General features: G+C 40.4%; 46 protein-coding genes, 1 pseudogene and 1 CRISPR repeat array (2 of these 48 only partly in view). Of the genes and pseudogenes, 25 read left to right on the top strand and 22 right to left on the bottom strand.

The window, feature by feature from the left end:
• Positions 1–283, bottom strand: the 5' end (the start) of a protein-coding gene (locus NMG88_RS17885) for an FAD/NAD(P)-binding protein (RefSeq protein WP_254035671.1). The gene continues 956 nt to the left of window position 1, outside the view; the window shows 283 of its 1,239 coding nt (coding positions 1–283); the start codon lies at positions 281–283; the stop codon falls past the left edge of the window.
• 48 nt (positions 284–331) lie between these two features.
• Here NMG88_RS17885 and NMG88_RS17890 point away from each other — a divergent pair, with 48 nt between their 5' ends.
• From NMG88_RS17890 to NMG88_RS17910, 5 genes are all read left to right on the top strand, one after another.
• Positions 332–1,462 (top strand): metal ABC transporter solute-binding protein, Zn/Mn family, encoded by a 1,131-nt coding sequence (locus NMG88_RS17890; RefSeq protein ID WP_235751337.1) that lies wholly within the window; start codon positions 332–334, stop codon positions 1,460–1,462.
• A 9-nt stretch (positions 1,463–1,471) separates the two neighbouring features.
• Positions 1,472–2,236, top strand: coding sequence for a metal ABC transporter ATP-binding protein (locus NMG88_RS17895; RefSeq protein WP_026785610.1), 765 nt, complete (start codon positions 1,472–1,474; stop codon positions 2,234–2,236).
• Between the two features lie 12 nt (positions 2,237–2,248).
• Positions 2,249–3,088: a metal ABC transporter permease gene (locus NMG88_RS17900; protein ID WP_227365818.1), complete on the top strand. Its 840-nt coding sequence runs from the start codon at positions 2,249–2,251 to the stop codon at positions 3,086–3,088.
• 145 nt (positions 3,089–3,233) lie between these two features.
• Positions 3,234–4,205 (top strand): CobW family GTP-binding protein, encoded by a 972-nt coding sequence (locus tag NMG88_RS17905; RefSeq protein ID WP_042153692.1) that lies wholly within the window; start codon positions 3,234–3,236, stop codon positions 4,203–4,205.
• Entirely contained in the window at positions 4,202–5,275 is a 1,074-nt protein-coding gene (locus NMG88_RS17910) for a WD40 repeat domain-containing protein (protein WP_026785613.1), read from the top strand. Before NMG88_RS17905 ends, NMG88_RS17910 begins: the two co-directional genes overlap by 4 nt.
• 135 nt (positions 5,276–5,410) lie before the next feature.
• Here NMG88_RS17910 and NMG88_RS17915 read toward each other — a convergent pair whose 3' ends face one another.
• Complete coding sequence (locus tag NMG88_RS17915; RefSeq protein ID WP_424053508.1) at positions 5,411–6,277, bottom strand: lysophospholipid acyltransferase family protein; 867 nt, start codon at positions 6,275–6,277, stop codon at positions 5,411–5,413.
• 221 nt (positions 6,278–6,498) lie between these two features.
• Between NMG88_RS17915 and NMG88_RS17920 the strand changes: the two genes are divergently transcribed.
• Positions 6,499–7,479 carry an ABC transporter ATP-binding protein gene (locus NMG88_RS17920; RefSeq protein WP_430203825.1) on the top strand — a complete coding sequence of 327 codons (981 nt, stop codon included), beginning with the start codon at positions 6,499–6,501 and terminating at the stop codon, positions 7,477–7,479.
• Positions 7,480–7,656: 177 nt separating this feature from the next.
• On the opposite strand, the gene NMG88_RS17925 is transcribed toward NMG88_RS17920, so the two are convergent.
• The 4 genes from NMG88_RS17925 to pedR form a co-directional block, all read right to left on the bottom strand.
• Positions 7,657–8,121, bottom strand: coding sequence for an ABA4-like family protein (locus NMG88_RS17925; protein ID WP_026796265.1), 465 nt, complete (start codon positions 8,119–8,121; stop codon positions 7,657–7,659).
• Positions 8,122–8,578: 457 nt separating this feature from the next.
• Positions 8,579–9,862, bottom strand: a complete 1,284-nt coding sequence (gene hisS, locus NMG88_RS17930; RefSeq protein WP_235751335.1) for a histidine--tRNA ligase — start codon at positions 9,860–9,862, stop codon at positions 8,579–8,581.
• 18 nt (positions 9,863–9,880) lie between these two features.
• A complete protein-coding gene (locus tag NMG88_RS17935; protein ID WP_042153682.1) occupies positions 9,881–10,192 on the bottom strand; it encodes a hypothetical protein in 312 nt (103 codons plus the stop codon).
• Between the two features lie 24 nt (positions 10,193–10,216).
• Positions 10,217–10,519, bottom strand: coding sequence for a photosynthetic electron transport-dependent transcriptional regulator PedR (pedR, locus tag NMG88_RS17940; RefSeq protein ID WP_026785618.1), 303 nt, complete (start codon positions 10,517–10,519; stop codon positions 10,217–10,219).
• 601 nt (positions 10,520–11,120) lie between these two features.
• On the opposite strand from pedR, the gene NMG88_RS17945 reads away from it, so the two are divergent.
• Positions 11,121–11,351, top strand: coding sequence for a photosystem II protein, Psb35-related (locus tag NMG88_RS17945; RefSeq protein WP_026785619.1), 231 nt, complete (start codon positions 11,121–11,123; stop codon positions 11,349–11,351).
• A 113-nt stretch (positions 11,352–11,464) separates the two neighbouring features.
• Here NMG88_RS17945 and NMG88_RS17950 read toward each other — a convergent pair whose 3' ends face one another.
• A complete protein-coding gene (locus NMG88_RS17950) occupies positions 11,465–11,845 on the bottom strand; it encodes a diacylglycerol kinase (RefSeq protein WP_026796262.1) in 381 nt (126 codons plus the stop codon).
• 270 nt (positions 11,846–12,115) lie between these two features.
• Between NMG88_RS17950 and NMG88_RS17955 the strand changes: the two genes are divergently transcribed.
• Together NMG88_RS17955 and NMG88_RS17960 are read left to right on the top strand one after the other, a co-directional pair.
• Positions 12,116–12,355, top strand: coding sequence for a hypothetical protein (locus NMG88_RS17955; RefSeq protein WP_227350458.1), 240 nt, complete (start codon positions 12,116–12,118; stop codon positions 12,353–12,355).
• A 282-nt stretch (positions 12,356–12,637) separates the two neighbouring features.
• A complete protein-coding gene (locus tag NMG88_RS17960; protein ID WP_227382549.1) occupies positions 12,638–13,357 on the top strand; it encodes a DNA methyltransferase in 720 nt (239 codons plus the stop codon).
• A 199-nt stretch (positions 13,358–13,556) separates the two neighbouring features.
• Here the strand turns inward: NMG88_RS17960 and NMG88_RS17965 are convergent, their stop codons facing one another.
• Together NMG88_RS17965 and NMG88_RS17970 are read right to left on the bottom strand one after the other, a co-directional pair.
• Complete coding sequence (locus NMG88_RS17965; protein WP_227357879.1) at positions 13,557–14,783, bottom strand: acetate kinase; 1,227 nt, start codon at positions 14,781–14,783, stop codon at positions 13,557–13,559.
• A gap of 73 nt (positions 14,784–14,856) precedes the next feature.
• On the bottom strand, positions 14,857–15,495 hold the full coding sequence (locus NMG88_RS17970; protein ID WP_227350456.1) for a histidine phosphatase family protein: 639 nt from the start codon (positions 15,493–15,495) through the stop codon (positions 14,857–14,859).
• 420 nt (positions 15,496–15,915) lie between these two features.
• Between NMG88_RS17970 and NMG88_RS22520 the strand changes: the two are divergent.
• Both NMG88_RS22520 and NMG88_RS22525 read left to right on the top strand, forming a co-directional pair.
• A pseudogene (locus tag NMG88_RS22520) lies at positions 15,916–16,260 on the top strand (phosphoketolase family protein); the annotation flags it as partial.
• Positions 16,237–16,974: a class I SAM-dependent methyltransferase gene (locus NMG88_RS22525; protein WP_278047063.1), complete on the top strand. Its 738-nt coding sequence runs from the start codon at positions 16,237–16,239 to the stop codon at positions 16,972–16,974. The pseudogene NMG88_RS22520 and the gene NMG88_RS22525, both read left to right, overlap by 24 nt.
• A 51-nt stretch (positions 16,975–17,025) precedes the next feature.
• Here the strand turns inward: NMG88_RS22525 and NMG88_RS17985 are convergent, their stop codons facing one another.
• From NMG88_RS17985 to NMG88_RS18015, 7 genes are all read right to left on the bottom strand, one after another.
• Positions 17,026–17,592, bottom strand: a complete 567-nt coding sequence (locus NMG88_RS17985; protein WP_042153660.1) for a Uma2 family endonuclease — start codon at positions 17,590–17,592, stop codon at positions 17,026–17,028.
• Positions 17,593–17,650: 58 nt separating this feature from the next.
• Positions 17,651–18,229 carry a Uma2 family endonuclease gene (locus NMG88_RS17990; RefSeq protein WP_235751330.1) on the bottom strand — a complete coding sequence of 193 codons (579 nt, stop codon included), beginning with the start codon at positions 18,227–18,229 and terminating at the stop codon, positions 17,651–17,653.
• A 169-nt stretch (positions 18,230–18,398) separates the two neighbouring features.
• Complete coding sequence (gene glgP, locus NMG88_RS17995; RefSeq protein WP_254030248.1) at positions 18,399–20,882, bottom strand: glycogen/starch/alpha-glucan family phosphorylase; 2,484 nt, start codon at positions 20,880–20,882, stop codon at positions 18,399–18,401.
• Between the two features lie 112 nt (positions 20,883–20,994).
• A complete protein-coding gene (locus NMG88_RS18000; RefSeq protein WP_042153668.1) occupies positions 20,995–22,173 on the bottom strand; it encodes a transaldolase in 1,179 nt (392 codons plus the stop codon).
• A 200-nt stretch (positions 22,174–22,373) separates the two neighbouring features.
• On the bottom strand, positions 22,374–22,871 hold the full coding sequence (locus tag NMG88_RS18005; RefSeq protein ID WP_027248791.1) for a DUF1269 domain-containing protein: 498 nt from the start codon (positions 22,869–22,871) through the stop codon (positions 22,374–22,376).
• Between the two features lie 192 nt (positions 22,872–23,063).
• Positions 23,064–26,306 carry a S8 family serine peptidase gene (locus tag NMG88_RS18010; RefSeq protein WP_254035672.1) on the bottom strand — a complete coding sequence of 1,081 codons (3,243 nt, stop codon included), beginning with the start codon at positions 26,304–26,306 and terminating at the stop codon, positions 23,064–23,066.
• Between the two features lie 653 nt (positions 26,307–26,959).
• On the bottom strand, positions 26,960–29,368 hold the full coding sequence (locus NMG88_RS18015) for a phosphoketolase family protein (RefSeq protein WP_254035673.1): 2,409 nt from the start codon (positions 29,366–29,368) through the stop codon (positions 26,960–26,962).
• A gap of 396 nt (positions 29,369–29,764) precedes the next feature.
• Between NMG88_RS18015 and NMG88_RS18020 the strand changes: the two genes are divergently transcribed.
• Positions 29,765–30,367 carry a histidine phosphatase family protein gene (locus tag NMG88_RS18020; protein WP_254030250.1) on the top strand — a complete coding sequence of 201 codons (603 nt, stop codon included), beginning with the start codon at positions 29,765–29,767 and terminating at the stop codon, positions 30,365–30,367.
• Positions 30,368–30,495: 128 nt separating this feature from the next.
• On the opposite strand, the gene NMG88_RS18025 is transcribed toward NMG88_RS18020, so the two are convergent.
• The gene (locus tag NMG88_RS18025; protein ID WP_254035674.1) at positions 30,496–31,149 is read right to left on the bottom strand and encodes an exonuclease; all 654 of its coding nucleotides are present in this window, start codon (positions 31,147–31,149) and stop codon (positions 30,496–30,498) included.
• A gap of 158 nt (positions 31,150–31,307) precedes the next feature.
• Between NMG88_RS18025 and NMG88_RS18030 the strand changes: the two genes are divergently transcribed.
• From NMG88_RS18030 to NMG88_RS18040, 3 genes are all read left to right on the top strand, one after another.
• Positions 31,308–33,119, top strand: a complete 1,812-nt coding sequence (locus tag NMG88_RS18030) for an NACHT domain-containing protein (RefSeq protein ID WP_254035675.1) — start codon at positions 31,308–31,310, stop codon at positions 33,117–33,119.
• 89 nt (positions 33,120–33,208) lie between these two features.
• Positions 33,209–33,442 (top strand): hypothetical protein, encoded by a 234-nt coding sequence (locus NMG88_RS18035; protein ID WP_042153658.1) that lies wholly within the window; start codon positions 33,209–33,211, stop codon positions 33,440–33,442.
• Positions 33,439–33,858, top strand: coding sequence for a type II toxin-antitoxin system VapC family toxin (locus tag NMG88_RS18040; RefSeq protein ID WP_042153654.1), 420 nt, complete (start codon positions 33,439–33,441; stop codon positions 33,856–33,858). The genes NMG88_RS18035 and NMG88_RS18040 overlap by 4 nt, the downstream gene beginning before the upstream one ends.
• Positions 33,859–34,055: 197 nt before the next feature.
• Here NMG88_RS18040 and NMG88_RS18045 read toward each other — a convergent pair whose 3' ends face one another.
• Both NMG88_RS18045 and NMG88_RS18050 read right to left on the bottom strand, forming a co-directional pair.
• Entirely contained in the window at positions 34,056–34,304 is a 249-nt protein-coding gene (locus NMG88_RS18045) for a hypothetical protein (protein ID WP_042153652.1), read from the bottom strand.
• Positions 34,305–34,421: 117 nt separating this feature from the next.
• Entirely contained in the window at positions 34,422–35,051 is a 630-nt protein-coding gene (locus NMG88_RS18050; RefSeq protein WP_042153650.1) for a class I SAM-dependent methyltransferase, read from the bottom strand.
• A 97-nt stretch (positions 35,052–35,148) separates the two neighbouring features.
• Between NMG88_RS18050 and hemH the strand changes: the two genes are divergently transcribed.
• Positions 35,149–36,312, top strand: coding sequence for a ferrochelatase (hemH, locus tag NMG88_RS18055; protein ID WP_042153648.1), 1,164 nt, complete (start codon positions 35,149–35,151; stop codon positions 36,310–36,312).
• Between the two features lie 791 nt (positions 36,313–37,103).
• A complete protein-coding gene (glmS, locus tag NMG88_RS18060; protein WP_042153646.1) occupies positions 37,104–39,020 on the top strand; it encodes a glutamine--fructose-6-phosphate transaminase (isomerizing) in 1,917 nt (638 codons plus the stop codon).
• Positions 39,021–39,266: 246 nt separating this feature from the next.
• Here the strand turns inward: glmS and NMG88_RS18065 are convergent, their stop codons facing one another.
• Positions 39,267–41,702, bottom strand: a complete 2,436-nt coding sequence (locus NMG88_RS18065) for an exonuclease domain-containing protein (RefSeq protein WP_042153644.1) — start codon at positions 41,700–41,702, stop codon at positions 39,267–39,269.
• A 423-nt stretch (positions 41,703–42,125) separates the two neighbouring features.
• On the opposite strand from NMG88_RS18065, the gene NMG88_RS18070 reads away from it, so the two are divergent.
• Positions 42,126–43,598, top strand: a complete 1,473-nt coding sequence (locus NMG88_RS18070) for a DASH family cryptochrome (protein WP_027255280.1) — start codon at positions 42,126–42,128, stop codon at positions 43,596–43,598.
• Positions 43,599–43,788: 190 nt separating this feature from the next.
• Here the strand turns inward: NMG88_RS18070 and NMG88_RS18075 are convergent, their stop codons facing one another.
• Positions 43,789–44,985: a M20 family metallopeptidase gene (locus tag NMG88_RS18075; protein WP_227365832.1), complete on the bottom strand. Its 1,197-nt coding sequence runs from the start codon at positions 44,983–44,985 to the stop codon at positions 43,789–43,791.
• Positions 44,986–45,135: 150 nt separating this feature from the next.
• Here NMG88_RS18075 and zds point away from each other — a divergent pair, with 150 nt between their 5' ends.
• The 3 genes from zds to NMG88_RS18090 all read left to right on the top strand — a co-directional run bounded on the left by zds (position 45,136) and on the right by NMG88_RS18090 (position 47,675).
• On the top strand, positions 45,136–46,605 hold the full coding sequence (zds, locus tag NMG88_RS18080) for a 9,9'-di-cis-zeta-carotene desaturase (RefSeq protein ID WP_227350450.1): 1,470 nt from the start codon (positions 45,136–45,138) through the stop codon (positions 46,603–46,605).
• Between the two features lie 125 nt (positions 46,606–46,730).
• A complete protein-coding gene (locus NMG88_RS18085; protein ID WP_026796253.1) occupies positions 46,731–47,177 on the top strand; it encodes an SRPBCC family protein in 447 nt (148 codons plus the stop codon).
• A gap of 60 nt (positions 47,178–47,237) precedes the next feature.
• Positions 47,238–47,675, top strand: coding sequence for a DUF4079 domain-containing protein (locus tag NMG88_RS18090; RefSeq protein ID WP_042153634.1), 438 nt, complete (start codon positions 47,238–47,240; stop codon positions 47,673–47,675).
• Between the two features lie 202 nt (positions 47,676–47,877).
• Here the strand turns inward: NMG88_RS18090 and cysE are convergent, their stop codons facing one another.
• Complete coding sequence (gene cysE, locus NMG88_RS18095; RefSeq protein ID WP_042153631.1) at positions 47,878–48,693, bottom strand: serine O-acetyltransferase; 816 nt, start codon at positions 48,691–48,693, stop codon at positions 47,878–47,880.
• Positions 48,694–49,044: 351 nt separating this feature from the next.
• Between cysE and mrdA the strand changes: the two genes are divergently transcribed.
• From mrdA to cmr4, 4 genes are all read left to right on the top strand, one after another.
• Positions 49,045–50,853, top strand: coding sequence for a penicillin-binding protein 2 (gene mrdA / locus NMG88_RS18100; protein WP_254035676.1), 1,809 nt, complete (start codon positions 49,045–49,047; stop codon positions 50,851–50,853).
• 528 nt (positions 50,854–51,381) lie between these two features.
• A CRISPR array of direct repeats spans positions 51,382–52,358; the repeat unit is 36 nt; unit sequence GTTTCCAATCAATTAATTTCCCTAGCGAGTAGGGAG.
• A gap of 623 nt (positions 52,359–52,981) precedes the next feature.
• Complete coding sequence (gene cas10 / locus NMG88_RS18105) at positions 52,982–56,014, top strand: type III-B CRISPR-associated protein Cas10/Cmr2 (protein WP_254035677.1); 3,033 nt, start codon at positions 52,982–52,984, stop codon at positions 56,012–56,014.
• Complete coding sequence (locus NMG88_RS18110) at positions 56,014–57,108, top strand: type III-B CRISPR module-associated protein Cmr3 (protein ID WP_042153626.1); 1,095 nt, start codon at positions 56,014–56,016, stop codon at positions 57,106–57,108. The genes cas10 and NMG88_RS18110 overlap by 1 nt, the downstream gene beginning before the upstream one ends.
• Positions 57,105–57,671, top strand: the 5' portion of a protein-coding gene (gene cmr4, locus NMG88_RS18115) for a type III-B CRISPR module RAMP protein Cmr4 (RefSeq protein ID WP_227350448.1). 264 nt of this gene lie beyond the right edge of the window; the window shows 567 of its 831 coding nt (coding positions 1–567); it begins with the start codon at positions 57,105–57,107; the stop codon falls past the right edge of the window. The genes NMG88_RS18110 and cmr4 overlap by 4 nt, the downstream gene beginning before the upstream one ends.

Genomic DNA, 57,671 nt, shown 5'->3' on the forward strand with positions numbered 1-57,671 from the left:
CGTAGGGCGGAAATAATTCGTTAGGGCGGGAGGCCGCAAAGGTGCGAAGTGCATGAGGATCGGGATCGGGCTGGTGTACCGCAGGCGACCTGAGATGAGGAATCTCTAAGGCGGCAAACTGATGATTCCATTGACTCATCCAAGTGCCACTGGGGTCGAAAACTAGGAAACGTCCTCGCATCGACTTTTTCTTTTGCAGTAAGTGGGCTACCAGTGCTAGGGCATGAGGACCCGCTCCCACAATCGCAATGTCTATGAATTCTGGTAGAGAATCATTTTTCACAGCTTGTGTTATAAAATAAACGAATGATAATCATTCTCATTTTATTTTATGTTAGCACCTGAATCTCCTATATTGGAAAATCCAACTGCTACGGCTCTGTCATCCAGTCAGCCTAGTAAAATTGTTCGTCAATTATCCGTTGTAGTCGTGTCGGCGATCGCACTCGGTTTAGGAAGTTGTACAGCTAATGCCCCCTCAAATAATTCCAATGCTTCTCAAACGGCAGCAACAGCAGATGAGTTGCAGGTGGTAACAACCTTCTTGCCCATCACACAATTTACCAAAGCAGTAGCGGGCGATCGCGCACAAGTTATTCAACTACTACCGACAAATGTAGGTCCCCATGACTATCAGGCAAAGCCAGAAGATGTACAGAAACTGGCTAAAGCCGATGTTTTAGTTCAAAACGGTCTAGGGATGGAGGAATTTTTAGACAACCTGATTAAGAACGCTGAAAATGCCAACTTGAAAGTGATTGATTCCAGCCAAGGAGTACAGACGATCGCCACTGAAACTATTGAGGGACACGATCATGGACATGAATCAGGCGAGAAGCAGGAAGAAGCCAAACATACTCATGGAGAATTCAACCCTCATATCTGGATCGATCCGAAACGGGCAATTCAACAGGTAGAAAACATTCGAGATGGGCTAATTGCAGCCGATTCTAGTGGGAAAGAGATTTATACTGCTAATGCCACCGCTTATATTCAGCGCTTGCGAGACTTAGATGGGGAAACCACTAAAATGCTGCAACCCTTTGCAGGTAAGACATTTGTTGCCTACCACGACTTTGCGCCATACTTTGCTGCCAGCTACAACTTAAAAGCCAAATTTCTGGTTGATCTGCCAGAAGGAAACCCATCTCCCAATGACGTAAAACGGGTCATGGATACCGTCAAGGCGAGCAATCTAAAAACCTTGCTGACGGAACCCCAGAGTGGAAAAGATGCCTTTGCAGGATTGGCAAAAGATTTGAATGTGCGGGTTAGCACGTTTGACCCGATGGAAACTGGGGGAAACGAGGCGTTGCAACCCGATTATTACATCACCACAATGCGGAAAAATGTCAAAACTCTGGTGACGGCGTTCACTGGACAATCAACTCAATCCTTCGTGCCCATACAGACACTACAGCCTGTTGCGGTTGTGCCACAGCAAGTTTGGGTAAGGTTTTAGGAGGTTTACATGAAAGAAATTGTACTTGCAGTTGAACGCCTGACTGTTTATCGGGAAACAACCGCAGCAGTGGAGAATGTATCGTTTTCTTTGTCAGCAGGTATAGACACTGCGCTTGTCGGGCCTAATGGCGCGGGCAAAACTACGCTGGTGCAAGCCATTCTGGGAATTTTACCTCGACAAGCAGGTAATGTATTTATACTAGGGCAACCCCTAAGTCCCAAAGGGTTTCTGCCACCCAGCATCCGTCAACAAATCGCTTATCTGCCCCAAAACTTTCTGTTCGATCGCCGCATTCCTATAACGGTAGAAGAACTGGTAGGTTTGGGGTGGGACTCTTTGAGGTTTCAATTACCTTGGGCAAACTACAGAAAACGCCACTATGCTGTGCGACAGGCATTAGCAAGGGTTGAGGCGGCACACCTGGGAGATCAATTAATTAGTGGACTTTCCGGCGGTGAAATGAAGCGAGTTTTACTGGCATACTGCCTCGTTCACCCGCGCCGACTGTTAATTCTTGATGAAGCCGCTGCTGGCTTAGATGTGCGCGGAGAATCAGAGTTTTATCGACTGCTGTATCAACTCAAGCAGGAGCAAGGTTGGGCTATTTTGCAAATTTCTCACGACTTGGATATGGTGCGACGACAGTGCGATCGCGTCCTCTGTCTAAATCGTACATTGCTGTGTCAGGGAACTCCAGGTGTGGCTCTGTCTCCTGACAATCTTTCTGCTGCCTACGGAACAGAATTTGTTCGATATAAACATCATCATTAATTTGCCATCTCCATGTCTTTCCCATCAGAAATCACTCGCGTCATTGAACTGTTTCAACTGCCCTTTATGCAACGGGCATTTATCGGCGGCATTCTTACAGGGATAATGGGTGGGCTTTTAGGAAGTTTTACGATTTTACGACAGTTATCTTTCTTCAGTGATGCACTAGGACATTCTGCCTTGTTAGGCATCAGCATCGGATTTTTATTAGGACTCAATTCCTCTGTGGTTCTACTGCCATTTTCTGTGATTTTTGCCTTAGCGGTGTCTTACCTGCTAGAACGCACTCGCCTATGGACAGATGCGTTGCTCAATATTATCTATTCATCATCATTAGCGATCGCCATCATTACTCTTAGCTTTGTCGGACAATACAAAGGTGGACTAAATAATCTTTTGTTTGGTGATATTTTAGCCGTTCAAGAGCTAGATTTAGTTTTTAGTGCAGTATTGTTAATCATCTGCATTGTGTTGCTTGGATTGACGTTGCGAACACAAATGTTACTGACTTTGCATGAACCCTTAGCGATCGCTCGTGGCGTTTCAGTATCCACTCATCGCACAGTATTTATTGTGTTGTTATCGCTAGTAGTCGGAATCTCGATTAAGGCGATCGGTGTATTGCTAGTCAGTGCGTTTGTAGTAATTCCAGCTTGTGCTGCACGCCTACTAAGTCGCACATTTACAAGTTATGTATTGCTATCAGCAGCAATAGGAGCAGTGAGTGCTGTATTGGGAATGGTGGTTTCAGCCTGGTTTAATTTGCCATCTGGCCCCAGTATTGTGACAACACAATTAACTATTTTTATAGTTGCCATGACTTTACCTCGTTTTAATTCACTGGCTCACTGAATTTAGATATTTATGTCTCAACAACGTCTCTACACAAAGTTGCTGCATGGGGTCTTCAAGAGCAGCCTTGATCAAATTCCTCACATCTTGCTTTTCCGTATATAATTGAGAATGATTATTATTCTTACAAGTAGAGGTATGGCGTATGGTTGCTGCCGATATCCCAAGTTCCATCCCTGTGACTGTCCTGACTGGCTATCTGGGGGCAGGGAAAACAACACTCCTCAATCGCATCCTTACTTATGAGCATGGCAAAAAGGTTGCGGTGATCGTCAATGAGTATGGGGAAGTGGGCATCGACAATCAGTTGGTGATTGATGCTGACGAAGAAATTTTTGAAATGAATAACGGCTGCATTTGCTGTACGGTGCGCGGTGACTTAATCCGCATCATTAGCAACCTGATGAAGCGGCGCAACAAGTTCGACCATTTGGTGATTGAAACCACCGGACTAGCAGACCCCGCACCTGTGATCCAAACTTTCTTTATGGATGAAGATGTGCGATCGCAAACTAGCCTGGATGCTGTAGTCACAGTCGTAGATGCTAAACACATTCACCAACACTGGGATGCGGATGAAGCCATTGAGCAACTTGCCTTTGCGGATGTGATTTTGCTCAACAAACAGGATCTGGTTACACCTGAAGAACTGGAGGCGTTAGAACAGCGCATCCGCTCAATGAATGCAATGGCAAAGATTTACCGCACACAAGATGCTCAGGTAGAGATGGACAGCATTCTGGGGGTGGGAGCTTTTGATTTAAGCCGCGCCCTGGAGATTGACCCCAATTTCTTAGGTGAAGATGCCCACGAACACGATCAAACTGTGGGGTCAGTGGCGATCGCCTCTTCTGGGGCGCTGAATTTCAATAAGATCAATAACTGGATTGAAGAAATACTGAGGAATCAAGGAGCCGATATCTTCCGTATGAAGGGCATTCTCAACATTGAGGGTGAGAATAACCGCTTTGTATTTCAGGGTGTGCATATGCTGTTTGATGGCAGACCGGATCGCCCCTGGAAGCCAAATGAAACCCGCAAAAACGAATTGGTTTTTATTGGTCGCAATTTAGATGAAGCACAGCTAAAAGCAGGGTTTAAAGCGTGCCTGATATGAAAACAAAAACAAAACTAGAATTCAAAGAAACCTGGCGAGGTGGCTTGTCAGATTATGTCACGGCGATCGCGTGGTCGCCTGATCGTAGCAATCTGGCGGCTAGTTCTGCGGCCGGCGAAGTATCGTTATTTGCAGCCCCAACCTTTGGGGCAACTTCTCTACAAGGTGAAACTGGGGAATCTGTAGACTGCTTGGCGTTCTCGCACGATGGGCAATTTCTGGCAATTGGAGGGCAGGATGGACAGGTTAAAATCTGGTCGCTTCAGTCAGAGGTACCAGAACTAATCACTACCCTAAAAAACAAATCTGTTTGGGTTGAGTGCCTCTGCTGGAGTCAAATAACTCATCAACTTGCTTTTAGTTTAGGCAAATACGTTCAAATCTGGGATGCAGACACCTGTGAAGTGGTAACAACGCTCAACTTTGAATCCTCAACAGTGCTAGATCTAGACTGGCGCAGCGATGGCAAGTATCTCGCACTGAGTGGCTATCAAGGAGCTAGAATCTGGGATGCGACTGACTGGGACGAAGACCCAGAGGTGTTAGAAATTCCCTCTGCGACAGTGGCGATCGCTTGGTCGCCTAATAATAAATTCATCGCAGCAGGCAATTTAGATAACACGCTCGCGGTCAGAGAGTTGGATAATCCCTATCCCTGGGTTATGCGTGGCTTTCCTGGTAAAGTACGGCAACTAGCATGGTCACAAATGCCCACTAGCATTGGCGTGCCAATGTTAGCCTCCTCTAGTGGATCTGCTGTCGTAGTATGGGAACGCGATCAAGATGAGCAGATAGGTTGGGCAAGCCAGATGTTAGGGAATCATTCTTCGACAGTACAGGCGATCGCCTTTCAGCCTAACTCACTTTTACTGGCATCAGCAGCAGAAGATGGTTGGGTTGCCCTTTGGCATCGAGGGACTCGCCTGATTCAATCTCTAAAAGGAGCGCCCAATGGCTTCTCCTGCCTCACCTGGCATCCCCAAGGACATAATCTTGCCGCCGGAGGACTTAATGGTGAGTTACTCGTGTGGTCACTTCATGAGCGGGGTCAGGGTTTTGGTAGGCGATGAACACTTTTCTGTTACTTTTTCAGCAAGCCCTAAGTAGAGACGCGCGATGGCACGTCTGTACCAGTCATCAGTTCACCTCTGTAATTAGAAATTATCATTGATAACTGTACTAAATTATAGTTGCGAAAGGGAATTTCACTGCGTGACTAAATCATCCAGTTGCTGTTGCATTGCTGTTTTCACTTGTTGATAACAAATATCTACATACTCCCGGTCATTGGCTGCGTCCCGTCCATAGCGTTCAAACTCAATCGCTGGACAAATGTGAATCTTGATTTTAGCCGGAAGGGGAAAATTCGGTAAAGGCCCAATTCCTAACCCCCAAGGTAATCCCAAATAAATCGGAAATACCTCTGGGTCAAGACCTAATAACCAAGGCATTCCTAACTGATGGAGTTGTTTTACCCAGTCATAAATATCTGTTAACACAATTAGGGTATCATGGGCACCCGATGAAATCACTGGAACAATTGGGGCTTTCTCCCGCAGGGCTAACTTAATAAACCCTTTGCGACCGGCGAAATGAATTTGATTGCGTAACGCATGGGGCCGAAATACATCCTCACCGCCCCCCGGATAGACTAAAACCGTCGCATCCTGTCGCAATGCTGTCATTCCCATGCGGGGATGGGCGATAACGGCTCCACAACGCACCGCCGATGTCGCGACTTCTGGGGCCACCTGCCAGACTTTCGGGTGCATCAGTCCATAGAGTAATCTTTCAGTTCCGAACTGACGACACCAAGCGTACAACCCCATAAACATATCTGGTGCGGCTAAACCCCCATTATGGGAACCCACCAACAACATCTTATTTTGGGGCGGGAGATTCTCCCAGCCGGAGGTTTGGACTTGAAAATAATGGTCATAGAACCAACCCAAAAACGGCATCAGGGATCGGATATATTCAGGATCACGATCCTGTAATGACCAACCGGTGAAACGGGGATTCTCCTTTGGGTTGGGAGATGGATTACTGTTGAAGAAGGGGTTTAAAATCACGGAACGGTAAACTTTGCCTCTGTCAAGATACTCTGGTTTTGAGGAAATTTGATCTTAATTAAACCACAAAAAAGCAGGGAATGGGCAATGGGCAAAAAGATTTTCTCTCGTAGTGAGGGCTTTAGCCCTCAGAATAGCCCTAAAGGGCTTACTACGAATTTCTTCTGTTGTATTAAAATAGAATATAACCGCTTAAATATTGTATCTAATCCGTAACGCTTATGAATTGGGCTATCGAGGTCAAAGATTCAGCTTCAATGTCTTCGTTAAACCCGGTGGTGGCAACCCAGAATTTGGGAAAATTTTATCGCACGGGTTTTTGGATGAATCAAAAGATTGAATCCTTAAAAAGCTGTACTTTAAGCATTTATGCGGGAGAAACGTTTGGTTTATTAGGACAAAATGGGGCAGGGAAAACCACATTATTAAAAACCTTATTAGGCATTGTTCGCCCAACATCAGGATCGGCTATCTTATTAGGTAAACCAATTGGCGATCGCCACATTAAACAGCGAGTAGGCTATTTACCAGAAAATCCCTATTTTTATGATCATCTCACCGGATGGGAATTTTTAGAATTTGCCGCCGGACTATTTCAAATTCCGAAATCTATTCAACGTCAACGCATTCCCCAATTATTAGATTTAGTCGGATTAGCAAAAACCGCCGCCATTAAAAAACAAATGCGCCAATATTCTAAGGGAATGTTACAACGGGTAGGAATGGCGCAAGTTTTAATTAATAATCCAGAAGTGGTATTTTTAGATGAACCGATGTCAGGACTTGACCCGATGGGACGGTATCAAATTCGGGAAATTATCTTATCTTTAAAAGCACAAAATAAAACGGTTTTTTTTAATAGTCATGTTTTATCGGATGTGGAAAAAATTTGCGATCGCATTGCTATTTTAGCAGAAGGTGAATTAATTAGCATGGGTTCTTTGGATGATTTATTGGGAACAACTCAAACCTATATTGTTAAAGGAAAAGGCGGAGATATTAATATTCTGCAAAATTGCATATCTGATTTAGAAAGGGATCAAGATTATTGGGAAGGACATTTAAAGGGTGATCCAGAAGCGTTTTTTGTGGTATTAAAAGAAATGAATGCTCAACTATTGAGTTTGAATTTATCTCGATTAACCCTAGAAGAATTTTTTATGCAGAAGTTAAAAGAAAGGGGGATTCATGCCAGTGGTTAAAGGTAATATTTCAACTATAGCAATCCTAAATCAATCGTGGTAGGGGTAATTCATGAATTACCCCTACCGTCAGGGTTAAATTTGAAAAAATCTGTTCCCCATTACCTATTCCCCATTACCTATTACCTATTACCTATTACCTATTCCCCGTTGCCTTCTAATACTTTTATTATAATATTAAGAATTGGATACGGGGTTAATTTCAGAGGAAGACTGAGAGAAAAATAATTTACTAATCCAAGTGGTTAGAATATGGGACAATAATCCTAACGGCCCGGCAAATAAACAAAAGGCTAGGGAATGGGTAGTCCAAATTCCGGTTTTTTGTCCATCCCAATAAATCCAACGTCCGACAAATAAATCCATAACCAAAAAGTGAATCCATCCCGTTGCTGCGGCGTTTTCATCGGCAAAGAAATGGGCAATATCTGATAATTTAGGATTAGATAAAGCGGCGGCATTTTCGGGAGTAATACTACTAACAAACAGGTATAAATAAACGCAGGCTAACAACACAAAGGGAAAATAGGACTCCATGACTTTTCGGGTAACTCCCCAGTTAGGCAAAATAATTATTAATGCCCAAAAGGGAAGGACGAAAATATTGGCGACGTTAAAAATTTGATCAGTTGCAATAGTCATGGTCAGAATTTCTCAGATCAAGGGTTAAAATATCCTCATTCTAAAATATAGCAGGGAACAGGGAATAGGGAACAGGCAATAGGCAATAGGCAATAGGCAATAGGCAATAGGGAGGAAAATATTTAACCGCCTAGGTTTCCTAACTCCACAGGCGTGGTTGCTATATTTTTTTAATTTAATCCGCTTTTTGAGAAATTTATGTTATGCTACGGGCAAGTTAATCTAGCTGACTTTTTGCTATGAATGCTCACGATCTTTTTCTGTTATTGATTTTATTGTTCCCAGGTTTAGCCCTATCTATTATTATTATGGGAACTTTTGCCGCCGGAGGTTAAAAGTTATTTTTGAGCCGTTATTAGGTGCGTAAGCTCTATGCAAAACGCACCATTCAGCAGTTTTTGATTTATCAGGAGCCCCCTGATGATAGCATTCTAATAAGTGTCATTGGAACGGGGGATTAAGTTTTTTTTAAAGATTTGATTTGTTGGCGAAATTGATCGATTTTATCAAATAAATCCGATTGGTTAAGGGTTGTTTCTTCTCCGGTTTTTAACCATTTTAACTTCAGAGTTTGCTGTTCGGCTTCCGCATCTCCTAATACTAAACAAGCGACAGCACCACTGCGGTCAGCCCGTTTAAACTGTTTACCGAAGGCACTTCCACTTAAATCTAGTTCTACCGCAAAGCCATTTGTCCGCAATTTTTGAGCTAGAATTAAAGCCTGAGATTCGGCTAAATTTCCCTTAGAAACGATATAAAAATCTAAGGTAGAACCAGAAATAGAGTTCAATTGTTGTAACAGAATCACTAACCTTTCTAACCCGATCGCCCAACCAACCGCCGGAGTTTCTGGCCCCCCTAATTCTTGGACTAAACCATCATAACGACCGCCTCCACAAACCGTTGCTTGGGCACCTAAATCATCAGAAATAATCTCAAACGCCGTATGGGTATAATAATCTAAACCTCGCACTAATCGAGGGTTCAAACTGTAGGGAATTTCTAACGCCGTTAATAGCTGTTTAACCTGTTCAAAATGAGCGCGGGAATCATCTCCTAAATATTCTAAAATACTCGGAGCATCCTGAACAATTTCTTGGGTGCGGGGGTGTTTACTATCTAAAATTCTTAAGGGATTTCGGGATAATCGATCCTGAGAATCGGGATCTAATTCGTCTTGATATTGGCTTAAATAATCAACTAAAGCTTGACGATAGGCTTGGCGATCGCTTGAATTTCCGACGGAATTTAAGTTAAGGTTTAAATTCTTTAATCCCAAGGTTTTTAATAAATTTGTGGCGATCGCAATCACTTCCACATCAGCCCTAGCATCCCGACTTCCTAACACCTCAACCCCAATTTGATGAAACTGTCGTTGACGTCCGGCTTGGGGGCGTTCATAGCGAAACATCGACCCAGTATACCATAACCGTTGCGCCCCAGATGTGGCGTGGAGTTTGTTTTCAATAAAGCTGCGAACGACTCCGGCTGTTCCCTCTGGACGCAGGGTAACAGAGCGTTCACCTCGGTCAACAAAGGTATACATTTCTTTCCCGACAACATCCGTCGCTTCCCCGATACCCCGTTCAAATAAAGCCGTTTGTTCAAAAATTGGGGTGCGAATTTCTTGATAATTTGCCTTAAATAAAACATCCCTAGCAATAGATTCAACCCATTGCCAATATCCTATTTCATCAGGCAGAATATCCCGTGTTCCTCGTAATGCTTTAATTAGTTCCATTGGTTTCTCAATTAATCGTTAGTCCTGTGGCGGATCGATTGTTTCCCAGACGCCATAACGATCATTATAATACGCCAAAATTTGATCAATCTGTTCACGAATTTCTGGATTTTGGCTGTGATCATATTCAATCCATAAACTACCCACTTGACTTTGGGTATAATCAAATTCTGGCGGGATTTGATCGTGACTAATGTGAGTTGCAATTAACCCCGTGTCCACTCCTTCCACCTGTCGTAAATGGGCAGCAACTTCCCGATAAACGGTTAAGGGAAGTTTCGGACAGCGAAATTGATAGCGAAGTTTTTGTTTTTGTTTAACTGTTTGCATTCAAAATTAACCTATTTTTTTCTGCTATTCTACTGAAGAAGAAATGATCACTTCTGTTTCATCCTCAGTGGTCACAACTGGTAGAGAACAGCAATTAATATCATCCAGACAAACCTTGCCCCATTGCAAGGCCCAACGCACTAATGAAACTCGGTTATCGGTGGCAGTTTTTGTTAGAATGTTACTAATATGATTGTCAACGGTACGCTTACTAATTTCCAGTTTTTCTGAAATTTCTTGATTGGTTAATCCACTAGCCACTAACTCTACGACTTGCACTTCTCTATCTGAGAGAGAAACAGGTCTGCGAGAATTGCTTTCCGTCATATTAGCTTCCAATTTCTGCATAACTACCTATTTATTATTCTAAAGGGAACCCGTCAACAATATCCTTTATTTGATCAAACTCAGGAATTTCTAATTAACTCTGGGTTTACAAGACATAACTGGTATATGTCAAATTTAGCAGAAATGCTTATCACTTTTTTGTTAATTTTTCTTGATTTCGGCTGTACTTAACCATTGACTGTCAACTGTTACTTGTTGGTTGTTACTTCTTGGTTATTACTTCTTAGCGAGGGAGGACGCGCTACCCCTGCTCCCAGGGCTGTTTCATTTTCCATTGCCAACCCCTAAGACCTAACCCCCCACCCCCCTTCCCTAGTAGGGAAGGGGGAGTAATAAATAATTTTTTATGTTTAATAGTAATAATTAGTCCCCCCTCTCCCCCTCAAAAGGGGTTGGGGGAGAGGTCACACAGTTTTTCCTAGAGAATGAAACAGCCCTGCCCTGCTCCTCCTACCTCCCCCACAAACAGGTACGGTAAACACGCCAAAAAAAATTTGTCAAGTTATTGCAATATTTTTTAACTATCTGTTACAATCGTTTACATAAAGAACAAACTAAGTCAGCTTAGGAGAAAAATAATATGTTTACCGTTTTAATCTCTTTATTCATCGTCGGTTGGGTTGCTGCTGCTGTGATTGGGACTCAGGCTTACTTCCTGGGCGAACAAACCAAACCCATTCACCAACGGAACTGGAATTCTGCCTCCTTCGAGCAAATTGCCCAGTCCGTCACTGGCCAAGAAACCGACTACGCTGTTCGCGTCCCCGCCTATAGTTTGGATGCTTACGCCAGCAATAATTTAAGTAATTAATTTTCTAAGCCTCAAGCCAAAAAGACAAAAAATAAGTAACGTTTTTACCCCCTCAATTAGTGGAAAATTGAAGGGGTATTTTTTGTAAGAATTAAGTAGAAACCGGGTTCAAATTAACGTTTCAATGAGTTCCAGATATGACTCAGTTCGATAATTAAAATAGTAGCCCAAACCAAAATACTAATTCCGGCGGCGGCGGCGGCAATATCTTTAATTATCCGAATGCGTTCATCTAGCTGTTCTTGCATAAAATCGCATAGGGCTTCGATGCAGCTATTAAACAATTCAGCAGTGAGCATCAGTCCTGTTCCTAACAGAATCAGAGTAAAATCTATCCATTCACGAAAAACAAAGCAAAGACCTAATACAAAGATAGATAAAATCATCTTATAGGCAACGCTAAAATCAGACACGACTGCAAAATAGAGTCCTGATAAGATAACTTTAAACTTTCGGATCGGATGATAGCCGGGTGGACGAAATTTTTTACTCATAAATATTAATCAAAATTACTTAAAGACTCCTAAGAATAAACCTCCCATTGGAATCAGAGCAAATCGAATAGTTGATCCGGCGTTAGTTTGGACAGATGAATTAAATTCAACTCACGGCGAGAATCTCATTCAGCTTATTTTTTAAGATAGATAAATCTTAACATGACAGCCAAAATATGCGAAAATAGCATAAAAATTTATGAAGATGCAGTAAAGCGATAAAAACTTTGGATAGTAAAGGTTTCAATTCGGTCAGTAAGGATAAATGTTATGTCAACTGAAATGGAAAGAAAAGTGCTGGTCAATAAACTGATTACAAATTTCCAAGAATGGACTTTGACTAGCTGGAAACCGTCTGAGGATATGCTACAGGCGCTAGAAGAATACTTGGTTTTCTTTTCTCCAAAAGATATTTGTGATGTCAACCATATAAAACAATCCTTAATTTTTGTCATCAATGAAAGACTGGAATTGAACAGAAAGGTATATCGATATTTTATCGATCCATAAATTATATTAAGAATTTAGATCCAAAAACCTGTAATTTTCAGGATGGTAATGAGGGATTTACCTATAAAGACTGTTATCTTGTGTATGTAGATCAGCAAGAAAAAAGTGTTCTTCTTTTTGAAAAGAATGAACGTGATGAGACTATGATTCCTTGTCCAAAATGCAGAACATTTAAAGTTCAAGGTAATTCCTAGTTTAATTTCAAATCTATCTAACGTTCCAGGGGTAACTTTATATCAAGGAGATGCCTTTCAGGTACTTCACAAATTAAAAAGTGAATCTATAGGAGGTGCGGTAACATCGCCTCCATACTATAATGCCAGAGAATATTCTCAGTGGTCTAATATTTATTGCTATTTGTACGATATGTACAACATATCAAAGGAGGTTTTTAGATGTTTAAAGCATGGATCTCCATACTTATTCAATATATTTGACTACTTCGATAATGAAAATATTATAGTTTTTTCGGATATGGGTAAAAAAAGACTGATTTTAAGTAGCTATATTAGCTTTATTTTTAGGCATATTGGTTTTACCCATTTAGGAAACATTGCATGGGATAAGGGAGAAATTGAGGGTAACAGAAATTTCAATCAAGGTAATGACTCTCCTTATTATCAGGCTCCCTTAAATTGTTGGGAACACATACTCATATTTTCTAAAGGTTATCCCTCTTTCGATCTATCTAAACTACCGAAAGTTATTCAAGAAAAACCTGTAACGAAAATGGTTGGAGGTAAAAATATTTATGGTCATAGTGCGCCATTTCCTGAAGCACTTCCCAAACTTCTTTTTTCCATTGTGCCATCTGAAGAGATCATACTAGATCCCTTTGCAGGGAGTATGACTACGGGTAGGGTTGCTGCTAGAGAATCTCGTGTATCTATTAATATTGAGTTACATCAACATTACTGTGATCTATCTCTAAACTTACTTAACACTCAGATTAGTAAACCTTTACAGGGGAGCTTGTTTGATACGGAAATTTTTTGTAATTAATTTTAATGATAGTATCTGAAACCTCACGGAGTCAGGACTTACGCAAATTTGGGGATGTAACCCTATATGTAGTAGGGGTAATTCATGAATTACCCCTACAGTCAGGGTTAAATTTGAAAAAATATGACAACTCAAATAGGACTGCTATAGATAGATTTGTGTTGAGAATCAAATTTTATTCAGAAACCGTTCCGATAATTTATTGTTGTGTATAGGAATTAAAAATATGCCAACATTCAGTGGCGATCGCCCAATCTTCCTCTGTATGAACCGCTAATATTTTAACCCTTGAATCTGCGGTGGAAATCTCTTGATCAACCGGGTGAGAGGCATTTTTTTCTAAGTCTAATTTTAAGCCTAAAAACTCCCATCCTTGACAAGCTGCTTCTCGAACTTTTTCGGCGTGTTCTCCGACTCCGGCGGTAAAAACTAAGGCATCCAAACCGCCTAAATTAGCTAACATTTGTCCGATTCCCATTTTTAAGTGATGAATATACATATCAAAAGCCAGTTTAGCTTGAGCATTTCCAGCGTTCATTTCTGTTAACACATATCGCAGATCGCCCGACTCCCCGACAATACCTTTTAACCCCGATTCTTTATTTAAAATTTGATTAATTTGCTGAATATCATATTTATATTGACTGATTAAATATAATACAATGGATGGATCAATAGAACCGCTTCGGGTTCCCATAATTAATCCTTCTAGGGGAGTAAATCCCATCGTTGTATTAATACTAATCCCATCTTTAATAGCGGCTAAGGAACATCCATTCCCTAAATGACAGGTAATTAATTTTAAAAATTCTAAAGGTTTTCCTAGAATTTTCGCCGTTTTTTGAGCGCAATATTTATGGCTAGTCCCATGAAATCCATAGCGTTTGATTCCATCTTGAAAATATTGATAGGGAATGGGATAAACCGTGGCATAATCGGGCATGGTTCGATGGAATGCCGTATCAAAAACCGCGACTTGGGGAACATTCCCTAATAGGGTTTCTACGGCTTCAATTCCTTCTAAATGGGCGGGGTTATGACTGGGAGCGAGGGGAATTAAATCTCTAATTGTTGATTTTACCTTTTGATCAATTAATGTTGCTTCTGAATAGTCCGAACCTCCATGGACAACTCGATGACCAACTATTGTAATTTCTGAGAAATCATTTAATACTTTGGTTTCCCCTGAAATTAGGGTATTAAATAATTGCGCGATCGCCTCTGGTTTAGACTTTAAATCTAAGGGATATTCTTGTTTTACCCCTGGAGTTTTTACGGTCATCAAACCTAATTCTTTTGAGGCTGTCCAATCAATATTGGCTTCCCAAATCGGGTGTAAGGGATAGTCTGGTAATGCTGGTTCTTTAATTTCATACAGACAACTTTTTTGAGAACTTGAACCCGCATTTAATACTAATATTTTCATAGGATAAGTTAAGTAAAATTGTGATTAGAATTTAAACTTTTTTATCATTAGATTAATCCTTTAAATCCCTGTTTTAAGTCCCAATAGAAGACCGTAAAGTTTCATCTAAATGACACCGATCTGCTAAAGTATGTAATAACGGCCCGCGAGAAGATAATTCTACTATACTAACAGCCCCCGTTGGCATAACAATGCGATCGCGAAATCTGCCAATATCAATTCCTAATAATTCACATAACATAATTCTAATCGTGGCTTTATGGGATACAATTAGAATATTACCCGATGGATAACGTTCTTCAATTTCTTGAATTACCTGGGAAGAACGGCGAGCAATATCAATTCCTTTTTCCCCTCCTGTTGGCGCATTCCAACCCGGATCAGTTAACCATCTAACATAATCATCATGGTAATTTTCATTAACGGTTTGGGGAAGTTTTCCTTCCCATTCTCCATAGGCAATTTCTTTTAAACCTTCTCTAAATTGCATTTCTAAACCCACTACATCACACAACGGTTTAGCTGTTGCAATAGTTCGTTTCATCGGACTAATAAATACAGCCGTCCAAGGTAAATTATGATAAGATTGGGCAAATTGCTCGGCCATTTTTAAGCCATTTTCGGTTAATTCGGGATCTAAATTTCCACAATAACCCCTTTGTTGATTATAGGTGGTTTCTCCATGTCGTAGAAAATACAATTTAACAGTCATAATTTTGATAAAACAATAGAATTCATCCGAACCCCCTAAATCCCCCTTTTTAATGGGGGACTTTGAGTTCAAGTTCCCCGCTTATTAAGCGAGGGATCTCTTTTGCATAAAAAAGGGGGTAGTTTAATTTTTAGTTAGCTTAACATATCAGATTCTCAAACAGTCCTTAAATTTTTATAATTCAATCTTAATCTTCTATTAATATTTTCGATCTGGGAGCAAATCTTAAAAAAATAGGAAGAATAAAAATATAATATCTCTAAATTCAAAAAGCCGTGCTATCATTTAAAGCAATTTTGACATGAGGGTATCGTTCAAACAGCAAACAGCAGTTTAACGATATCTTAATGATCTCAATTCTTGAAAAACTAAAAACCTTTATAACAGTCAGGACTTATGGTATCTGCACCAGATAGACCCATGGAGACGAGTAACCCTCTGAGTGAGGATGAACTGCGTAAGATTGATGCCCGGTCAACGGGAATTGCTAAACGTCCCCTGTGGCCGATGATTGTATTGCGGAGTCCCAAAGGCTGGACTGGCCCAACGGAGGTCAATGGCCATAAAGTTGAAGGTTTTTGGCGGTCGCACCAAGTGCCAATGGCTGATGTCACCACCAACCCCACCCATCTCAAGTTATTAGAAGATTGGATGCGGAGTTATAAGCCCGAAGAACTGTTTGATGCCAACGGCCGTTTAATTCCCGAACTGAAAACTTTGGCCCCCCAAGGTACAAAACGAATGAGTGCCAGTCCCCATGCAAACGGGGGTGTGCTGCGTAAAGACCTGCGATTGTCGGACTTTCGGGACTATGGTGTGCCTGTGGAATACCCCGGTAAGTCCGAGGTGGAAAATACCAACCCCCTAGGAAAATTCCTCCGGGATGTGATGCGAAATAATCTGCAAAATTTCCGCGTATTTGGCCCCGATGAAACGGCTTCTAATCGCTTAAATGCGATATATGAGGTTAGTAAAAAAACCTGGGTGGGGGACTTTTTACCAGAGGATTTAGATGGGAGTGAACTGGCAACCGATGGCCAGGTGATGGAAATCCTGAGTGAGCATACCTTAGAAGGATGGTTAGAAGGCTATTTACTCACCGGACGTCATGGATTTTTCCATACTTATGAAGCCTTTGCGGAAAATATGCCCTTTGCCGATAACAGCTTTGACCTGGTGCACACCAGCGCCGCCCTGCACGAAATGAACCCCGAACAGTTGCAGCAAATTCTTAATGAGGTTTACCGCGTTCTGAAACCTGGAGGGATTTTTACCCTGGTTGATTTCCATTCCCCGACTAATCCGATATTTTGGCCGGGGGTAGCCATGTTTCTCTGGTTATTTGAAACGGAAACAGCTTGGCAATTGTTAGAAACAGATTTGGTTCAATTATTATCACAAATTGGCTTTAATGTCAATCTCCCTAAACTTTATGCTGGAGGAAGTTTACAAGTAATTCATGGGGTTAAACCTGAATAGAAATATAAGGAGAAATAGGGTTGATGTGGCAATTGCTATAAATAACAAAATTTATACCTGAAAAACCTGTTTAGATGTCAACTTTAATTCAGGAAAAAGTAAAGACTTAATTTCCTGTTCACCCGTAAATTCTGTAACTTCATAAAAACCAGCAACTAATAATAAAACCGAGATTTTTTCTGTTTTTGGGTCAATAATCCAATATTCAGGAATTTCTCTAACCGCATATTCAGAACGCTTATAACGGTAATCATCATCAGAATTACCCGGACTAACAATTTCTACGGCTAACAGGGGAGGTGCTTCTAAAACGGCGGCGGACATTTTTCGGAGTTCTTGACATTGACTTTCTGACAAAATGACTAAATCAGGAATCCTTGATTTCTTTTTAGCTGTTCTTACTCCTACTGTACCAGGCATTACTTTCCACTGCTGTTTAAGGTTGTCAATTTCTTGTTCTAAAATCTTAAAGATAAAATGTAAGATCAAAGCATGAAAACCACTGGCAGTAGGCATAAGTTTTAATTCTCCATTAACTAATTCATATTTGTTATCCGTGCCATCGTCATAAGCTAAATATTCTTCAAAGGAATAGGTTTTAGTTAGTAATTGAACCATTTTGAATAGACTCCTATGGTTATTTTAAGGTGAATTTGGTAGTCAATAAGCAAAACAATCAAAAAATAGGTAAGTTTAAAATAAATTCTGGTAAGACATTTTCTCCTGATAAAGTTGTGGGTAGTTTGACGATTTCAAGAGCTTGATTAGGACGATATATTTCTACTTGTTGTTCTTGGGGATTAATTAACCAACCTAAGCGCAAACCACTGTTAAGATATTCCTGCATTTTTGCTTGAAGTTGGGTTAGGGAGTCAGTGCGAGAACGCAATTCCATCACAAAATCAGGACATATTGGGGGAAATTTTTCTTGTTCTTCTGCTGTTAGTAATTCCCAACGTTCCTTAGCTACCCAAGCCACATCAGGAGAGCGATCGCCACCATTAGGTAAGCGAAATATAGTAGAAGAACTAAAAACTTTTCCCAGTTGAGTTTGACGATTCCAAATCACTAAATCGGCATTCAAATCTGATTCTCGATTACCACTGACTCCACCAACGGGGGGCATAATTACTAATTCTCCTTTGACAGTTCGTTCGAGTTGCCAATTTTCATTATCTTGGCAAAGTTGATAAAATTGCTCGTTGCTGAAGGTGACATTTTTAAAACTTAAAATGATCGGTTCTGAAGTAATCATTTTACCATCCTAATACTGAGGATATACAATAGTAGTTTTCAATGCGGTGTTAAGTCAAGTTTTTGCAATAATTTTTAACAAAATATTACCTATAATTTATGACCAATAAATTAACTTAATCTCATCTTTATTAAAATATCCTTTAGCAAGCCCTTAAATTGATATTATCCTAAACTGGATTAATATTCCAAACATTTTGACAATAGGCTTGGACAAGTCCATCGGAGGAAAAACGACCTAAACGAGCCACATTTAAAATAGACATTCTCGTCCAGGTTTCCCAATCTCGATAGGTTTGGCTGATTTTATCTTGACAATCAATATAGGATTGGTAATCAGCAAAAACCATATATTCATCGTGATATAATAGGGCATCAATTAAGGTTTTAAACAGATTCGGATCGCCTTGGGAAAAATAACCCGACGCTATTTGATCAATACTTTCTCGTAGGCTTTCATTGGCATAATAATAACTCCAAGGATTATAACCTTTAGCTTTTAAAACTTCAATTTCAGCTAAACTTAATCCAAAATTAAAGAAATTTTCTGCTCCCACTGCATGGCGTAATTCTTCACTAGCTCCATCTACAATTCCTAATGTTAAGGCTCCATTAAAAGCAGGTTTTAAAATCGCAATTCCCCCGGCTTTTTTCCCCGCCATTGCTAAATGTTCAGAGACATCGGCGGCGGGATAGATATGTTGACTTAAAGTTTGATTAACATTAGGAATAAATACGACTTTTAAGCGATCGCCGATAATAGGATCGGAATTAATCACTTGACCCACCGCATGAATTAATTTAATCATCAATTTCCCCATCACATAACCGGGGGCAGTTTTTCCAGCAAAAATAAAGGTTTGGGGAACATAATCCCCATCAGGATGTTTGCGAATGCGATTGTAGAGGGTAATAATTTTTAAAATATTCAAATGTTGACGTTTATATTCTTGAATTCGTTCAATTAAAATATCAAAAATAGAATCAGTATTTACCGTAATCCCACAATTTTGTTGAATATAATCAGCCAGTTTTCGTTTATTTTCTTGCTTAATATTTCGCCAAGCTAAACGAAATTCTACCTGATCTAATTCTGATTCTAAACGATGCAAATCCGCAAAATTTTTAATCCAGCTATTGCCAATTTTATAGGTAATTAATTCGGCCAAAGGGGGATTGGCTAAAACCAACCAACGCCGAGGGGTAATCCCACTACTAATTGCTCTAAATTTTTCCGGTGTTAATTCATAAAAATCAGGAATAATTGATTGTTTTAAACGTTCGGTTTGCCAGAGAGAAATTCCATTAATCGCATAACTTCCAATACAAGCTAAATGAGTCATTCTAACATATCTTTCTCCTGTTTCATCAATCAAAGAAAGTCGAGATAATTTATTAAAATCTCCCGGATATTGACTGCGAACTCCAATTAACAATCGATTATTAATTTCATAGATAATTTCTAGGTGACGGGGTAATAAACTTCCTAATAATCCCACAGACCATTTTTCCTGAGCTTCCGGTAATAAAGTTGGGTTAAGATAGGTAAAGGTTTGTCTAGTAATTGACCAGGATTTTTCCCATTCTAAGCTATATTCATCAACAAATAATCGCATTAATTCTGCGATCGCGATCGCACTAGCCGTATCATGGAGTTGAATAGAATAGTGTTGATGAAATGTCTCTAAATTTTCTCCAGTTGCCAGATGATTCCGAATCATATCTTGGAGAGAACAGGAGACAAAAAAGAATTGTTGTTCTAAACGCAGTTGTTTTTGTTGAATTTTTTCATCATGGGGATATAATACTTTTGTGAGTAATTCAACGAATGGTTTTCCCTGAACAATTCCATAATAATCTCCAATATTAAAATCCTGAGAATTATAGGAAACAATCGGTTCTGCTTTCCATAATATTAAGGTATTAACAGTATGACTTTGATAACCGGAAATCGGTGTATGATATGGAACTCCTTTGATGCAACGCTGGGGAATCCAACGCACCCGATAGCGTTCTTTTTGGTCATAATAGGCTTCCGTATAACCCCCTAGCTGCACATTTACCGTAGCCTCGGGACGGGCAATTTCCCAGGGATTTCCATACCGCAACCATTTATCAATCTTTTCGACTTGCCAACCGTGATAAATTTCTTGATCAAAACTACCAAATTCATAACGAATTCCATAGGCAATAGCGGGCAGATTCAAGGTAGACAGAGAATCTAATTCATCAATAGGTAATTGGGCAACATTTCCATAGCCTAAACTGGGTTCTATTTCTTGATCAATTAAGTCTTGTAAGTTTAAATTAAAAGCTTTTAAAGATTTTTGGAATGGTTCCCATAAATTGCAATTAACTAAATGATTAGCTAAATGAGATCCTAAAGTATATTCAGTAGAAAAATAGCAAATTTGTTTAACTTTATTTTGGGAATAATTTTGAGTTGTTTTCACCCAGGAGGGCATTAAAAACTGTCGAATAGTATAGGCTAATGCTTGATATAATTCTTGGGGGGTTGCGGTGGTGGGTAATTGACCTTGAAGATAGAGCAAGTTAGTTGTAAACTCTCGTTGTAAATCCTCTAAAGCGGGTGCTGTTTCAGAATAATCAGCCATTAGAGAGTTGAAAATAGAATCGGGAATTAATGGACTCATATTAGTATAATTATTACCCGTGAGGGGAGAGATTGTTGAACTTGAATAAACATACAGTAGAGAGAGACGCGCCGTGGCACGCCTCTACAGTTTTTCCTCAAGTTTTGGGTATTTAAACCGGGGCTAAATTGAAGGATACCCCCAACCCGGCGGCCATTTCTTCGGCGGTAATTTGACCATCATTATCTTGATCGAGGGCATCAAATACGGCGTCTGTTCCTGACCATTCTTCCCGGGTAATATAGCCATCGCCATCTAAATCATAGGCGCGGAAAATATCTTCAGCTGCATGACTAATTACTTCTTCTCCTTCTAAACGAGCTAGACGTTCAGCTAAGAATTTTTCTAGGGCTTCTAAGGCCTTGGAAAACCCTTTAATTCCTTCTTCTAATTTTTCCGAAGCCATCGGATCTTCGGCGTGCATTCGGTTAAAGGTATCTTGATCAATGGAGATTTTTTCTAGGTCTAAACTGGCGGCGGTTTCGGGATTGAGTTTGCGGGGAAGGTCGCCAATAGTTGATTGTAATTCTTCTAATAGAGCGGGAGAAATTGTTAATAAATCACATCCGGCTAACTCGGTAATTTCCCCAATATTACGGAAACTAGCCCCCATCACTTCTGTTTGATAGCCAAATTTTTTATAATAGTTATAAATTTGGGTGACAGATAGAACTCCGGGGTCTTCTGCGGGGGGGTAGGAATCTCGTCCGGTGTCTTTTTTGTACCAATCTAAAATCCGGCCGACAAAGGGAGAAATTAAGGTCGCTCCAGCTTCTGCACAGGCGATCGCTTGATGAATGCCAAATAATAGGGTTAAATTACAATGAATCCCATCTTTTTCTAGGACTTGGGCGGCTTTAATCCCTTCCCAAGTAGAGGCAATTTTAATTAAAATGCGATCGCGAGAAATCCCCGCCGCTTCGTATTGCTCGATAATATAACGACCTTTAGCAATGGTGGTTTCCGTATCATAAGATAACCGAGCATCGACTTCCGTGGAGACGCGCCCGGGAATAATAGCTAATATCTTTAATCCAAAAGCAACGGCTAACCTTTCAAAAGCTAAATTTGCCACTTCAGCATGCGTTGCACTCCCCCCCAAATCCTGACGGGCTTTTTTGAGGGTATCATCCACAATACTTTCATATTGGGGCATTTGGGCGGCGGCAGTAATTAAGGAGGGGTTGGTGGTTGCATCTCTGGGGGTATACATCTCAATGGCTTGGATATCTCCGGTATCCGCCACTACAACGGTGATTTCCCGTAGTTGTTCGAGTAGAGTTTGTCCCATTGTTTTCCGTCCTCTATTTAGGTCGCTAATCACAACAGAGTATAGCAAATTTAATTAATCAACAGTCTAAATATTGACTAATTACTGATTACTGAAAAATGGGTGCGTCACCCAGCGGCCACACACCCATCAAAATTTTTTGATAATTCTACCTATTAACCCTGGAATTTAATCCGATCAAATGGGATTAAAAAATTGAATTAAACGGACACGCCTCGGGTACTCAAAACCTCTTGTAGTTGAGCTTCTTCATCTTTAGTTAAAGAAGTTCTTAACACTGTTCCACCATAGGGGGCGATTTCTTCTAAGACTTTATCGGGGGTGACTTTCCGCACTAATACAAAGAGGGCAGAGGTTTTCGGTTGTAAGGTTTCCCCTAAAGATTTCATGAATTTATCATCCACCCCAATATCACTTAAAGCACCACTGGCGGCTCCAGCAGCGGCTCCCACGGCTGCACCCAACAGGGGGCTAAGGAATAATGTCCCAATTAATAAACCCCAAAATCCGCCACTGACTGCACCCGCAGTGGTTAAATCAATGGCTTGGTTGAGTTTGATTTTTCCTTCAGCATTCTTGACAATTACGGCAGCGTCTTCTAATTCGATTAAATGTTCTTTTTGTAATTTAATCAAAGTCATACGGACTTCTTCGGCTTTATATTCGTCATCGTAGGCGATCGCAATTAAGTCACTCATGGTAAATCAATATAAAATTTGTCATCAGCAGTTTAGCACAAAATCGCTTTTTAGCTCCTAACAAAAAATATTAATTTAACATCTTTCTCAAGGAATATATTATCGGTTTTAGTTCTCATTTATAAAAATGCTATAATCTCAGAAACCGAATTTATACCAGAAACCCGGTTTCTCTGTCTCTACAATTGAGAATTAGGCTTGAATTAAAAATTGAGTTGCTGTTAAGACAGGTTTATTGGTTAAGGTTAAGAATTTACCCCCTGTACCAAAACCTGGGGCTGTGCCGTTTTGATTGTAGAATAATCCTCCGGTTGTACTATTATAAACAATATCGGCGGCACGGGTAGCAGCTAAGGCATCGGTGGTAACTTTAGCAAATTCACTGGCAACAGAAAACCCAGTTCCCGCAGCACTGCTAATACTGGTAAAAGTGGTTTTATCCAAGACAATTTGATCGGTTTGTGAGATATTAAAGTCTGTAATTGTATCTACACCTACCGCAGTAGTCGTAAAGGCTGCATTAGTATTGTAGATAAATTTATCCGCGCCGAGTCCCCCTGTAAGGGTATCATTTCCAGCATCTCCACTCAGAGAGTCATTGCCATCGCTACCTAACAGTTGGTCAGTACCGCTACCCCCAATCAAGTTATCATTTCCGGTACCGCCATTGAGAATATTATTAGCGGTATTTCCAGTAACAGTATTAGCTAGAGTATTACCTGTACCATTAATAGCGGTAGTTCCAGTTAAGGTCAGGTTTTCAACGTTAGCAGGTAGGGTATAAGTGACAGAAGATTGGATTAAATCTGTACCTTGAGAAGCTAATTCTGTAACAACATCTCCAGTATTATCGACAACGTAAGTATCGTTTCCTGTACCGCCTTTAAGTTGGTCAGCACCGCTACTACCATTGAGAATATTATTAGCAGTATTACCCGTAATAATATTAGCTAGAGTATTACCTGTACCATTAATAGCGGTAGTTCCAGTTAAGGTGAGGTTTTCAACGTTAGCAGGTAAGGTGTAGGTGACGGAAGATTGCACCAAGTCAGTTCCTTGAGCCGCCAGTTCGGTGACAACATCTCCGGTGCTATCGACAATGTAAATATCGTTCCCCAATCCCCCTTTGAGTTGATCGTTTCCGAGTCCTCCATCTAAACGATCGTTCTCAGTACCACCATCAAGAGTGTCGTTTCCTGCTAATCCATTAAGGGTGTCATTACCAGCTAATCCATTGATGACATCTGCATTAGCAGTTCCGGTTAAGTTATCAGCGCCAGCAGTACCATTAATAGCCGCACTTTGAATCGTTAAACTCCAGCCGCCAGCTATACTACCACTATCCCCTCCCATATCATCCTGCACAAATAGCTGCCAAGCCCCATTGGGATTTGTGCCATTGAATGCGGACAACGCCGTACCATAAGGGCCTGCGGGTGCGGGAGTAGGGAAGGTATCACCGACTTGGTAGTCAGTTGGACGATAGGTTCCTGATGTAATTTGAGACCCATCTGGCAATGTCCCTGAAGCGCTGTCACGAAAAGTTAGATTGACATTATTTAAGTCTGCGAAACCCCCAGCATCGGACATGAGCATAACTTTTTGTCCCCCAGGCCCCCGCAGAAACATATCCACATCATCTGGCCAAGTATGGGATAAACCGCTTAAGCTGACTTGAATATTGGCAATGTTCCCACTGACACCGGAAACGTTAATCGTTGATGGATAAGGCGAGGCACTGCCGCTCGACGGAATAGTAATACTATTGGGGTTGGTGAAAATTGGCAAAACTTCCTCGGAAACGATTGTTCCTGTTGCCGTATTAGGAGTTCCCCCAATGTATCCTGTACCGGAGTTGATGTTGAAAACAACGGTTTCGTTTTGGCTTTCTGCTAGGGTATCAGCCGTGGGGTCAACTACCAACTGAGCCGTACTAGAGCCAGCAGCAAAGGTAATTGTCCCTGTTTTTGTGCTAGGACTAAATGTCACTGCGCTGTTGGTTAATACCGTATAGTCGGCTGGGTCACTCCCAACCGCAGCCGCATTAGCTGTTCCCGCGACGCCAAAGTTAGCAGTTATAGGACTGGTTAAACTTCCACTGCGACTAAAACTGTAGGTTAAATTCCCTGCCCCATCTTCCTGTACTGTAGCCGGACTGACGTTGACGGTGACAGAGGGGAGGTTGCTCAAAGCATTGTTAATATTCAACCGCTTCCCAGAGACAGTTTTGCCATTGAGGGCAGAAATCGAGTCCCCAGTTGACATGAGCCGATTCTTAATCTGCTGTGCCGTCCAAGTGGGATTTTGAGACCACAGCAACGCCGCCGCCCCGGTGACATGGGGAGATGCCATTGATGTCCCACTATAAGTCCCGTAGCTACTATTGGGAAGAGTGCTATAAATATCCGAACCAGGGGCTCCTAAATCTACAGTGGTGGCTCCAATGTTGGAGAAAGAGGATAATCCATCGGTGCGAGTGGTTGAGGCAACAGAGATAATATTAGATAGGTTGTAGCTGGCAGGATAAGCAGGCGTTATGTCTGTGTTCAGTGAACTATTACCCGCCGCGGCAATAAATAAAGCTCCCTGTTGTCCGGCGGTATTGATGGCATCGGATAGGGCTTGAGTGTAGCCCCCGCCTCCCCAAGAGTTATTAGTAAGTTTGACTCCCTTGGCTGTTGCATAGTTAATCGCCAAAATCGCATTGGATAGAGAGCCGGAACCACTATCATTTAAAAACTTAAGTGGCATAATCTTGGCATTCCAAGCTACCCCTGTCACCCCAACGCCGTTATTGCCTTTTCCGGCAATAGTTCCAGCAACGTGGGTTCCGTGTCCATGCACATCCATCGGGTTATTGTCGTTATAGGCAAAGTCCCAACCCCGGACATCATCAATATATCCGTTACTGTCGTTATCAATGCCATCGCCTGCGATTTCCCCTGGATTTGTCCAGATATTCGCCGATAAGTCCGGGTGGTTGTAATCAACGCCGGTATCAATCACACCGATAACTAAGTTTTGGTTGCCCTTTTGAATATCCCACGCTTCGGGAGCGTCAATATCAGCATCGGCTGTCCCCCCACTTTGACCTATGTTGTTGAGTCCCCATAACTGAGAATAGCCAGGATCATTGGGAGTGGTGGCTTGGGGAGTAATTTTTTCTGAACTTTCTGTAGCAGAACTCGGTTTTTCGACATCTTCAAGGGTGATGATATAATCCGGCTCGATGTACTCGAAGCGGGGATCATTCTTATAAGTCGATATTATTTTTTCAACTGTTCCTGAAGGAATCTGCCAAATGTCAATCCCAAGTTGTGAGGCTGTGCTAACTTTTGTGACTCCGATTTGCGCCTGTAAGTTGCTAATTTCATTGGAATTAGCTCCGGGCTTTAGTTTGACTATTACGCGGTCTGAGCTAAAATTCGTATCCATAATGCTCCTATACTGATAATAAACGGGTGGAGATAGACTCTGGTAGAAATACCATTTACTCTCAGAGGCCTAGTTAAGCCTTCTATCTCAATAGAAAGTATTATATCACGAAAATAAGCTCATTACTAATATTTTTTAAGTATCAAAAAGCAAGTGAGTTGTCATCCATAAAAAATGTTAAAACCTAATTCTGGCAAGGATTAAGAGCCATTTTTAACGTCATTCAGTTAAAGGTAATTTTTAATTGTCGTAAACTGCTCAAATCCCGTGAAATTACTTAATTTAGAAAATAAATTAATACAAAAATCTGGGATACAAAGCGGGAATATACGTCAAATCCCCCGTTTTATAGGGGTTTTAGACGGATATTAATATATGTTCATAATGAGAAGCCGGGTTTCTGGGGACTTAGTGCGGGTATACAGAAACCCCCATGGCTGTTTCATTTTCTCCCAAAATTTGTATGACCTAACCCCCCAGCCCCTTCCCTGCAAGGGAAGGGGGAGCAATTAATATTACTAAATACCATTTCTGATTTAAGAGTAACAAAAATTCTCCCCTCTCCATGCGGTCGAGGGGGTGGGGGAGAGGTCACAAAGGAATCTGCCTTGAGAATGAAACAGCCCTGGGGGAGAAACCCGGTTTCTAGGAATTTAAAACGGCCATTTCCAATTCACAATTTCATCTTTGTCAATGCCATGTTCATGGGCATAATTGACATTTTCGATGATCGCATTTTTCATCCGTTCCCGGACATAGGCCGCCGCCGAACCCAATTTAGGCACTCGGTCAATTACATCTATAACCAGGTTAAAACGGTCAACTTGGTTATTAATTGCCAACTCTAAAGGAGTATTAATATTCCCCTTCTCTTTATAGCCTCTGACGTGCATATTCGCGTGATTTTTCCGACGATAGGCTAACTTGTGAATTAACCAAGGATAGCCATGGAAATTAAAGATAATTGGTTTATCTGTCGTAAACAAACTATCAAAATCTCGGTCGGATAAACCGTGGGGATGTTCCGTATCGGGTTGTAACTTAAATAAATCCACCACGTTGACAAATCTAACTTTTAGATCTGGAATTTCTTCGCGTAAAATTGCCGTAGCTGCGAGAGATTCCATCGTCGCCACATCACCACAACCCGCCATAATTACATCAGGAATATCAGGATCTTTTCCACAGTCATCACTGCTTGCCCATTCCCAAATGCCAATCCCTTTGGTACAATGTTTAATGGCTTCATCCATTGTCAAAAATTGCAGATGTTTCTGTTTATCTGCCACAATCACATTGATATAATTGGTACTCTTTAAACAATGGTCAGCAACCGATAATAAACAGTTCGCATCGGGTGGTAAATAAATTCGGGTAACACTGGCACTTTTATTCGTTACCACATCTAAAAAGCCCGGGTCTTGATGACTAAACCCGTTATGATCTTGACGCCAAACCGTTGAAGATAGGAGAATATTCAAAGAAGAAATTGGCGATCGCCAAGACACTTCATTTCGGCAAATATCCAACCATTTCGCGTGTTGATTAAACATCGAATCAATCACGTGAGCAAAGGCTTCATAAGTATGGAAAAATCCATGACGTCCGGTGAGTAAATAGCCTTCTAACCATCCTTCTAAGGTATGCTCACTCAGGATTTCCATCACCCGGCCATCGGTTGCCAGTTCACTCCCATCTAAATCCTCTGGTAAAAAGTCCCCCATCCAGGTTTTTTTACTAACCTCATATATCGCATTTAAGCGATTAGAAGCCGTTTCATCGGGGCCAAATACGCGGAAATTTTGCAGATTATTTCGCATCACATCCCGGAGGAATTTTCCTAGGGGGTTGGTATTTTCCACCTCGGACTTACCGGGGTATTCCACAGGCACACCATAGTCCCGAAAATCCTGCAATCGTAGGTCTTTACGCAGCACACCCCCGTTAGCATGGGGACTGGCACTCATTCGTTTTGTACCTTTGGGGGCCAAATCCTTCAGTTCAGGAATTAAACGGCCATTGGCATCAAACAGTTCTTCGGGCTTATAACTCCGCATCCAATCTTCTAATAACTTGAGATGGGTGGGGTTGGTGGTGACATCAGCCATTGGCACTTGGTGCGACCGCCAAAAACCTTCAACTTTATGGCCATTGACCTCCGTTGGGCCAGTCCAGCCTTTGGGACTCCGCAATACAATCATCGGCCACAGGGGACGTTTAGCAATTCCCGTTGACCGGGCTTCAGCTTGAATGGCTTTAATTTCAGAAATGGCTGTTTCCAGGATATCTGCCATTTTTTGGTGCATCAATGCGGGGTCACACCCTTGGACAAAATAGGGTTTATAGCCATAACCTTTAAATAAGGCTTCCAATTCTTCATGGCTAATCCGCGATAAAATAGTGGGGTTAGCGATTTTGTAGCCATTCAAATGCAGAACAGGCAATACGGCCCCATCCCGAATCGGGTTCAGAAATTTGTTAGAATGCCAAGCAGTTGCTAAAGCTCCGGTTTCGGCTTCTCCATCCCCAACGACGCAAACGGAGATTAAGTCCGGGTTATCAAACACAGACCCATAGGCATGAGATAAACTATAGCCTAGCTCTCCTCCTTCATGGATAGAACCGGGGGTTTCTGGGGTACAGTGGCTCCCAATACCACCAGGAAACGAGAACTGTTTAAAGAATTTTTGCATCCCCTCGGCGTCTTCGCTGATATTGGGATAAATTTCTGAGTAGGTTCCTTCTAAGTAAACCGGAGCTAATACCCCTGGGGCACCATGACCTGGGCCAGCTAGATAAATCATATCCAGGTCGTATTTTTTAATCAGTCGGTTGAGGTGAATGTAGATAAAGCTCAACCCGGGACTGGAACCCCAATGTCCTAACAGCCGATGTTTGACATCTGAGGGCTTTAGGGATTCTTTTAACAAAGGATTTTCTCGTAAATAAATCATGCCAACGGCTAGATAATTACAAGCTCGCCAGTAGGCATCAATCTTACGCAGTTCATCCTCACTCAGAGGGTTACTCGTCTCCATGGGTCTATCTGGTGCAGATACCATAAGTCCTGACTGTTATAAAGGTTTTTAGTTTTTCAAGAATTGAGATCATTAAGATATCGTTAAACTGCTGTTTGCTGTTTGAACGATACCCTCATGTCAAAATTGCTTTAAATGATAGCACGGCTTTTTGAATTTAGAGATATTATATTTTTATTCTTCCTATTTTTTTAAGATTTGCTCCCAGATCGAAAATATTAATAAAAGATTAAGATTAAATTATAAAAATTTAAGGACTTTTTGAGAATCTGATATGTTAAGCTAACTAAAAATTAAACTACCCCCTTTTTTATGCAAAAGAGATCCCTCGCTTAATAAGCGGGGAACTTGAACTCAAAGTCCCCCCTTTTTAAGGGGGATTTAGGGGGTTCGGATGAATTCTATTGTTTTATCAAAATTATGACTGTTAAATTGTATTTTCTACGACATGGAGAAACCACCTATAATCAACAAAGGGGTTATTGTGGAAATTTAGATCCCGAATTAACCGAAAATGGCTTAAAAATGGCCGAGCAATTTGCCCAATCTTATCATAATTTACCTTGGACGGCTGTATTTATTAGTCCGATGAAACGAACTATTGCAACAGCTAAACCGTTGTGTGATGTAGTGGGTTTAGAAATGCAATTTAGAGAAGGTTTAAAAGAAATTGCCTATGGAGAATGGGAAGGAAAACTTCCCCAAACCGTTAATGAAAATTACCATGATGATTATGTTAGATGGTTAACTGATCCGGGTTGGAATGCGCCAACAGGAGGGGAAAAAGGAATTGATATTGCTCGCCGTTCTTCCCAGGTAATTCAAGAAATTGAAGAACGTTATCCATCGGGTAATATTCTAATTGTATCCCATAAAGCCACGATTAGAATTATGTTATGTGAATTATTAGGAATTGATATTGGCAGATTTCGCGATCGCATTGTTATGCCAACGGGGGCTGTTAGTATAGTAGAATTATCTTCTGAATGTTGGCATATTTTTAATTCCTATACACAACAATAATCAGAAACCGGGTTTCTATAGACTTCTATGTTTGTTAACGATAATCTGAAAGAGAAACCCGGTTTCTACACACACCAGAAACTTAATTTAACAACAGTTTCGGTGCTCGATCAATATTGTCAAGATTATCAAGCTGCTTTTTCTCCAAAAGACTTTAGCCGTTTTAACCATTCCTGCCAGTAGTTGAGCAATTCTTCCCGTTTGAACGTAAATATTTCGGCATCTTCACCTGGAAGAGCCACAACAATTAAACCATTAACAACTTTAGTGCCAAATAAACTTTCACCATAGCATCGATTAATTGCACCACCATAAGCCACAAGCTGTAAAGGTTTATCGTAGAGTTTTCCCACTCGCAGTTTAGGTTCTTCAGCAGTTGTCAATTCAATAGTGCATGGAACACCTTCATAACGGGCAACTAAATCAACTTTACCAGTGTATTTTTCTACATAATTGGGCACAATTGTCTCGACCAATTGAACATCGCTAAGTTTCTCCAAAACGGACTGAATACTATAACAATAGGGTTCAATCAGGCTGGAAGCAGTGGGAGATAACCCTTGCAAATATTCCTTAACCCATTGATGTAATAGTTTTCCTCGGCGACGGCTAGTTAAGGCAATCCGATTTGCTTCTGCTTCTCCTACTTTATTGCGCCAATTAGAAAGGGCAACTACAGATTCAATCGGCTGTGTAGCCTTCAGTATCGTGGTAACGGCTGGTAGCAAGATGCCATTTTCGTCTTTGTAGTAGAAGCGTCCATTGATATAGGTTGATTTCATAAACTCTGAGGTTTGAATCACTACATCAACTAGCTTCGATGGTTGATGGATGAGATTAAGTTTGAGTAACGTTCTCCAAATGTGTGATTTTGGGTATTAGTTTAGGTATGTGTTTCAACAGACTGGGTTAAAGTGGATATAGAGTATGTAGTCAGCGTATGGCAAGGCAATCGCTTCGGGTAGATCCAGAAAAACTAAAAAAGGTAAAAAGGGTTTTTGAGCTCACAGGATGGACGCAAGACGAACTAGCGAGTGAGGTAGATCTATGTACTCGCCAGCCAATTGGTAAGTTTCTTAACGGGAAAACTGTTGACCGTAAATACTTTCAAGAAATTTGCTTCAGGCTTGATCTAGATTGGAAAGAAGTTGCTTACCTGCCGAAAAACATTGAATCTGAACAAGAGGATAAAGAGCAGAGTAATGCTCCTCCATGCCAATATGTGGAATCTGAGATAGCTGAGAAGGTGCTCGACAATAGCAGTGATATTGATATGCTGGTGCGAATCCTCCAGGTATCTCCAGACAAGCTCGAACAAGTAAAACAGGCTCTTGAAGATTTTCCGTCAGTAATTCAGGCTAAAGGAGATAAGGAGGGTAAAGAAAAGGCAAATAAATTTATAAAAAAGCTAAATCTTCGTGAAAACCAGCCTATTCGGGAAATTGCTGTTACCCCGATTTTGTTAATTTTGACCTGTTTAGTTTTTCAATCCAAAACTGAATTCCCATCTAACCGAGCCAAGCTATATGAAGAAGGGCTAGAAATTTTACTAAAAAAATGGGATGAATCTAGGGGGATTGAACGGGATAATACTTATAAAAGTTTATCCACATTACGCAAGCAACAGCTACTAAGTCAGGTAGCAGAAATTACCTTTAAAGACGGTGATTACTTCTTGGAACAAGATAAACTACAGAAACTTATTGGAAACTATCTCCGCACCTTACCAGATGCAAATACTGACCCCTTCCAATTGCAGCTAGATAGTGAAGCAGTGCTGAAATCCATTGCAGTCCAACATGGGTTACTGGTGGAGAGGGCGCAGCGAATTTATTCTTTCTCCCATCTGACTTTTCAGGAGCATTTTACTGCCAGAGCAATTATTGATTCTCTTAATTCACGGGCTTTGAATAGATTGGTTAGCCACATAACCAAGAGAAACTGGCGAGAAGTATTTTTACTAGCAGTTGGCATGATGCAACCAGCCGATCAGCTACTGTTATCAATGAAAGAGCAGATTGATGAGCTTGTAGCTGATGATAAGTTGCAACAGTTTCTCGCCTGGGTGAACCAAAAATCACTTGCAGTTCAGGTTGCTGACAAGCCGACTGTGAGAGCCTTTTACCTTACCTTTATTCTTGATCTTGACTATTTCCATGCCCAACAACTTGACCAAGCTCTTAACAATGCGCTTATCAGTGCCTCTTTCCTTGATGATGCTATTAATTCTGCTTGTGTAATTAGTGCTACCAACATTTCAAGTGATGTAATTATTTGCCATAATGCTATTAGTCAGGATTTTAATGATACTTATAGTGAGTTTTGTAGCCTAAAAAATGATCTTGACCTGGCTTTTGACCTGGCTTCTGACCCAGCCCATAACTTTAATAGTGAACTGGTAAATGCCCTTAACCCTAAATTTAACCTTAAACTAACCCATTCGCTACAACAACTTAAAAATAAACTACCTGACCCGAATACAAATGAAGAAATTATAGAATGGTGGCAAAAGAACGGCCAGCTTTGGACAGATAAATTAAAGTTGGTAATGATTGAATATCGAGATTTCAATCAGAAAAGTCAGTTCAGCGAGTACCACAAGAAATTGCTTCAGCAGTATTACTATGCTAATAATTTGTTGGTGGATTGCCTCAATAGTGGCTGTGAAGTGTCGCCCAAACTGTGTGAGGAGATTAAGCATACTTTGTTATTACCAATATCGGAAAGCAAGAATAAAAAAACCAACATCTAAACTCTTTAAAATTCCAAAAATGATTGAGGTTCTGGAGTAAATATATAAAAAAGAGATATAATTGAATAAACAAAGAGGAAAAATCAACCATGAATTTACAGGAGTTAAAAAACGCCGCTTATCAACTTCCCGTTCATGAACGGTTATTACTGGTAGAGTCTATTATTCATTCGTTGTCTCAAGAATTGCGTCCTCGTCCTGATGTTCCTGATGGAGTTTGGGAACGTTTGCGGGGAAGTTTAAAAACCGATAACGTTGAATTAACCGATGAAGATGTAGAAAGATTAAAAGATGAAAGTTTAACGGAGAAATATCTCAAATGAGGATATTACTAGATACTAATATTATTTTAGATAGTTTACTGGCTAGGATGCCCTTTTTTGAAGATGCTGATCGGTTATTTCAGGCAATTCGATCCGGTCAAATCATCGGTTATGTAACAGCAACGACATTAACTGATATTTTTTATATTGTCAAAAAACAGAGAAATTCCCAAATCGGTAAACAGTATGTTTCTGATTTGTTATTAACATTGGAAGTTTGTGCTGTTAATCAAGATATTCTTAAAACAGCACTGGCTTTAAATTTAGACGATTTTGAAGATGCAGTGCAACTTGCTTGTGCAATGAATGAAAACTTGGATGCAATTATTACCCGTGATTTGCAAGGATTTGTTAACTCTCCCATTACTATTTTATCCCCAGGGGAACTATTAGCCAGTTTATCTGAATTGTCATAACAGTATCCGAAACCGGGTTTCTATATATTCCTATACAAACAATTGACATCCTTCCGACTAAACACTTAGGCTGTGATCAACAAAGCCTCAACCCACCACAATTTGAACAATTATCAATTTTTGATTTGTTGAAGCAGATAGAATCTCCTAGCTTCTAGCTACGGGGAGGATGTCAATTAAAGCTGATGGAATTGTATTTATGCGTCAGGAGTCAAAATTCTTGTTAGGAGTTTTTGTTTCCCTTCTAATTTCTTATCGTTAACTTCTTTCAACTCTGCTTGTAAATCAGACAAACAACTTTTTATTTCCTTGATAACTGCGGTGTCAGTCTCACCTGCGGTTGCTGAACCAGCAGTGGCTAGTCTTGCTGTTAGCTGACAGATTTTAGTGTCTGGTTCTAAAATAGTTAAAATTGCAAACATTTCAGCTAAGTCTTTTAATTCCATATCGCCTCTATATTTTCAAAACATTTGCTTGCGGTTAGCCAGAAATTTTTTCGCCAACTGCAAGCAACTTTCCTATTTTGAACAATAATTACCCTTTTGTCAATAGACAAAAGAAACTTAATAGGATTTAACTCCATGAATTACTTGTAAACTTCCGCCAGCGTAAAGTTGAGGGGGATTGACATTAAAGCCAATTTGTGATAGGGTTTGAACCAGGTCTGTTTTTAACAATTGCCAAGCCGTTTCCGTTTCAAATAACCAAAGAAACATGGCCACCCCCGGCCAAAATATCGGGTTAGTGGGGGAATGGAAATCAACCAGGGTAAAAATTCCCCCAGGTTTAAGGACGCGATAAACCTCATTGAGAATTTGTTGCAACTGTTCCGGGTTCATTTCGTGCAGGGCGGCGCTGGTGTGCACCAGGTCAAAGCTGTTATCGCCAAAGGGCATATTTTCCGCAAACCCTTCAACATATTGGGCTTGGGGAACATTATTCCGGGCGCGTTTGAGGGACAACGGAGAAGCATCCAACCCCGTCACATTTTGGGAATACTCAACTAACACCCCCGTTGCTTGTCCACTTCCACAGCACAAGTCGAGAATTTGGGTTTCCGGTGTCAGGGTTAAGCCCGTTAAGGCCAACTCCCGAAACCGACGCTCACCGCCCACACTCAACGCCGCCAGTCGGGAAATGGTATCATAGAGCCATTGATAGCGGTAACTTAAACTTCTGAGAATAGTTGCCATGTTAAGAACAATTTTTATAAATTAAAAGATCGACTAACCCACAAGGACAATATATTGTTAAGATAGTTAACAAATCTTAGGATAGGAAGTATCCGCTATGGGACGAGTCGGAGTCTTACTGCTAAATCTGGGCGGGCCAGAGCAACTGCAAGATGTTCGCCCCTTTTTGTATAATCTATTTTCAGACCCAGAAATTATCCGTTTGCCCTTTGCTTGGATGCAAAAACCTTTGGCTTGGATGATTTCAACTTTGCGCTATCAGAAGTCCCAGGAAAATTATAAGGCGATCGGGGGCGGTTCTCCCCTGCGGCGAATTACGGAAGAACAAGCCATTGCTTTACAAGGGTCTTTACAGGAAAAAGGTCACGATATCCGGGTGTATGTGGGGATGCGCTATTGGAACCCATTTACTGAAGAAGCAGTGGCCAAAATCAAACGGGATCAAATCGAAGAATTAGTTATTTTACCTTTATATCCGCAATTTTCAATTAGTACCAGTGGTTCTAGTTTTCGAGTTTTAGAAAAACTTTGGGAACAAGATCCCAGTTTACAAAAAGTTGATTATACAGTAATTCCTTCTTGGTATAATCGTCCGGGTTATCTACAAGCAATGACGGAATTAATTGAGCAGGAAATTGAACATTGTGATCATCCTGAACAGGTGCAAATTTTCTTTAGTGCCCACGGTGTTCCGGTTAGTTATGTCGAAGAAGCTGGAGATCCCTATCGGGATGAAATTGAAGGCTGTACGGCGGCAATTATGCAGACCTTAAACCGTCCTAACCCCCATGTTCTCGCCTATCAAAGTCGAGTTGGCCCCGTGGAATGGTTGAAACCTTATACGGATGAAGTTATTCTTGAATTAGCCAAAGAAGGCGTTAAAGAATTAGTCGTGGTTCCGATTAGTTTTGTATCTGAACATATCGAAACTTTAGAAGAAATTGATATGGAATATCGAGAACTGGCTGAAGAAGCTGGGATTGAAAAATTCAATCGAGTTCCGGCATTAAATACCCATCCGGTGTTTATTAATGATTTAGCAGAAATGGTTATAGAAGCCTTAAATGCTCCTAATATTAAGTTCTCCGATGTCGCACACCCCGGCAAAAAAACCAAGATGTATCCTCAAGAAAGTTGGGAATGGGGACTCACCACCACCGCCGAAGTTTGGAATGGTCGGTTAGCCATGTTAGGAATGATCGGCATATTAATAGAAATTATGACCGGACAAGGCCCCTTACATTTCATTGGGTTGCTGTAAACGGGGTTTGGGCGTTTGGCTGTTGTGGGTTGGCGGTTGATAGTTTATCTATAGCAACCGCCTTAGTTTAAAAATAATAAATTTATAAAAATCAACAGAAAATTTATTTGATCAAACAAGTTTATGATACAATCAATGCCCTCCATATAGTAATTGAGTAATTAAATCACTATGATCCCTGAACTTATGGTACAACCTTCTTACTGGATTGATAGTGATATTTGGATCAGTAGATTTGATATAGCAATCCTATTTGAGTTGTGTTTAAAATCCCTGATCAAAAGGGAACACCGGAATAGCCCCCCCTAGCCCCCCGTGCACGGGGGGCTAGGGGGGGAGGGATCTGGGGTAATACTTCTGGCCGTTTCATATCAGTATTGAAATGTTACAACCTATTTAGGATTGCTATATTCCTTTACGAACTTTGGATGCTTTGCATTTAGCGATCGCATTTTCTTATGAAATTTCTTTAATAACAGCAGATGAAGGTTTAGCTGCGAGTGCCAAGGTATTAGGAGTTCCAGTCCAAATTTTAAGACTTTAGCGCGATCGTTTTTATTGTTTGAATACAGGTTAATAGTAAAAATGCGATCGCATTTGACAATGATTAACAATTCAACCGTAGGGGGTCTTTAATTATTAGTAATTATCTCCCTAAACCCTCCCAATTCCTTTGGAGTTATTACCTTTGGTTGGAGAATTAATCGCCAAACATTATGCCAGTGGTTAAGATAAGATAAACTCGGATTCGTATTCGAGACAAAAGCTATTAAAACAGGAGTTTTTAATTCATGTGTGGAATTGTTGGTTATATTGGGACTCGAGTTGCCAGTGAAATTCTCATGTCCGGGTTAGAAAAACTAGAATATCGGGGTTATGATTCGGCGGGTTTAGCGACAATTTGGGAAGGGAATATTCATTCTATGAGAGCTAAGGGAAAGCTCCATAACCTCAGGGAAAAATTAGCCCATGTTGAGATGCCCTCTAGTATTGGGATTGGTCATACACGCTGGGCAACCCATGGCAAACCGGAAGAACGGAATGCCCATCCGCACCTCGATCCGAAAGAAGGGGTAGCCGTTGTTCAAAATGGGATTGTGGAAAATTATCGGGAATTACGAGAAGAATTAAAAGCCAAAGGTTATGAGTTTAAATCCGATACGGATACGGAAGTAATTCCCCATTTGATTGCTGATTTTTTAGCAACTCCAACTTCTGAAAAAATATCTTTTTTAGAGGCTGTCCGTAAAACTGTTAATCGTTTAGAAGGAGCATTTGCGATCGCGGTTTTATGTGCAGATTCTCCCAATGAATTAATTGTGGCTCGTCAACAAGCTCCTTTATCAATTGGTTTAGGTCAAGGAGAATTTTTCTGTGCTTCCGACACCCCGGCTTTAGTTCCCTATACCCAAGCAATTTTAAGTTTAGAAAATGGGGAAATGGCTCGTTTAACCCATTTGGGTGTAGAGGTTTATAGTTTTGCGGGAGAACGTTTACATAAAGTTCCTCGGATTCTTAATTTGAGTCCGACTTTAGTTGAGAAGCACGCCTTTAAACATTTTATGTTAAAGGAAATCCATGAACAACCGGGAGTTGTTCGGGATTGTTTGCAAGCCTATTTAGATCCAGAATTGGAACTAGAACCGGAAAAAACCACTGAAAAATCTAAAGCCAAAAAACGACCTTCACCAATTCATTTAAGTGTTCCTTCAAGCTGGTATCAAGATTTAGAACAAATTGAAATTCTAGCCTGTGGAACCAGTTGGCACGCCAGTTTAGTCGGGAAATATTTGTTAGAACAAATCGCAAATATTCCTACGGTGGTACAGTATGCGTCTGAGGCTCGTTACGCACCGATCCCCCTGCGACCCCATACTTTAACAATTGGAGTTACACAGTCGGGAGAAACGGCCGATACCTTAGCTTCCTTGGCAATGGAACAGCAACGGCGGATAAATTCCCCGGCAAAATACGCGCCTAAACTATTAGGAATTACCAACCGTCCTGAAAGTTCTTTAGCCCAATTAGTTCCCCATATTATTGATACCAGAGCCGGAATTGAAATTGGGGTGGCTGCAACCAAAACCTTTGTCGCTCAATTAGTTGCCTTTTATTTATTGGCTTTAGATATTGCTTGGCATCGTCAAAGTTTGCCCGAATCTCGGTTACTCGAAATTATCAAGGATTTACGACAACTTCCGGCTCAAATGGAACAGTTATTACAGAGTCAAGAAAAATATATTGAGGAGTTAGCCTCTGATTTTAATGAAACCCAAGATTTTATCTTTTTAGGACGCGGAATTAATTTTCCAATTGCTTTAGAAGGGGCATTAAAATTAAAAGAAATTAGTTACATTCATGCGGAGGGATATCCGGCGGGAGAAATGAAACATGGCCCGATTGCTTTGTTAGATGAAAAAGTGCCCGTAGTGGCGATCGCCATGCCGGGAAATGTGTATGAAAAAGTAATTTCTAATGCTCAAGAAGCTAAGGCGCGAGATGCCCGTTTAATTGGGGTGATACCGATAGAAGAACTCGAAGCTAAGGAAACCTTTGATGATGTTCTAGCTGTTCCAATCGTTGATGAAATTTTATCCCCGATTCTAACCGTAATTCCCCTGCAATTATTAGCTTATTATATTGCAGCACGACGGGGTTTAGATGTTGATCAACCTCGGAATTTAGCCAAGTCGGTAACGGTTGAATAAGGGTGTAGTGAATCATCTGGGGATATAAAAACGAAATCAACGGATTGACGGAGACAGGACTTACGGACAAGAACAAAGAAACCGGGTTTCTAGCCCTGACTTTGCGGATGAAATCGGTGATTTCTCGTTCAGAAACCAGTTTTGGTGCGTAAGTCCTATTCCCTATTCCCTATTCCCTCCCCCCCTAGCCCCCCGTGCACGGGGGGCTAGGGGGGCTATTCCCTGTTCCGTACCGCGATATAGTTTTTAACTCAAATCTCTGGTAATATTTTGAAATAGCCAATAATCCTGATATTCTGATAAAATAAACTCCATAGCCTCCTCAAACTTGATCTCTAAATCATAATTTTGAATATCTAGGATCATTTGATAAAACAACTCAAATAAAACCCTATGGTCTGGATTCCAAAGCATTAGTTTTCCATTTTTAGAATGTTGAAGTTTTTCTAGCTCAAATAGACTTTTCTCACCACTAATCGGATAATCGCTCTGATCTCGACATAGAATAAATTTAAAATTGGGTTTCAAAACCAATAATTCATTCCAGTTTTTCATCCGATGGAAAAAGGGTGCCCCACCTAAATGTAAAAATCCCACCACAAAACTATGGGTTTGAGTTTGAATAATTAAATGTTCAGGAATGACTCGTTTTCCTAAACGTAAAATATCAAAACTCAAGGGAGAAATCACTAACATTAAGGATTCTAAAATTGTGATTAATTTACCTAAATCATCACTATCGGTTAAAATTTTAGGCTTGGATAAATTAGCTTCTAAACAAATTCGTTGCGCCTTTAAATAATTTTTGAGTTGACGTTTAGCCGCAGAATCAAAGGAGGGGACAAATCCAAATAATTCCCCATTAAATATTTCTAAATTTTGCTGATTTTTCTCACCAAAAATTTTCGCAATTTGAGTCATTCCCTGTTTCATTTGTTCCAGTTCAATTTCCAACTTTTTTAACCGTCTTTCTACATCACTTTCATCGGTTTGTAACACTGGAATTAGTTGATGTTTTGGGAGAGGGATTCCATCGACTTTATAGCGGTAATAATCCGCCGCCACATTTAAGACTGTCCGAATAGAAATATGATTTAAAATTGCAGTAATTTCATCCACTTCAAATAAATCATCTAGGGTGACATCTAACCCTTGTAATTTTAAATTCAATAACTGTTTTAACTCTTGATTGGAAGGACGATTAAGAAACACTTGGGACTGGGATACCCGATCAATAATTGACCCATCAAAAACCTGTTTAAATTGTTGCCAGCGATCAGGAAATAGGTTTAAAATAATTAAACTATTCGGAACATGGGTAAAAATCTCTTTAATCGCGGTTCCAAAACAGTGTAATAATCGTTCATTGTGTTTTAATCCTAATCCCTCCAACTGATCAAAAACAATGATTAAAGGTTCATCTAAGAGGGATAAACACCCCAAGACCTTCAATGCTTCTAAAGATGCTTCCTCCCGGCTCAATTCATCTTCCCAGGAGGGTAAACCCACCCGGTCTAATTCTTCTTGAGGGAGATTATTCATTGCTAACCATTGGGTAATAATTTGACGACGGTTAAAGTCGGTATAGCCACAAAATTTCACAATTCCTTGTAAAAATTTAGGGGCGTAACCCGCGGCGGAAAAGTTATTATTCCACCACTCCAAAGCCCGTTTTTCAATATGTTGCCAAAATTCCCGTTTTGTTTTGGTTTCTGCTTGGGATAAGTCGGTAAATAGCTTTAAATTTCCCCCTTGAATCAGTTGTAATATCTTTTCGTCTTTTTGGGTTTTTGAGGTAAAATAGTTATCAGTAGATTTAATAATTTCCGAAAAACTATTAGCCAATAAATACTCAATTTGAGTATGAATACTATTCGGAACAATTTGGATTAAGGATTCTAAAATACGACTATAGGTATGGAATAAAACCGTATCAGGATTATTGGGTTGGCGGATAAATAATAATCTATTTTTAGTTAATAAATCCTTGGCTAATCGCATCATTAGATGGGTTTTTCCTGATCCGGGTTCCCCAATCACAATTGCTCCTTTGGTTTGATGATTGAAGTCTAATTTAATATCCCCTAAAATAGCTTTTAAGCGATCGCATTCTTCCGCAAAAATCCCTCTAAAATCCGGGTGATCCTGAAAGGGAGTATCAACACGACTGTTTCCAAAAGGGTTGGGTTGGGTTTTTAATTCTTTTTTAAGAAATTCATTCACAATATGTTTATAAAGTTGATAGGTAAATGACGCATCATATTTAGCTCTATGGGCAGAATCTTTGATAAAAAATTGACCCTCTAATTTAAGTCTTAGATGTTTACTTAAAGTCTCTAAAGAATGACTATTTAATTGCGGTAAATAGCGTTGAGCTAGTTCAAAACTACACTGAAAATCTAATTGAGGGGCAGAAATTCCCACCGCTTTAAATGAATTTCTCAAGATTTCAATATCATTTTGAGCATAATGACAAATAATAATTTGAGATTGAGCAATTTCCAGAAATTCTTGTAAAATTACTTTTAACGGTTTAGTCAGATGGGCAATTTTAGGACTTTGGGGATGATTTTCCACAAAGGCTTCATAAATTAATTCTCCTTGATCATTAACAATCGCTAATTCTCTTAAAATCGGTTGTCCTTCCGTATCAATAACAATAAAGTTTTTTTTAGTTTTCATAGCAATTAATGAGAATAAATAATCTGTAAACGTAGAATTAAATGATCGAGATCACAAGATCCCCTAAACTGCTCTCACTTGCTTCTATGTTCATTGTCACTCAAATTGAACGTTATCATCACAGAATTTTAGAGATGAGCGTCCCTGATTTAACCGGGAAAATACGGAATAATTAAATTATTGAGTTGATCTCTATTTTTTCAACCGTTAAGGATTTGGAGGGTGATTATGAAAGTTTATCCCAAACCATTGCGCTCTAACCCCTACAATAGTTACCGCGACCCGAAAACGGGACGCTGGTTAGTTGTCAAACCCCTGGAGAATTCGGCTAAAATGGATTAAGTGTAACGTTTTGTAAATCCGTGAGTTAGACTAACAGACGGACTACTAAAACGAACTTAACCCTTTAGACGGCTAATCATTGTGACCCCAAAACGAATTTTAATCTGGTATCGAAACGATTTACGACTACATGACCATCAACCCTTATCCTCAGCATTAAACACTCAAGCACAGATTATTCCTGTGTATTGTTTTGACCCTCGACAGTTTACTCAAACCTCCTATGGATTCCCCAAAACGGGAGCATTTCGCACTCAATTTTTATTGGAAAGCGTTGCGGATTTACGTCAATCTTTCAGAAAGTTGGGAAGTGATTTAATCCTTCGTCTAGGGAAGCCAGAAATAATTATTCCTGAATTAGTTAAAATCCTCAATATTGATGCAGTCTATTATTATCAAGAAGCCACTTCCGAGGAATTAACCATAGAACAAAATTTAAAAACTGCCTTAGCTGCTTTAGGAGTTGTGGTCAAATCCTATTGGGGTGCAACACTTTATTCTATAACAGATTTACCCTTTTCTATTCCTCAACTTCCAGAAATTTTTACTCAATTTAGAAAGCAAGTTGAATCTCAATCAATTATAAATAGTCTTTTTACTTCTCCTAAACAATTACCCCATTTACCTGAAATAGAAACAGGAAACTTACCCAATATTCAAGATTTAGGTTTAGGAACACCTGTTTTTGATTCTCGGTCAGTGATGAAATTTCAAGGTGGAGAAACCGCAGGATTAGATCGTTTAAAAAATTATATTTGGGAACAGGATTGTCTCAAAAATTATAAAGAAACCCGCAATGGAATGTTAGGAGAAAATTATTCTTCTAAGTTTTCCCCATGGTTAGCATTAGGTTGTTTGTCCCCCCGACTAATTTATAATACAGTTCAAACCTACGAAAAAGAACGGGTAAAAAACGATTCAACTTACTGGTTAATTTTTGAATTATTATGGCGAGATTATTTTAAATTTATTGCTTTAAAACATGGGAATAAAATATTTTATCCCCAGGGTCTACAAGGAATTTCTATTCCTTGGAAATACAATCCAAAACAGTTTGAACAATGGCAACGGGGAATCACAGGTTTTCCCTTAGTAGATGCGAATATGCGGGAATTATTAACAACAGGATTTATGTCAAACCGAGGGCGGCAAAATGTAGCCAGTTTCCTCACCAAAAATTTAGGAATTAATTGGCAAAGAGGGGCAGAATGGTTTGAATCTTTGTTAATTGATTATGATGTGTGTAGCAATTGGGGTAACTGGAATTATAACGCTGGAGTGGGAAATGATGCCAGAGGATTTCGCTATTTTAATATTCTCAAACAATCCCAAGATTATGACCCCAATGGGGATTATATTAAACATTGGCTGCCGGAATTAAAGGATTTACCCCCATCAAAAGTTCATCAACCTTGGAAATTATTGCCCGTTGAACAAAAACGCTTTAGGGTAATTTTAGGCGTTGACTATCCTCAACCCATGGTTGATTTAGAACAATCGGTTAAAGTGAATCAATTGATTTATGAAACTGCGGTTAGAAAAAACTTAGGTTAGCTGAATTTTATAGCAGGGAACAGGGAACGCCGGATCAGGGAACAGCCCCCCCAACCCCCCGTGCACGCAGGGCTAGGGGGGGAGGGAACACCGGGGGAAATCACTTCACCGTCTGGGTTCCAAGATCCGTCTGGTGTCCTAACTGCCTTGGCGGTTGCTATAACTGGGTAACGGATATTTTTGCGATTGATTAATTCTTCTCCGTTGCTAATTGTTTTTGACAAAATTTATAGGCAGAATAGGCTAAAGTTACCACCCCCGTAATAATTGCCGATTCATCAATTTCAAACTTAGGATGATGTAAGGGATAATTATGTTTATTTTTGTGTCCGACACCTAAGCGAAACATCATGCCGGGTGCATAATCTAAATAGACAGAAAAATCCTCTGCACCTAAAGAGGGTTCGGGTAAATTCAAAACCGCACCAGACCCAAATGCTTCTCTAACACTTTCTTCGACAATTTGAGTTAACATCGGATCATTCTGCACCGAGGGAACACCTCGACGATAATTTAACTCATAATTTGCCCCGTACATTTGGCAAATATTAGCAACAATTTGTTCTATCCAACCCGGTAAAGATGCGTAGGTTTCAGGATGAAGCGATCGCACCGTTCCTAATAGTTTAACCTGATCCGCAATAATATTAGGTGCCCGTCCGCCTACAATTTGACCAATGGATAAAACCACAGGTCTTAAAGGGTTTTGAGTGCGACTAATCGCCTGTTGTAACATGGTAATTACCTGGGCCGCGATCCAAATCCCATCCTTAGCTTCATGGGGTCGCGCCCCGTGACCCGACTCTCCGATAATCGTTAATTCCAAATCATCCGCCGCCGCCGTTAACGCCCCCTGTCGCAGTCCCACACATCCGGCGGGAATACTGGGGAAGACATGAACCCCCAAAATCGCTGCCACGTCCTCCATGACGTTATCATGTACCATCCAGGTTGCCCCTTTAGCAATTTCTTCCGCCGGTTGAAACAAAAACCTCACTTTGCCCGGAAAATTCTGACCTAAATGAGACAAAACCATCGCTGTTCCTAACCCTAACGTGGTGTGCAAGTCATGTCCGCAAGCGTGCATCACTCCAATCTGTCGAGAGGCATACTCTAACCCAGTTAATTCGGTCATGGGTAGAGCGTCCATATCAGTGCGAATAGCAAACCAACGGGGGTTGGTAGTATTTCCCTTGAATTCTCCCACGACTCCCGTTGTCCCCACACCTTCTTGTACCTTAATCCCACAGGAGGATAAAACCCCGGCGACATAAGCTGAGGTTTGATATTCTTGACCACTGAGTTCTGGATGGGCATGAATATGGCGACGAATCTCAATTAACCTAGGGGCTAAGGTTGTGGCAATATCTTTAATTTTTTCCAGCATATAATCTATTGAAGTTATTGATAACTAGACTCATATTAATTCTGTGTGAAGTTGCCAGGAATTGATCCCTCCCAACCTCCCTCTTTTTAATATTCCCGCTTTTTGTTACAATCTGTAAACAAACGCTTAAGGTAAAGGGCAGTCTAACAAATGCGGGTTGCGATCGCAGGAGCAGGTTTAGCGGGCATGGCTACGGCAATTGACCTAGTGGATGCCGGACACGAAGTAGAGATTTTTGAATCCCGTCCCTTTGTCGGGGGTAAAGTTAGCAGTTGGATAGACCCGGAAGGCAACCATATTGAAATGGGGTTGCACGTCTTTTTTGGCTGCTACTATAACTTATTTGAACTGATGAGAAAGGTGGGGGCGATTGACAACCTTGGGTTAAAAGACCATACCCACATTTTTATCAATACCGGGGGGAAAACTGGCAGTTTAGACTTTCGCTTCATTACCGGGGCGCCTTTTAACGGGTTGAAGGCGTTTTTCACCACATCCCAACTCTCGGTGATTGATAAATTACAAAATGCGATCGCTTTGGGGACTAGCCCGATTGTTCAAGGGTTGGTAGACTTTAAAGGAGCGATGAGGACTATCCGCGAGTTAGATAGAGTTAGTTTTGCGGACTGGTTTCGCAGTCATGGCGGTTCTGAAGGTAGTCTAAAACGGATGTGGAACCCGATTGCCTATGCCTTGGGATTTATTGATACTGAGAATATTTCCGCTCGGTGTATGTTAACGATTTTCCTATTTTTTGCCACCAAAACAGAGGCATCTATGTTGCGAATGTTGACAGGATCTCCGGCGGAATATTTGCATAAACCTATTGTGAATTATTTGGAACAAAGAGGTGTGAAAATTCATACCCGGCGTCGAGTTCGAGAAATACAGTTTTCAGAAATAGAAGGTAAAACTTATGTGACGGGAATGGTAGTCGCCAAAGGAGAAACTGAAGAAACAATTATTGCCGATGCCTATGTTTTTGCCGGGGATATTCCGGGGGTACAAAAAATGATTCCCACCGCTTGGCGAAAATGGTCGGAGTTTGACAATATTTATAAGTTAGAAGCGGTTCCCGTGGCAACGGTACAACTGCGGTTTGATGGTTGGGTGACGGAATTAAATGATCCCCAAAAACGTCAACAACTTAAAGAAGCCGCCGGAATTGATAATTTATTATATACAGCCGATGCGGATTTTTCCTGTTTTTCTGACTTAGCTTTATCCAGTCCGGCGGACTATTATCGAGAGGGACAAGGATCTTTATTACAGTTAGTTTTAACCCCTGGAGATCCTTTTATTAAACAAAATAATCAGGAAATTGCCCAGCACGTTTTAAAACAAGTTCATAATTTATTTCCTAGTTCCAGGGAATTGAATATGACCTGGTATAGTGTGGTTAAATTAGCTCAATCTTTATATCGAGAATCCCCTGGAATGGACGCCTATCGTCCGGCCCAAAAAACTCCTGTTGCTAATTTCTTTTTAGCCGGAAGTTACACACAACAGGATTATATTGATAGTATGGAAGGGGCAACTATTTCAGGACGACAGGCGGCTAAGGCTATATTAGAAACTAGCTTTTCCGATCTTAAACCTTCCCCTGTTGTTGCTGGATAATTGAGGATTTTATCTTAATAATTAGCCTGAAATTTATGATTTTGGCTAATTATTATTTAGGATTCACATTGTATAGCAATACTACAAATTCAATTAGGTAAAATCTTTATAAATTTGTAAATATTATGGCTGATTGGTTAGAACATAGTGTGCAAGTTGAAGTTCCGGTTCCCATTGATATCTCTTGGATTTTGTGGTCGGATTTGGAACAAATGCCCCGTTGGATGAAATGGATTGATTCAGTTAAAATTTTAGAAGATAATCCTGATTTATCCCGTTGGAAATTAGCCACAGGTAATTTGGAATTTAGTTGGTTATCAAGGATTTTAAAACAAATTCCTAATCAAATTATTCAATGGGAATCAGTAGATGGTTTACCGAATCGGGGAGCAATTAGGTTTTATGATCGTCATGGGAGTAGTATTGTTAAATTAACTGTTTCTTATGCCATTCCTGGGATTTTAGGACAACTGATGGATAATTTATTTTTGGGTGGAGTAGTGGAGTCAACCCTACAAAAAGATTTAGAACGGTTTAAGGATTATGCCATAGAATATTATGGTAATTCTTGAAATTAACATCCGTTAAAATCTTTATCCGTCAAATCCCTTTAATCCGTTAAAATCCGTGTTATGAATTTACCCTCATTTTTGTGGTTATGGAAAATTGCGGCTTGGTCGATGGGATTTTCTATCTTCGCTTATGTATTGTTAGCGATGACAGGAGGATGGATGCTATATTCCCGAAAAAATCAACAACCTCGACTTAACGGACTCAGAACTTTTCATTACCTTATAGGTGGGGTAATGGTGAGTTTAGTCCTAATTTTACTAACCGTTGGCTTAGTGGGGACTCTTGGATATTACGGGAGTTTAGGGCATTCAATTCATCTAGGTGCCGGATTAATTGTGGTAAGTTTAGTATTAGGATCGGCTTGGAGTGCTACCCAAATTAATCCTAAAAATACCTGGGCGCGCCCCCTTCATCTTGGCATAAATATGGGTTTATTTTTTGCTTTTACTGCGGTTTCTTTATCCGGGTGGGTAATTGTTCAGAAATATTTACCTTGATGTAATTATTCATACAAAATCTGGTGATCAATAGATTAAAATTTATGACGTTATCTTGACCCCTCAGAAATTCAAAGACTACAGGAAATTAGCCAACAGTCTTTGAGTTTGAATCCTATCCTTATCTCAATCTGAAGCCGAGAAAATATATGCCCAAATTCAAACTGAATTTGAGCAAGTTAAAACCGCACTACAACAAGAATTAAATCCCAGCACCATCTAAAAATTGTTGAATAGTTCTATCTTTTATCCGACAATGGGTAGCCGTCGAAACCGAGTATTCCTGACCATAATGGGTGGTTTGTTCCTGAACCGATAACCTATCGGGGTTGGGACAGTATTCTAATTTCAGAGCCGCTTCGAGTTGATTTTGAGCCACAGAGGATTGCTGTTGTAGGGACTGTACTTGTTGTTCCAATAGTTCAATCCGATCCACTAACATCCTAATCACCTGCGCCTCCGAGTCAGGAAGACTGCCATGTTCGAGGGGATCAATCCGCACCCCAGAGCGATAGACAATCCTACCCGGAATCCCGACCACGGTACAATTAGCTGGAACATCCCGCAGAACCACCGATCCGGCCCCAATCCGAACATTCTCCCCCAATTGAATATTACCTAAAACTTTAGCTCCGGCGCCGACCACCACATTTTCCCCCAGAGTAGGATGGCGTTTACCGCTTTCTTTCCCTGTGCCTCCCAGGGTGACGCCTTGATAAATCAGGCAAAAATCCCCTAAAATAGCCGTCTCACCAATCACAACTCCCATACCATGATCGATGAATACGCCCTTACCAATCACAGCCCCAGGATGAATTTCGATTCCCGTCAGAAACCGAGCCAGATGGGAAATTAGACGGGGGATAAAGGGAAGCCCAAAACCATATAACCCGTGTGCTAGGCGGTGGCATAATAAAGCCTGAAGACCGGGATAGCAGAAGATAACTTCTAACCAGTTGCGAGCAGCAGGATCACGTTCAAAGATAATGCTGAAGTCATGTTGAAGGGTCTTGAGCATTGATTAATAACCCGTTATTGTTATACAGACTACTACTCCCATTTTAGGGGATGACGGTATTTTGATCGGATGTACAATGTATTCTTTTCAGGTTCGGATTTCCGAATTGACCCTTGCAAGATAAGTTTTCCTAATTAATATGCTGTTAATATTCACTTTTTTAATTATGTTTTTGGCAGTTCTGGTCATGGAGGAAGGAATTTTCTCTATCATTGATGTGATCACAGGACTACACTTACCCAATTCGATCAGTTTAGTCGTACTATTAGTCCTACTCTCTTGGTGCTTGGAAGATTAAACTAGGGTTAAAGTCAACCCACAATAACAATCTATTTTAAAATTTGGAGAATTATGGAAACTAATTATTCTTGGGGTCGGAATCGGGATAATCGTCAAACAGAAATTTCCTGGCGAGCCAATCAAAAACGAGAAATTCGTCCCCTCTATCGTGCGGTTTTTTTAATGTTACTCACAACTCTAGCCATGGGTGTGCATTCTTTTCGGTTAGTGCAACTGCAAGTGGTAGATGGTCAGAAGAACCGAGATCGAGCCGATCAAAACCGGATTCGCATGATTCCGATTCCCTCAAATCGGGGTTATATTTTAGACCGCAATGATAAACAATTAGCCGCCAATCGTCTCACCCAGGCTTTATATGTTTGGCCGAATGAACATACCCCCCAGGAATGGGAAAAAATTGCCAAAATCCTCAGTCCAATCATTAATATAACTCCTGAACGAATTTTAGCCCCAATTGAAAAAGCCGGATATCAGTCCGCAGCCTCCGTCAGAATTAGTCAGTTTTTGACCCCCCAAGCCTTTATTTGGTTAGGAGAAAAATCCTTACCCGGCGTGGAAGTCAGAAGCGAATCTAACCGTTATTACCCCGAAGGAAACTTAGCTTCACAGATCCTTGGTTATATTGGTGAAGCCACCGCCGAGGATTTGAAAAAACACCCGCAATGGCCGATGGGGATGGTTGTGGGACAGTTAGGGATTGAAGCCCAAGCCAATCAGAAACTCTCAGGGGTTTGGGGTTCCCGCTTGATTGAAGTCAATAGCATGAACCAAGAATTACGGGAATTGGGCGATAACGAATCTAAAGGGGGAGAAAATGTGAGATTAACCCTCGATTTAGATTTACAAAAAACCGCCGAAGCCGCCCTGGGAGATCGTCGGGGGGCAGCGGTGGCCTTAAATGCCAAAACCGGAGAAATTCTGGCTATGGCCAGTAGTCCCCGATTTGATCCCAATATTTTTACTAAACCCATTAGCCAAAAACAATGGGAAGAACTCCAAAATGGAGATGATCCGTTTTTAAATCGCGCTTTGCAAGGATATCCACCGGGGAGTACCTTCAAAATTGTCTCCTCAGCCGCGGCTATGGGTTCGGGTAAATTTAGTCCAGACTCAGTGATTGGTACATACCCTTCGATTACGGTGGGGGGAATTACCTTTAACGAACATAGTGGGGGTTACGGGGTGATTGGTTTTAGAGATGCCCTCGCCTTTAGTAGTAATACGTTTTATTATCAATTGGGGATGGCTGTAGGCCCGGAAGCGATCGCCGAGTGGGGGAAACGTTTAGGGATTGAGAACAACAGTTTAAAACTTTTAGGGTTGCCCGAAGGCTCAGAGGGATTTATCCCCACCCCAGAGGATAAGGAAAAAACCTATGGGGAACCTTGGTATTTAGGGGATACGGTCACCATGTCGATTGGTCAAGGGACTGTATTAGCAACTCCATTGGAGTTGGCGGTGATGGTAGCCGCGATCGCTAATGGTGGATATCGGGTTAAACCCCATCTTTTGGCGGATTTGACCCAGACCCCGGCAGCTAAACCGGAACCGACGGGACTGAAACCCGAAGCGATTCAGGTGATTAAGGATGGACTCATTTCTGTGGTTGAGTACGGGACGGGTCAAGGGATGAATGATGGTTCAATTCCTCTGACGGGGGGTAAAACCGGAACCTCGGAGGTATCGGGACAAACCGATCACTCCCTATATGTGGCTTTTGGCCCCGCCGAAAATCCTGAAATTGCGATCGCGGTCGTGGTGGAAAATGGGGGTTATGGATCTAAATCCGCCGCTCCTATTGCTAAGGCAATGTTTCAAACTTATTTTTCTAAAAGCAAATCTGGAGGCAAAGGTCAATAAAATCTGAATTAACTTTTTGTCACTAATTCCTTGCACCATTATCCCTTTCTGCCCTCTCCTCCTCCAGACTTTCTCGGCTTTTCATCTTTTTTCAGCAAGCCCTATTTCTACACCTAACCATATTTATAGCAGGGAACAGCCCCCCCAACCCCCCGTGCACGGGGGGCTAGGGGGGGAGGGAACACCGGATAAAAAGACTTCACCGTCTAGCTTTGCTGCATCACTCTTTGTCCTAATAGGTCTGGCGACTGCTATAACCACTAAAGCCCTAGTAAAAACTGGGGCTTTTTTTTAGTGCGATCGGAATCAATTAATTTTCCTAGCGAGTATGAATTACGAATTACGAATTACGAATTAGGTTGACGTTTCCAATCAATGAGGATTTTTACAATAATCTAATGTTTCTAATGAATTAATTTCCCTAGGAGGTAGTTGTTGCGCTTCAGCGCATCTTCTAATTTCCCTAGCGAGTAGGGAGTAAAGAAAATAAGAAGGGGTTTAATCCTTCTTATAGTGTTTTTATTCTGAGTTTCCAATCAATTAATTTCCCTAGCGAGTAGGGAGAGGGAGGGGAATTCCGCCTAACAAGTCTCACATTCCTTTACTGTTTCCAATCAATTAATTTCCCTAGCGAGTAGGGAGACAACTATCCAAAAGATTCGGGTGACGAATGGGAAAGTTTCCAATCAATTAATTTCCCTAGCGAGTAGGGAGATGAAAGAAATTAGTAAGATAAATGTACACAGACTGATGTGTTTCCAATCAATTAATTTCCCTAGCGAGTAGGGAGTTAAAGAAGCGCGGTCTTATAGATTCAAACCAAGAGTTTCCAATCAATTAATTTCCCTAGCGAGTAGGGAGATGAAATTAAACACCGCTTGAGCCGATTCAGAAAGTGTTTTATCGGGTGTTTCCAATCAATTAATTTCCCTAGCGAGTAGGGAGGGGACTGAGTATGACGGTCGAGATAAACCTATTTATGAAGGTGTTTCCAATCAATTAATTTCCCTAGCGAGTAGGGAGGAGTCTTTTGTATGTTCAATATTCACGAAGTGGAATTAAATCAAGTTTCCAATCAATTAATTTCCCTAGCGAGTAGGGAGCGGATTGCTGGGAGCAAACATCTTCCGAAAATGCTTTGTTTTAGTTTCCAATCAATTAATTTCCCTAGCGAGTAGGGAGCCCGTGTCTGGCATAGATAGCCTCGGTTGCCTTTTCGATCTCCGCATTTAAACGGGAGTTTCCAATCAATTAATTTCCCTAGCGAGTAGGGAGTCAATCGCTCTTAACAACGCTAAAGCCGCGTTACTCGCACAGTTTCCAATCAATTAATTTCCCTAGCGAGTAGGGAGCAAAAATAGATTATGAAAGAAGCGTTGGAATTATTGGAAGTTTCCAATCAATTAATTTCCCTAGCGAGTAGGGAGAGCAACATAGAAAGAGTTCCGGCTTTTGTGAAAGGGGCTGCCGTTTCCAATCAATTAATTTCCCTAGCGAGTAGGGAGTCCCCCCATTTTAAACCCAGACGCCATCGGTTGTCTAGGGGGGGTTTGCGAGGCTGCGGAAATTTCATCGGCTGAAACAAGATTTTACTCCTTAATTAAAACGTCAGAACCATTACAGGAAGGACTGGCGAGGCTATAAACCGCAGAATCAATATCATAGACATTCAAGCTTCAGCCTCGCAAAAACCTATAGGGAGGTGTTCCCTAGATTGAACTAACGAGGCAATTAGCAACATCGCTCAACGCTAGTTCATTGTAAGTATTCAGCCAATATTGCTCTAAAAGTGTAGATTTTTTAAGGATTATTGAGTTTTGTGACTTAAACCATAAATATTGTGAAATCCAAGACATAAGGTATCACAGGGTGGTAAAGTCAGTAAATAGTTAAGTGCTGAGAGAATCACATCGGTTAAATCCGTAGATTTAACAAACCTGCCAAATCCTGTTAAGTCTAGTGAATCAACTCAATATGCTCCAACGTTTTGATTAAAAGAACTGTTCTGCACAGCCACCCCTGCAAGCATTCTTAGTATTCAGTTTTATTTTCTTGGATAACTAAGAAAAGACTGACTAGCAATGATTAGTAAAGTCAATTCTGTTCATGAAATGGGAAGTAAGGAATTATGACACTTTTTTGGCAAGCCAAAATTTGGGGTTTGCTGCATGATCCAGTATTGAAAGCATTACATAATACTGGACGAGGTTCAAATAGTTGCTGGAAAGAGCTTCGTGTGATGGAGCAGTGGAGGCAAAATAATTGGAATCCCGAAGAATCTCAAGGAACATTTTTCAAACACATTCTTTTAGCTGATTATATTACTTCAGCCAGTGATCGGTCAGCCATAGGAAGTTTATCAGAAACCGTTAACTATGCTCCGAAAAGTCAATCTAACCAAGGATTAGAAATTCGACATCTTTTGTCGGGTAAATCTCAAATCTGGAAATTACAAAATTCCGATCATGAAACACTAATTAATGCTTCAAATCGAGCCAATTATCTTAATGAAATTGAAGAAAAATTATTTGATTGTCAAATTATTGATCCTACGGATAACCAATTAAAATCAATTCGAGAAATTGAGAATCCTCAAAAAGTATTTTGGTGGTTATGGCGTTGTTTACCGATTGAAGTCTGCAATAGTTTTAGCAATGACCAATCTTTATTCTTAATGCCTGCGGAAACTCGGATTCCCGATGGTTCAATTTGGAGCCATACTAGCTTAACGGCTGCGGTTGCAGGTGCATTAACAGGAACGGATTTAACTGATGAAGTCCTAAAAAGATGGCCGTCTGGTCAAATTCCCTCCCGTCCTTATATTGGAATTTTCAGTTTTTCTCCTGTTCAAGAACTAATAAAAGCTAGTCGCAAAATGCGAGATTTTTGGGCAGGTTCATGGATTCTCCATTATTTATCTGCTAAAGTTTGTTGGGAATTAGCTAGAATTTATGGCCCAGATAGTTTAATTTATCCTTGTTTATTTGAACAACCTTTAATTGATACTTGGTTATTAAAGCAATGGCCAGATTTTAAACAATGGATACCCAAACCCAGATCACAGCAAGTTTTAACAGCAGGTTTTCCTAATGTAATTGTTTTGATTCTTCCTCAAAATGCGGTTAAAGCTGCCATGCAAACTGCCAAGCAAATTTTATTAAAAGAATGGAAGGAATTAAGTCATTTAGTATTTGTAGAATTGCAAGGGCGTAGAAATCCATCTTGGATGCCAAATTTAACAGAAAATAGTAGTAGTTGGAAACTTTGGTTAGATGCACAATGGCAGACCTATTGGAGTGCTTTTCCATTGGGAGATTTAAACCAACAATTAAGAAGTAGCGAAATCTACAAAGAAAATGAAGAACAAATCTGGAGGGATGCTCAGAACAAACTTTGTAATCTCTCTGAAAGAGAATCACTATTTTTAGAGGAAGAAACTCAGTTTTTGCAACGTGCGGGAGAACTAAGAAAACAGAAACAACATCGCTATCCTTCTAGTGTTAATGTCGGCTCTTGGTGGCCTCATATTTTTGACCAAACTCGATTCGCTCTAACTTCAATAAAAAATGCACGCACCTGGGAAATTCCGACTGCTTTTGGCCCCCGTTCAACAATTTCAGGATTAGGCCCTGTTGTTCATCCTGATCAACATATTGATAAACATGATTGGTTAACTGAAGGAGATAGTCGGATACTCTGGAAACAAGATGCCGGGTTATTTGATGGTATTGAAGAACTCAATGCCACCGAAACAGTCAAGCGAGTATTACATAAAGTTTTACCTGAACTATTGAACTTAAATGAGCATGAAATTGCTGGGTCTTATCCAGATTTAACCGCAGGAGTAGCAGGATATCTGAAACTAAATTCTGAGAAATTAAATTCTGACCATGTTGATCATTTTCATAACGCTTGTCAAGGGATTTTAGATGATTTTGATTGGGCAAATAACGTTATTTCTCAAATGCAAAGTAAATGGGGTATTCCCTGGGTTGATGGTCAAAATCAATTCCAATCCTATCATCCCCGTTTACTCAATGCCGGATGGCTAGTTGAGGATAAGAAAAATCTTAATCTTCAAGAACGGCAAGAATTACGCACTCAAGTTCAAACTAAAATTGATAGTTATTATCCTCAAAATAATCCCGCATCTTGGTATGTAATTGCTGCTGGTGATGGCGATGGGATGAGCGAATGGTTGAAAGGAAAACACTTGAATCCTTATCAAGATTATGTTCCTAATCAATTATTAAATCAGATGGAAAAACCTCCTGAAGAAAAAAGCTCGCTTTTTGAATTAGAGAACTCTGTACGTCAATCTTTTCAAGCATTCTTGAAACAGAAAAAGCGTATGGGGCCATCAACTCATGTTGCATTAAGTCGAGCATTATTGGATTTTTCTAATCAATTGGTTCCCTATATAACTGAACAACGTTATGCTGGACGGTTAATTTATAGTGGAGGAGATGATGTTTTAGCCTCTACAAATCTATGGGAATGGGATAGCTGGTTATGGGATATTCGAGAGTGTTTTAAAGGTAATCCTGACCCTGGAAATCAGTTTTCTAATGATGGAGATTATTGGCAATGGAAAGGCGAAACTCTACCTAATAATTTAGCAAAACGTCCTTTGTTTACGATGGGGCATAAAGCTACTATTAGTTTTGGTATTGTGATAGCCCATCATTCTGTTCCAATGGCGATCGCATTAGATAACCTTTGGGAAGCAGAAGCACAAGCTAAAGAGCATTTATCTCCTGACAAACAGAAAAAAAATGCTATACAAGTTCGGGTAATTTATGGTAATGGTAATGTCTTAAAATCTACGACTAAGTTTGAGACTTTTAACACTTGGCGAAAGTTGATAGAATTGCCTAAATTAGATAGTGCAATTTTTGAACAAGCTGCAACGATTTGGAATCAACATCCCGCTCCGGTTTTTGAAGCGATCGCTCCTTGGACTCAATCTTTTTGTTCTCGACGGGAACAGTTTGAATCTCTTGAAGAACAGGAAGATTTTAAACGGAATTTAACTTCATTTTTAGAAAATTTATGGCAAACAACAACGAAAAAAGATTATATGCTGCAAGTCAATAATTGGCTAAAATTAGCAGCTTTTATTCTGAGAAATCGCCAGATTAAATTAGGAGGAAAATCTTAATGTTTTGGTATAAAATAACGCCAATTGATGTGTTATTATTTAGAGATGCTAAACCTTTTACTCCAGGTGAACGAGCCTGGGCAGGGAGTATTTTCCCTCCAAATGGTCATACATTAGGGAGCGCCATTCGGTCTTATTTAGGAACAAGTGACCCAGTTGATTTAAAAGGGCCTTTTTTCTCCTATCAAAATCAACTCTATTTACCTCGTCCTTTAGGATTTGTGGGTTCAATACCCTTAATTCCTTTAGCTTGGAGTCAGAATTCTAATCTTAATCAAAGTCTCTGGAATACTGAAAAACCTTGTCCGTTAGTTAAAGTATATTCAAGTAATGATTCTGAGGATGAAGACAATCAGGAACTTAAATTTCGCCAATATCTAAGTTGTAATACTGTCTCACAATTCTTAAAGACAGGAAACATTAAAAAACAGGATTGGTTAGCGAAAGATGATACAGAAACAGAACTTTGGAAAGTAGAAACTCGTTCCCATAACACCATCCAAGAAGGGACTCGTCAAGTTAAAGATTCTGATGGTTATTTTGTAGAAAATACTATCCGAATGGCAACGGGTTGGAGTTTAGCTATTGGTCTAAATCAAGATATCAAAACTCCGGCTATTATTCAACTCGGAGGAGAAGGACATCGCGCTATTTTGGAAAGGTGCGAACCTCTTGACCAACAATGGCAAACTCTCAAAAACACATCGGATAAAAACTTTGAAACTGGGGGTAAATCCATTGCTTATTTAGTAACACCTGGGGTATTTGAACGGAAACATGATGCAGGCAAATCCATCTGTCGAGCATGGCCCTGGGAATGGAAACTAGCTCACACGACTAATCATAATCAAACCCCAGGTTCGTTAGTGAGTGTTGCTACAGAAAAACCCGTTGCTATTAGTTGCCGATTTCGAGAAAAAACCGAAAACAAAAGCATTCCCGCACCTCAAGTATTTGCTGCATCCCCAGGGAGTCTTTATTATTTAGAGAAACCCGAATCTTTATTTCAGGATAATGCGGGGATGAAAGCCAATAATTGGCGAAAATTGGGATACTCTGAATTACTTTGGATTAATTATCAAGGAGAATCATGACCGATTTAGTGTTTTTATATTTACTCTCTCCGTTACATACGGGAGGAACAACTCAAGAGGGAAATTTATTAGGAATTGCCAGGGAATCCCATACTAATTTACCCTATATTCCTTCTAGTACCATTCGAGGTAAAATCAGAGCTAGTGTGAGCGATCGCATTACCCTGGTTAAGTTATTTGGCCCTGATTTAAAGGATTTAGAAAATCCCGAATTTTTGGATAATTATGAATTAGAAATCGATAAAAGACTCACTCAATTAGAACAAGGAGATATTTGGATTGGAGATGGTTCCTTATTATGGTTGCCCGTTCCTTCTTTGAGTCATGGTGTAGTATGGATTAGTTGCCCGCTTTTATTACACCGTTGGGCAAGATTCAACCCCAATTTACCCGAAATTCCGGCTCCTTATAGCACTAATTTATCGGGTTCTAATATTTATCTCAAGGATGCAATTTTAAAACAAAATGAACTTTTAGCTTGGAACAATTGGAAAGAGTTTTTCCCTCAAAATAAAGTAACTAAATCTGTGCAACGGGTGTTATTACTTTCTGATCAACATTGT

It is taken from the genome of Planktothrix agardhii (assembly GCF_904830935.1).
Classification (GTDB): Bacteria; Cyanobacteriota; Cyanobacteriia; order Cyanobacteriales; family Microcoleaceae; genus Planktothrix; species Planktothrix agardhii.

Bases quoted from the DNA above. Each gene is read 5' to 3' on its own strand.
- NMG88_RS17890 (WP_235751337.1), top strand. From the start codon at position 332: ATGTTAGCACCTGAATCTCCTATATTGGAAAATCCAACTGCTACGGCT.
- hemH (WP_042153648.1), top strand. From the start codon at position 35,149: ATGGGACGAGTCGGAGTCTTACTGCTAAATCTGGGCGGGCCAGAGCAA.
- NMG88_RS17935 (WP_042153682.1), bottom strand. From the start codon at position 10,192: ATGCAAACAGTTAAACAAAAACAAAAACTTCGCTATCAATTTCGCTGT.
- NMG88_RS17925 (WP_026796265.1), bottom strand. From the start codon at position 8,121: ATGACTATTGCAACTGATCAAATTTTTAACGTCGCCAATATTTTCGTC.
- NMG88_RS18040 (WP_042153654.1), top strand. From the start codon at position 33,439: ATGAGGATATTACTAGATACTAATATTATTTTAGATAGTTTACTGGCT.
- NMG88_RS17970 (WP_227350456.1), bottom strand. From the start codon at position 15,495: ATGACTGTTAAATTGTATTTTCTACGACATGGAGAAACCACCTATAAT.
- hisS (WP_235751335.1), bottom strand. From the start codon at position 9,862: ATGGAACTAATTAAAGCATTACGAGGAACACGGGATATTCTGCCTGAT.
- NMG88_RS17955 (WP_227350458.1), top strand. From the start codon at position 12,116: ATGTCAACTGAAATGGAAAGAAAAGTGCTGGTCAATAAACTGATTACA.
- zds (WP_227350450.1), top strand. From the start codon at position 45,136: ATGCGGGTTGCGATCGCAGGAGCAGGTTTAGCGGGCATGGCTACGGCA.
- NMG88_RS17900 (WP_227365818.1), top strand. From the start codon at position 2,249: ATGTCTTTCCCATCAGAAATCACTCGCGTCATTGAACTGTTTCAACTG.
- NMG88_RS17945 (WP_026785619.1), top strand. From the start codon at position 11,121: ATGTTTACCGTTTTAATCTCTTTATTCATCGTCGGTTGGGTTGCTGCT.
- NMG88_RS17965 (WP_227357879.1), bottom strand. From the start codon at position 14,783: ATGAAAATATTAGTATTAAATGCGGGTTCAAGTTCTCAAAAAAGTTGT.
- pedR (WP_026785618.1), bottom strand. From the start codon at position 10,519: ATGACGGAAAGCAATTCTCGCAGACCTGTTTCTCTCTCAGATAGAGAA.
- NMG88_RS18035 (WP_042153658.1), top strand. From the start codon at position 33,209: ATGAATTTACAGGAGTTAAAAAACGCCGCTTATCAACTTCCCGTTCAT.
- NMG88_RS18025 (WP_254035674.1), bottom strand. From the start codon at position 31,149: ATGAAATCAACCTATATCAATGGACGCTTCTACTACAAAGACGAAAAT.
- NMG88_RS18010 (WP_254035672.1), bottom strand. From the start codon at position 26,306: ATGGATACGAATTTTAGCTCAGACCGCGTAATAGTCAAACTAAAGCCC.
- NMG88_RS18015 (WP_254035673.1), bottom strand. From the start codon at position 29,368: ATGGTATCTGCACCAGATAGACCCATGGAGACGAGTAACCCTCTGAGT.
- NMG88_RS17950 (WP_026796262.1), bottom strand. From the start codon at position 11,845: ATGAGTAAAAAATTTCGTCCACCCGGCTATCATCCGATCCGAAAGTTT.
- NMG88_RS17910 (WP_026785613.1), top strand. From the start codon at position 4,202: ATGAAAACAAAAACAAAACTAGAATTCAAAGAAACCTGGCGAGGTGGC.
- glmS (WP_042153646.1), top strand. From the start codon at position 37,104: ATGTGTGGAATTGTTGGTTATATTGGGACTCGAGTTGCCAGTGAAATT.
- NMG88_RS22525 (WP_278047063.1), top strand. From the start codon at position 16,237: ATGAGTGCCAGTCCCCATGCAAACGGGGGTGTGCTGCGTAAAGACCTG.
- mrdA (WP_254035676.1), top strand. From the start codon at position 49,045: ATGGAAACTAATTATTCTTGGGGTCGGAATCGGGATAATCGTCAAACA.
- NMG88_RS18085 (WP_026796253.1), top strand. From the start codon at position 46,731: ATGGCTGATTGGTTAGAACATAGTGTGCAAGTTGAAGTTCCGGTTCCC.
- NMG88_RS18110 (WP_042153626.1), top strand. From the start codon at position 56,014: ATGTTTTGGTATAAAATAACGCCAATTGATGTGTTATTATTTAGAGAT.
- NMG88_RS18030 (WP_254035675.1), top strand. From the start codon at position 31,308: ATGGCAAGGCAATCGCTTCGGGTAGATCCAGAAAAACTAAAAAAGGTA.
- NMG88_RS18020 (WP_254030250.1), top strand. From the start codon at position 29,765: ATGACTGTTAAATTGTATTTTCTACGACATGGAGAAACCACCTATAAT.
- NMG88_RS17990 (WP_235751330.1), bottom strand. From the start codon at position 18,229: ATGATTACTTCAGAACCGATCATTTTAAGTTTTAAAAATGTCACCTTC.
- cas10 (WP_254035677.1), top strand. From the start codon at position 52,982: ATGACACTTTTTTGGCAAGCCAAAATTTGGGGTTTGCTGCATGATCCA.
- NMG88_RS17905 (WP_042153692.1), top strand. From the start codon at position 3,234: ATGGTTGCTGCCGATATCCCAAGTTCCATCCCTGTGACTGTCCTGACT.
- cysE (WP_042153631.1), bottom strand. From the start codon at position 48,693: ATGCTCAAGACCCTTCAACATGACTTCAGCATTATCTTTGAACGTGAT.
- NMG88_RS17895 (WP_026785610.1), top strand. From the start codon at position 1,472: ATGAAAGAAATTGTACTTGCAGTTGAACGCCTGACTGTTTATCGGGAA.
- glgP (WP_254030248.1), bottom strand. From the start codon at position 20,882: ATGAGTCCATTAATTCCCGATTCTATTTTCAACTCTCTAATGGCTGAT.
- NMG88_RS18045 (WP_042153652.1), bottom strand. From the start codon at position 34,304: ATGGAATTAAAAGACTTAGCTGAAATGTTTGCAATTTTAACTATTTTA.
- NMG88_RS18000 (WP_042153668.1), bottom strand. From the start codon at position 22,173: ATGGGACAAACTCTACTCGAACAACTACGGGAAATCACCGTTGTAGTG.
- NMG88_RS17920 (WP_430203825.1), top strand. From the start codon at position 6,499: ATGAATTGGGCTATCGAGGTCAAAGATTCAGCTTCAATGTCTTCGTTA.
- NMG88_RS17985 (WP_042153660.1), bottom strand. From the start codon at position 17,592: ATGGTTCAATTACTAACTAAAACCTATTCCTTTGAAGAATATTTAGCT.
- NMG88_RS18065 (WP_042153644.1), bottom strand. From the start codon at position 41,702: ATGAAAACTAAAAAAAACTTTATTGTTATTGATACGGAAGGACAACCG.
- NMG88_RS18075 (WP_227365832.1), bottom strand. From the start codon at position 44,985: ATGCTGGAAAAAATTAAAGATATTGCCACAACCTTAGCCCCTAGGTTA.
- NMG88_RS18050 (WP_042153650.1), bottom strand. From the start codon at position 35,051: ATGGCAACTATTCTCAGAAGTTTAAGTTACCGCTATCAATGGCTCTAT.
- NMG88_RS18090 (WP_042153634.1), top strand. From the start codon at position 47,238: ATGAATTTACCCTCATTTTTGTGGTTATGGAAAATTGCGGCTTGGTCG.
- NMG88_RS18005 (WP_027248791.1), bottom strand. From the start codon at position 22,871: ATGAGTGACTTAATTGCGATCGCCTACGATGACGAATATAAAGCCGAA.